51 protein-coding genes and 1 pseudogene (1 of these 52 only partly in view) are annotated in these 57,241 nt (G+C 60.6%); 22 read left to right on the top strand and 30 right to left on the bottom strand.

The genetic code is table 11. The features are described 5' to 3' along the window. From J2W17_RS08520 to J2W17_RS08550, 7 genes are all read right to left on the bottom strand, one after another. On the bottom strand, nt 1-3,455 hold the 5' portion of the coding sequence (locus tag J2W17_RS08520; RefSeq protein WP_307332195.1) for a transporter substrate-binding domain-containing protein. It extends 193 nt beyond the left edge of the window; the window shows 3,455 of its 3,648 coding nt (coding positions 1-3,455); it begins with the start codon at nt 3,453-3,455; the stop codon falls past the left edge of the window. A gap of 8 nt (nt 3,456-3,463) precedes the next feature. Beyond that, complete coding sequence (locus J2W17_RS08525; protein ID WP_307332197.1) at nt 3,464-4,090, bottom strand: response regulator transcription factor; 627 nt, start codon at nt 4,088-4,090, stop codon at nt 3,464-3,466. A 253-nt stretch (nt 4,091-4,343) separates the two neighbouring features. Continuing rightward, nucleotides 4,344-4,736 carry a response regulator gene (locus J2W17_RS08530; protein ID WP_307332199.1) on the bottom strand — a complete coding sequence of 131 codons (393 nt, stop codon included), beginning with the start codon at nt 4,734-4,736 and terminating at the stop codon, nt 4,344-4,346. A gap of 178 nt (nt 4,737-4,914) precedes the next feature. Further along, nucleotides 4,915-6,243: a deoxyguanosinetriphosphate triphosphohydrolase gene (locus J2W17_RS08535; protein ID WP_307332201.1), complete on the bottom strand. Its 1,329-nt coding sequence runs from the start codon at nt 6,241-6,243 to the stop codon at nt 4,915-4,917. A 151-nt stretch (nt 6,244-6,394) separates the two neighbouring features. Then, the gene (locus tag J2W17_RS08540; RefSeq protein WP_307332204.1) at nt 6,395-6,736 is read right to left on the bottom strand and encodes a hypothetical protein; all 342 of its coding nucleotides are present in this window, start codon (nt 6,734-6,736) and stop codon (nt 6,395-6,397) included. Continuing rightward, complete coding sequence (locus tag J2W17_RS08545; protein WP_307332208.1) at nt 6,733-7,122, bottom strand: phage holin family protein; 390 nt, start codon at nt 7,120-7,122, stop codon at nt 6,733-6,735. Before J2W17_RS08545 ends, J2W17_RS08540 begins: the two co-directional genes overlap by 4 nt. 2 nt (nt 7,123-7,124) lie before the next feature. Further along, entirely contained in the window at nt 7,125-7,439 is a 315-nt protein-coding gene (locus J2W17_RS08550; RefSeq protein WP_064676500.1) for a DUF883 family protein, read from the bottom strand. Nucleotides 7,440-7,744: 305 nt separating this feature from the next. Here J2W17_RS08550 and J2W17_RS08555 point away from each other — a divergent pair, with 305 nt between their 5' ends. Then, nucleotides 7,745-8,953, top strand: coding sequence for an ammonium transporter (locus J2W17_RS08555; RefSeq protein ID WP_307332213.1), 1,209 nt, complete (start codon nt 7,745-7,747; stop codon nt 8,951-8,953). 1 nt (nt 8,954) lies between these two features. Here the strand turns inward: J2W17_RS08555 and J2W17_RS08560 are convergent, their stop codons facing one another. Beyond that, nucleotides 8,955-10,667, bottom strand: coding sequence for a cation:proton antiporter (locus J2W17_RS08560; RefSeq protein WP_307332216.1), 1,713 nt, complete (start codon nt 10,665-10,667; stop codon nt 8,955-8,957). Nucleotides 10,668-10,876: 209 nt separating this feature from the next. On the opposite strand from J2W17_RS08560, the gene J2W17_RS08565 reads away from it, so the two are divergent. The 3 genes from J2W17_RS08565 to J2W17_RS08575 all read left to right on the top strand — a co-directional run bounded on the left by J2W17_RS08565 (nt 10,877) and on the right by J2W17_RS08575 (nt 12,557). Beyond that, entirely contained in the window at nt 10,877-11,113 is a 237-nt protein-coding gene (locus J2W17_RS08565; RefSeq protein WP_307332219.1) for a glutaredoxin family protein, read from the top strand. Nucleotides 11,114-11,274: 161 nt separating this feature from the next. Further along, entirely contained in the window at nt 11,275-11,595 is a 321-nt protein-coding gene (locus J2W17_RS08570; protein ID WP_307332411.1) for a transcriptional regulator, read from the top strand. Between the two features lie 71 nt (nt 11,596-11,666). Further along, nucleotides 11,667-12,557, top strand: coding sequence for a pseudouridine synthase (locus tag J2W17_RS08575; RefSeq protein ID WP_307332222.1), 891 nt, complete (start codon nt 11,667-11,669; stop codon nt 12,555-12,557). Between the two features lie 70 nt (nt 12,558-12,627). Here J2W17_RS08575 and J2W17_RS08580 read toward each other — a convergent pair whose 3' ends face one another. Both J2W17_RS08580 and mobA read right to left on the bottom strand, forming a co-directional pair. Beyond that, a complete protein-coding gene (locus tag J2W17_RS08580) occupies nt 12,628-12,849 on the bottom strand; it encodes a YgdI/YgdR family lipoprotein (protein WP_128871566.1) in 222 nt (73 codons plus the stop codon). Nucleotides 12,850-12,927: 78 nt separating this feature from the next. Beyond that, a complete protein-coding gene (gene mobA / locus J2W17_RS08585; protein WP_307332230.1) occupies nt 12,928-13,530 on the bottom strand; it encodes a molybdenum cofactor guanylyltransferase MobA in 603 nt (200 codons plus the stop codon). An 81-nt stretch (nt 13,531-13,611) separates the two neighbouring features. Between mobA and moaB the strand changes: the two genes are divergently transcribed. Both moaB and J2W17_RS08595 read left to right on the top strand, forming a co-directional pair. Continuing rightward, a complete protein-coding gene (gene moaB / locus J2W17_RS08590; protein WP_307332234.1) occupies nt 13,612-14,151 on the top strand; it encodes a molybdenum cofactor biosynthesis protein B in 540 nt (179 codons plus the stop codon). Continuing rightward, nucleotides 14,135-15,361, top strand: coding sequence for a molybdopterin molybdotransferase MoeA (locus J2W17_RS08595; RefSeq protein ID WP_307332240.1), 1,227 nt, complete (start codon nt 14,135-14,137; stop codon nt 15,359-15,361). Before moaB ends, J2W17_RS08595 begins: the two co-directional genes overlap by 17 nt. On the opposite strand, the gene J2W17_RS08600 is transcribed toward J2W17_RS08595, so the two are convergent. Beyond that, the gene (locus J2W17_RS08600) at nt 15,358-15,573 is read right to left on the bottom strand and encodes a hypothetical protein (protein WP_307332244.1); all 216 of its coding nucleotides are present in this window, start codon (nt 15,571-15,573) and stop codon (nt 15,358-15,360) included. The two genes, J2W17_RS08595 and J2W17_RS08600, sit on opposite strands and share 4 nt — an antisense overlap. Nucleotides 15,574-15,582: 9 nt before the next feature. Then, complete coding sequence (locus tag J2W17_RS08605; protein ID WP_307332248.1) at nt 15,583-15,894, bottom strand: hypothetical protein; 312 nt, start codon at nt 15,892-15,894, stop codon at nt 15,583-15,585. Between the two features lie 226 nt (nt 15,895-16,120). On the opposite strand from J2W17_RS08605, the gene yegS reads away from it, so the two are divergent. From yegS to J2W17_RS08620, 3 genes are all read left to right on the top strand, one after another. Next, nucleotides 16,121-17,035 (top strand): lipid kinase YegS, encoded by a 915-nt coding sequence (gene yegS, locus J2W17_RS08610; RefSeq protein ID WP_307332251.1) that lies wholly within the window; start codon nt 16,121-16,123, stop codon nt 17,033-17,035. A gap of 119 nt (nt 17,036-17,154) precedes the next feature. Further along, nucleotides 17,155-18,090: a chemotaxis protein CheV gene (locus J2W17_RS08615; RefSeq protein ID WP_307332254.1), complete on the top strand. Its 936-nt coding sequence runs from the start codon at nt 17,155-17,157 to the stop codon at nt 18,088-18,090. A gap of 138 nt (nt 18,091-18,228) precedes the next feature. Next, complete coding sequence (locus J2W17_RS08620; RefSeq protein ID WP_307332257.1) at nt 18,229-19,035, top strand: MOSC domain-containing protein; 807 nt, start codon at nt 18,229-18,231, stop codon at nt 19,033-19,035. Nucleotides 19,036-19,100: 65 nt separating this feature from the next. Here J2W17_RS08620 and ppnP read toward each other — a convergent pair whose 3' ends face one another. From ppnP to J2W17_RS08635, 3 genes and pseudogenes are all read right to left on the bottom strand, one after another. Continuing rightward, nucleotides 19,101-19,385: a pyrimidine/purine nucleoside phosphorylase gene (gene ppnP, locus J2W17_RS08625; protein WP_307332261.1), complete on the bottom strand. Its 285-nt coding sequence runs from the start codon at nt 19,383-19,385 to the stop codon at nt 19,101-19,103. Between the two features lie 70 nt (nt 19,386-19,455). Next, nucleotides 19,456-19,998 (bottom strand): exonuclease domain-containing protein, encoded by a 543-nt coding sequence (locus tag J2W17_RS08630; RefSeq protein ID WP_307332263.1) that lies wholly within the window; start codon nt 19,996-19,998, stop codon nt 19,456-19,458. Between the two features lie 71 nt (nt 19,999-20,069). Further along, a pseudogene (locus tag J2W17_RS08635) lies at nt 20,070-20,267 on the bottom strand (acyclic terpene utilization AtuA family protein); the annotation flags it as partial. Nucleotides 20,268-20,460: 193 nt separating this feature from the next. Between J2W17_RS08635 and J2W17_RS08640 the strand changes: the two are divergent. From J2W17_RS08640 to J2W17_RS08650, 3 genes are all read left to right on the top strand, one after another. Next, on the top strand, nt 20,461-21,108 hold the full coding sequence (locus tag J2W17_RS08640) for a TetR/AcrR family transcriptional regulator (RefSeq protein ID WP_307332267.1): 648 nt from the start codon (nt 20,461-20,463) through the stop codon (nt 21,106-21,108). A 69-nt stretch (nt 21,109-21,177) separates the two neighbouring features. Further along, a complete protein-coding gene (locus tag J2W17_RS08645) occupies nt 21,178-21,972 on the top strand; it encodes a substrate-binding periplasmic protein (protein WP_307332270.1) in 795 nt (264 codons plus the stop codon). 99 nt (nt 21,973-22,071) lie between these two features. Next, the gene (locus tag J2W17_RS08650) at nt 22,072-23,085 is read left to right on the top strand and encodes a GNAT family N-acetyltransferase (RefSeq protein ID WP_307332273.1); all 1,014 of its coding nucleotides are present in this window, start codon (nt 22,072-22,074) and stop codon (nt 23,083-23,085) included. A 155-nt stretch (nt 23,086-23,240) separates the two neighbouring features. Here J2W17_RS08650 and J2W17_RS08655 read toward each other — a convergent pair whose 3' ends face one another. After that, nucleotides 23,241-23,789 carry an RNA polymerase factor sigma-70 gene (locus tag J2W17_RS08655; protein WP_064676521.1) on the bottom strand — a complete coding sequence of 183 codons (549 nt, stop codon included), beginning with the start codon at nt 23,787-23,789 and terminating at the stop codon, nt 23,241-23,243. A 388-nt stretch (nt 23,790-24,177) separates the two neighbouring features. On the opposite strand from J2W17_RS08655, the gene J2W17_RS08660 reads away from it, so the two are divergent. Both J2W17_RS08660 and J2W17_RS08665 read left to right on the top strand, forming a co-directional pair. Then, on the top strand, nt 24,178-37,161 hold the full coding sequence (locus J2W17_RS08660; protein WP_307332278.1) for a non-ribosomal peptide synthetase: 12,984 nt from the start codon (nt 24,178-24,180) through the stop codon (nt 37,159-37,161). 204 nt (nt 37,162-37,365) lie between these two features. After that, complete coding sequence (locus tag J2W17_RS08665) at nt 37,366-38,190, top strand: alpha/beta fold hydrolase (RefSeq protein ID WP_307332281.1); 825 nt, start codon at nt 37,366-37,368, stop codon at nt 38,188-38,190. Between the two features lie 114 nt (nt 38,191-38,304). On the opposite strand, the gene dsbG is transcribed toward J2W17_RS08665, so the two are convergent. From dsbG to J2W17_RS08685, 4 genes are all read right to left on the bottom strand, one after another. Beyond that, nucleotides 38,305-39,075, bottom strand: a complete 771-nt coding sequence (gene dsbG / locus J2W17_RS08670) for a thiol:disulfide interchange protein DsbG (protein WP_307332285.1) — start codon at nt 39,073-39,075, stop codon at nt 38,305-38,307. Continuing rightward, the gene (locus tag J2W17_RS08675) at nt 39,051-39,917 is read right to left on the bottom strand and encodes a TlpA disulfide reductase family protein (protein WP_307332289.1); all 867 of its coding nucleotides are present in this window, start codon (nt 39,915-39,917) and stop codon (nt 39,051-39,053) included. The genes dsbG and J2W17_RS08675 overlap by 25 nt, the downstream gene beginning before the upstream one ends. Continuing rightward, nucleotides 39,917-41,665 (bottom strand): protein-disulfide reductase DsbD, encoded by a 1,749-nt coding sequence (dsbD, locus tag J2W17_RS08680; protein WP_307332291.1) that lies wholly within the window; start codon nt 41,663-41,665, stop codon nt 39,917-39,919. Before dsbD ends, J2W17_RS08675 begins: the two co-directional genes overlap by 1 nt. A 233-nt stretch (nt 41,666-41,898) precedes the next feature. Continuing rightward, nucleotides 41,899-42,702 carry a hypothetical protein gene (locus tag J2W17_RS08685; RefSeq protein ID WP_307332296.1) on the bottom strand — a complete coding sequence of 268 codons (804 nt, stop codon included), beginning with the start codon at nt 42,700-42,702 and terminating at the stop codon, nt 41,899-41,901. A 333-nt stretch (nt 42,703-43,035) separates the two neighbouring features. Here J2W17_RS08685 and J2W17_RS08690 point away from each other — a divergent pair, with 333 nt between their 5' ends. From J2W17_RS08690 to J2W17_RS08710, 5 genes are all read left to right on the top strand, one after another. After that, entirely contained in the window at nt 43,036-43,716 is a 681-nt protein-coding gene (locus J2W17_RS08690; protein WP_307332299.1) for a response regulator, read from the top strand. Then, a complete protein-coding gene (locus J2W17_RS08695; RefSeq protein ID WP_307332302.1) occupies nt 43,713-45,038 on the top strand; it encodes an ATP-binding protein in 1,326 nt (441 codons plus the stop codon). Before J2W17_RS08690 ends, J2W17_RS08695 begins: the two co-directional genes overlap by 4 nt. Before the next feature lie 232 nt (nt 45,039-45,270). Continuing rightward, on the top strand, nt 45,271-45,756 hold the full coding sequence (locus tag J2W17_RS08700) for a GNAT family N-acetyltransferase (protein ID WP_307332305.1): 486 nt from the start codon (nt 45,271-45,273) through the stop codon (nt 45,754-45,756). A gap of 75 nt (nt 45,757-45,831) precedes the next feature. Beyond that, nucleotides 45,832-47,244: an aspartate aminotransferase family protein gene (locus J2W17_RS08705; protein WP_307332308.1), complete on the top strand. Its 1,413-nt coding sequence runs from the start codon at nt 45,832-45,834 to the stop codon at nt 47,242-47,244. An 82-nt stretch (nt 47,245-47,326) separates the two neighbouring features. Then, nucleotides 47,327-47,554, top strand: a complete 228-nt coding sequence (locus tag J2W17_RS08710) for an MbtH family protein (RefSeq protein ID WP_150748648.1) — start codon at nt 47,327-47,329, stop codon at nt 47,552-47,554. Nucleotides 47,555-47,810: 256 nt separating this feature from the next. On the opposite strand, the gene J2W17_RS08715 is transcribed toward J2W17_RS08710, so the two are convergent. The 10 genes from J2W17_RS08715 to soxR form a co-directional block, all read right to left on the bottom strand. Next, complete coding sequence (locus tag J2W17_RS08715) at nt 47,811-48,713, bottom strand: metal ABC transporter substrate-binding protein (RefSeq protein WP_307332313.1); 903 nt, start codon at nt 48,711-48,713, stop codon at nt 47,811-47,813. Further along, nucleotides 48,714-49,613 (bottom strand): metal ABC transporter permease, encoded by a 900-nt coding sequence (locus tag J2W17_RS08720; protein WP_003226663.1) that lies wholly within the window; start codon nt 49,611-49,613, stop codon nt 48,714-48,716. Further along, entirely contained in the window at nt 49,613-50,464 is an 852-nt protein-coding gene (locus J2W17_RS08725; RefSeq protein WP_307332326.1) for a metal ABC transporter ATP-binding protein, read from the bottom strand. Before J2W17_RS08725 ends, J2W17_RS08720 begins: the two co-directional genes overlap by 1 nt. Further along, entirely contained in the window at nt 50,461-51,387 is a 927-nt protein-coding gene (locus tag J2W17_RS08730) for a metal ABC transporter substrate-binding protein (RefSeq protein WP_154853855.1), read from the bottom strand. The genes J2W17_RS08725 and J2W17_RS08730 overlap by 4 nt, the downstream gene beginning before the upstream one ends. 35 nt (nt 51,388-51,422) lie before the next feature. Further along, a complete protein-coding gene (locus J2W17_RS08735) occupies nt 51,423-51,995 on the bottom strand; it encodes a DUF6162 family protein (RefSeq protein ID WP_307332331.1) in 573 nt (190 codons plus the stop codon). After that, nucleotides 51,992-52,321 (bottom strand): hypothetical protein, encoded by a 330-nt coding sequence (locus J2W17_RS08740; protein ID WP_307332335.1) that lies wholly within the window; start codon nt 52,319-52,321, stop codon nt 51,992-51,994. Before J2W17_RS08740 ends, J2W17_RS08735 begins: the two co-directional genes overlap by 4 nt. Further along, a complete protein-coding gene (locus tag J2W17_RS08745; RefSeq protein WP_307332338.1) occupies nt 52,318-52,860 on the bottom strand; it encodes a thiamine pyrophosphate-binding protein in 543 nt (180 codons plus the stop codon). The genes J2W17_RS08740 and J2W17_RS08745 overlap by 4 nt, the downstream gene beginning before the upstream one ends. Further along, the gene (locus J2W17_RS08750; protein WP_307332341.1) at nt 52,857-54,056 is read right to left on the bottom strand and encodes a PepSY-associated TM helix domain-containing protein; all 1,200 of its coding nucleotides are present in this window, start codon (nt 54,054-54,056) and stop codon (nt 52,857-52,859) included. The genes J2W17_RS08745 and J2W17_RS08750 overlap by 4 nt, the downstream gene beginning before the upstream one ends. 383 nt (nt 54,057-54,439) lie before the next feature. Next, nucleotides 54,440-54,898: a VOC family protein gene (locus J2W17_RS08755; RefSeq protein ID WP_307332344.1), complete on the bottom strand. Its 459-nt coding sequence runs from the start codon at nt 54,896-54,898 to the stop codon at nt 54,440-54,442. A 183-nt stretch (nt 54,899-55,081) separates the two neighbouring features. Next, entirely contained in the window at nt 55,082-55,549 is a 468-nt protein-coding gene (gene soxR / locus J2W17_RS08760) for a redox-sensitive transcriptional activator SoxR (protein WP_307332347.1), read from the bottom strand. Between the two features lie 91 nt (nt 55,550-55,640). On the opposite strand from soxR, the gene J2W17_RS08765 reads away from it, so the two are divergent. From J2W17_RS08765 to J2W17_RS08775, 3 genes are all read left to right on the top strand, one after another. Next, nucleotides 55,641-56,018, top strand: a complete 378-nt coding sequence (locus J2W17_RS08765; protein ID WP_307332350.1) for an antibiotic biosynthesis monooxygenase — start codon at nt 55,641-55,643, stop codon at nt 56,016-56,018. Between the two features lie 116 nt (nt 56,019-56,134). Then, a complete protein-coding gene (locus J2W17_RS08770; RefSeq protein WP_307332354.1) occupies nt 56,135-56,404 on the top strand; it encodes a hypothetical protein in 270 nt (89 codons plus the stop codon). 97 nt (nt 56,405-56,501) lie between these two features. Then, nucleotides 56,502-57,116, top strand: a complete 615-nt coding sequence (locus tag J2W17_RS08775; RefSeq protein WP_307332357.1) for a LysE family translocator — start codon at nt 56,502-56,504, stop codon at nt 57,114-57,116. Nucleotides 57,117-57,241: the final 125 nt, after the last annotated feature.

Genomic DNA, 57,241 nt, shown 5'->3' on the forward strand with positions numbered 1-57,241 from the left:
CCCTTGATTTTGTGAGCGATATCGAGGAATGACTGCCGGTCCCCGGATGGGGTCAACGCCAGCAGCGCTTGTCGATCCAGCCGGTTGCTGTTGAACAGTTCGGTCAACAGTCGCTGTTCCAGAACCGGGTTGCCCCCCGTCAACTGGTGCAATCCTTTGAGGCTGAAGGCCGGCTCGCGGACGGTGGGCTCGATGCCTTCAACCCATTGGCTCAACGCCGTCAGCGTCAGGGGCTTGAACAGGCAGTCGTCCATGCCGGCCTGTTTGCAGCGCTGGATCTCTTCCGGCTGGGCGTTCGCGGTGAACCCCAGAACGGTACAGGGCGGGCCTGGCATGTGTTGCTCCTGTCGGCGAATGGCGCGTGCCAATTCGTAGCCATTCATGATTGGCATGTTGCAATCGACAATCACCAGGTCGAACGTCTGTGCTTGCCAGGCCTTGAATCCGGCCTCGCCATCCGCCGCGACACTGAACCGGTGCCCAAGAAATTCAAGCTGCTGGCACATGAGCAAGCGATTGGCCGGATGATCGTCGACCACCAGGACGTTCAGGGGGGACCTTGTGGCATGGATGGGCGCTTCAACGGCCTCAGGGCGCTGCTCCCATGGCAGCGTTGCCAGGCACAGCGACACCTGGACCCGAGTGCCGACACCCGGCTGACTACTCAATTGCAGGCTGCCGCCCATCATCTCGCACAGACTGCGACTGATCACCAGGCCGAGCCCTGCGCCACCTCTGCTTGACCGCTCACAATGATCGGCCTGAGCGAAAGGTTCGAACAGCCGTTGCCGATCCTGTTCGCTGATGCCGATGCCAGTGTCCCGAACATCCAGCAACATCCGGATGCGCTCGGGTTCATCGGTGGGTTGCAGGTCGACGCTGACCCTGACCTGACCAAGCTCTGTGAACTTGATGGCGTTGCTGACCAGGTTGGATAACACCTGTTTGAAGCGCAACGGGTCCAATACGACATCGACCCGCGGATTGGCAGGGTGAAACTCCAATAGCAATTCAAGATTTTTCTGACGCGCCAGTCCTTCGAAGATCCGTATCACCGAGGTCACGATCTCACACGGGTTGACGCGCTCCGGACTCAGGCTCAGGCGCCCGGACTCGATCCGCGCGATATCGAGAATGTCGCCGATCAATTCGAGCAAATCTTTTGCCGAGTTGTACGCTACATCGATCGCCGGACGGTCCGGGTGCTGGTGATCGATACGCTTGAGCGTCAGTTCCAGCATGCCGATGACCGCATTCATCGGTGTGCGGATTTCATGGCTCATGGTCGCCAGGAACGTGCTTTTGGCCCGGTTGGCTTCATCGGCCCGTTCTTTCGCACAGCGCAGCTCATCGAACAGTTGCCGCCGCTCGCTGATGTCGACCCAGCCGCCGATGATGCCCCGCACTTCGCCGCTTGAATCGCGGTAGGGGATAATCCAGTGGTAGATCGTCAGCCTGCGTCCACCTATGTGCAGGGGCCGGTCGAGAATCAGCGGTATGCCCTCGTCCACGACCCGCTGGTAGTCGGCTTGATATTCCCGGGCTTCGAACGCATTGCTCATGGTGCCCTGCATGACGCTCTTGCCGATGACCTCTTCACGTTTCGCGCAGAAGGCTTCCAGGTAGCTGTCATTACAGCTTTGCAGCAATCCTTGCCGATCACGCACATAAATGGGATGCGGTGTGCCGTTGACCAGTGATCGCATGAATTCGAATTGATCGTTCAATGCACGCTCGGCCGCCTTGCGTTGCTTTATCTGGCGACGCATATAAGCGTTCCAGGCCACGGAAATCAGCAGCAGCACGCCTGCTCCGATGACGATCTGAAAAAACAGTCGGTGGTAATTGCGCCAGGGATTTTGCGAGGTCGCCGAATAACCACGCCAACGACTGTTGATGATGCCCAGTTCTTCCGGCGTGATGCTCAGCAGCGCCTTGTCGAGGATGGCGTTCAGCTCGCGGGCGTCCCGACGGGTCGCCAGGGAAAATGCCGCCTGCCGGGTTCCCAGGGTGCTGCTGATCCGCAGCGTGTGCTCGAAAATCCGCGATGACAGGAAGTAGTTGGCAACCACCAGCGAGCTCACCGCACCCTGTACCTTGCCTTCGGCCAGCAATTCCGCGGCGCTGAAGGTGTCCGCTGTTTCAATCAGCTTGATTTGCGGGAACTCGCGGCGCAAGTCATCCACCATGGGATTGCCTTGAGCGATGGCCAGGCGTTTGTTCTGAAATTGAGCAAGGTTAGTCGGGCTCCCGGCGGATTTGCGGGTCAGCAGGATGAAGGAATTTTGCAGATAGGGACGGGTGAAGCTCAGGCTGGCTTCACGCTGCGCGCTGGGGAGCAGGGCGGCGATCAGGTCGGCTTGTCGGGTGGTGACCTGCTCGATCATCTCGCCATCGCTGCGGCTGCGCTGGATGTCGAAGCGCAAACCGGTACGCAGCCTGATCAGTTCGAGCAGGTCTGCGGTAATGCCTCGAAAGTTGCCGTCGTTGTCGAAAAATGTCAGCGGTGCAAACGCCTCGTTGACCACCACGCGCACGACCGGATGCTGCGCCAGCCAGCGTTCTTCGTTGTCGCTGAGCTGCAGTTTTTGATCGGTGAGCAGAATGTCGCTGCCGGCGCTCCAGCGCTTGGCAATGTTTTCTCTTTCGCTGGCGGGCACGGCGATGAGCATCGCATTGATAATCCCGAGCAGTTCGGGATTGTTCCTGTTCACGGCAAAGCTGAAGCCCTGGGCTTCGTGTTTGCCGAAATTGGCCATGCGGATGTTGTTCAGGTAGCCCTTGTTGATCATGTAGTGGGTTGAAATCGTATCGCCGAGGAAGACGTCAGCCTGGTCGAACGCCACTGCATTGATCGCATTCTGATAGGACGGATAGGAGGTGATGATTGCCTTGGGGTAGACGGCCCTGACGTCCTCCAGCGGCAAATAGTGATACACCATGCTCAGCCGCAAACCGGCGAGGCCATCGCTCAGGGACCTGTTTTCGTCCTCCCGGGTCACCAGCACCGGTTGATCCACGGCGTAGGGTTCGGACAGAACGATGTCCAAGGCATTGTGAGCTTCAAACCCATTGGCAGTGCCGAGCAGGTCGACCTCGCCCTTTTCGAGTGCCTCGATCGCCGCCCCCCGGGACTCGAAGCGCTGGACCTTGATGGCCAGACCGGTGGATTCGCCCAGGATGCCGGCATAGTCGGCGGTGTAACCTTCATACTCGTGACCGCTGACGGTCAGATCGAAGGGCGGGTAATCCGGGGCCGAAGTGCCGAGAACCAGTTGACCCTTGTTCTTGATCCATTGTCGTTGGAATTGATCCAGTTGGACTTCCATGTGTGCGGCCGACGAACGACTGAGCAGGGTGAGACTTTGGCTGGAGGTCTGTGCAGCGGGCACCGAGGTGCTCAGGCTCAGACCAGCGACCATGAGTATCAGATAGTCCTTAAGGCAACCGGGCATCCTGCTTCTCACACTAATGCGTTACGTTTTGCCATCTCGATGAGTTCAACCAGGGATTTGGCCTTGAGTTTTTGCATGAGTCGTTTTTTATATGTACTGACCGTCTTGTTGCTGAGAAACATGCCTTTGGCTATTTCCTTGTTGGTACGGCCTTGGGCAAAAAGTTGCAACACCATCAGTTCGCGATCGTTCACCGCCTTGAACAATTCCAGGTCGGCATAATGCGCATCATCGCCACGAACAGGACTCAGGGCCTGACTCGGATAATAGTTGTAACCAGACAATACTGCCTTGATGGCACTGACCAGTTCACTCAGTTCTTCCTGTTTGCACACATAGCCGCAGGCGCCGGACTGCATGCAGCGAATGCCGAAAAGTTTTGGGCATTGGGCCGTTAGTACCAATGTTTTTATCGGCGTACACATTTGGTTGAAGCGAGCGAGAACTTCCAGTCCGTCCAGTTTGGGAATACTGATATCGAGAATGACCAGGTCAGGCATGCATTCGCGAATCATCTGCATGGCATCGACCCCATTATCCGTTTCGCCGACGACGTTGTAACCTTCATGTTCGAGCAGCATTCGGACGGCAAGACGGATGACAGGGTGATCGTCGACGATAAAAACGGAGTTCATAATCAAATCCCATACGAGCGCGAATAAAGCGCGCACCTTAGCTCAGATAGTTGAGGTGACGCATGAACTGACGGACCTGCTGCAGCAATATAGGAAGATTCCTACAAGTGAAAGAGATTAGGACTACGTATCAACTGGATTTTTTGTGGAGAAGGTGGCAGTGGCAGTTGTTTAGAAGAAGGGTTTGAGCTTCTATTCCAGAAGTTGCAGATCGTACTCTGGTCGGGACGCTAGTGTCGTGATTTGAACTTTTTTATAGTCGATCCAGGGTCAACAAATTTAGAAATTCGGATTGTTTCAACGGCTTGACCAGACAACCCAGCAATGGAAGCCGGTGTTCGTTGGCCAGTTGTTTTAATCCATCCAGTTCAGCAGGTGCCAGGCTGCTTAGCAGTATGGCTTGCCTGATCAACCCCTGGTGACTGGCGCACGCGATCAACTCGAGGCCGGAAAGGTCGGGCAGACATTGATCGCACAAAAGAATATCGAAGGGTTGCGCAGCCCTGAACATCTGTTGCATCGCGCCTTCGGCACTGTCGGCAGGGGTCAATTGAGTGAAGCCGTAGCTCTCGAGCAGGCACTGGGTCGCCCTGAGCTGAAACGGGTGGTCTTCTACCAGCAGGATGCGCAGATCGTCTTCGAACATAGGATTACTCACGCTTAATCGAGCACAGTGGAGTGTGATTATTGAGCGAAAATCCCGAACAGACGATCAGTACATTTACCCCGAGCTGTAGGGGGATTCAGCGAGCGTTGAATGTACTTGGATTTAAAGTATCGATCGGCCATGTCGGGTGTCGCAATGGTCGATCGATCGGTGCCTGTCAATGGTTGGCGCGACCGGTCATTTCCAATGCCATGTCACTGGCATAGCTGTCGGTCATGCCCGCGATGAAATCGATCATGCGCAGAAACGAGGTGTGCAAGGGACCGCAAGGATCGGGCGCATTGTTACCCAACAGATCGAGGATGCGCCGGCTCTTGAAGGAGGGCGTGCGTCCGTTGTGCTGTTCCAGCGCCGCGCCGCAGAAGGCATTGAGCAGGATTTCCAGCGTGGTGTAGGCGCCGATTTCGTGCAGGGTCTTGCGCTTGTCCTGGAAGATCTTTTTGCGCGCCATGTCCTTGGCATTCAACACGCATCGCTTGGCGGGGCCATGCATGTGCTCCACCAGATCGCCGGGCAGCAGGCCCGCCAGCAACGCGTCCTGCTGCTCGACAAAGGCGCGGGCCGCGGCATTGGTCAGATGCTCGATGGCTTTGCCCCGCAGGATCGCCAGTTTGCGCCGGCGTGAGTCCTGCGGACCGAGCTGGCGATAGGTTTCAGGCAAATCGTCACCCACCAGGTCCAGCAGCAGGGATTCGACTTCGGCATACTCCAGCAACTCCATCTCCAGGCCGTCTTCCAGGTCGATGAGGGCGTAGCAGATGTCATCGGCGGCCTCCATCAGGTACACCAGCGGGTGACGCGCCCAGCGCTGCTCCTCGAGTTGCGGCAGGCCGAGTTTCAGGGCGATCTGTTCCAGCAGTGGCAACTCACTCTGATAGCAGCCGAATTTGTGTTTCTTGTAGCCCAGTGAGTCCGCGTGTTTTGCCGTCCATGGATACTTCAGATAAGTACCCAGGGTGGCGTAGGTCAGCCGGGTGCCGCCGTCGAACTGGTGATATTCCAGCTGAGTCAGTACCCGGAAGCCTTGGGCATTGCCTTCGAAATTGAGGAAATCATCGCGTTCGACTTCGCTCATGGCATCCAGCCAGCCACGGCCGGCGGCTTGCTGGAACCAGTGCCTGATGGCGTCTTCGCCGGAATGGCCGAAGGGCGGGTTGCCGATGTCGTGGGCCAGGCAGGCCGATTGCACGACCATGCCCAGGTCACTGGGATCGCACCAGTCGGGCAGGGCGCTGCGGATGGTTTCACCGACGCGCATGCCCAGCGAGCGGCCGACGCAACTGACTTCCAGCGAATGGGTCAGGCGCGTGTGGATGTGATCGTTACTGGAGACTGGATGAACCTGCGTCTTGCGCCCGAGGCGGCGAAACGCCCCTGAAAAAATGATGCGGTCGTGGTCTTTGTGAAAAGGGCTGCGGCCGAGTTCTTCCGGGCTGTGCAGTGGCTTTCCGAGGCGTTCGCGGGTGAGCAAAGTTTGCCAATCCAAGGCTGGTTCTCTCCGTCAGGTGACTGAATCCATAGCTTCCGGGTTCGCGCCATGGCCTGCAAGGGAAAAACACCCACGGGCACACCGGGATGAACGCCTTGCTAAAGAAGTTCATCCCGGTGCCGTGGCAAGCATGAAGCCAGGTAGTGCCCTAATGGTTGCGCGACGAGCCTTGCATGACCAGCTTGATCAGCGGACCCAGTGTCGTCCCCAATCGAACCAGGCGCGTCAGGCTGCTGGTGCCACCACTCTTGGCACCCTTGCCGGTCAGGAAACCCAGCAAGGTCACGGCCGCCATGCCCCAGAGCGGGGCGTGCTTGATGCCGAAGCCCCCCTGCAGGTTCTGCGTCATCCCACGCACGCGCTGCAGGGGTTGCAACAGTTGCGCGGATTCATGGCGGATTTCCTGGCGATGCATTTCCATGCGCAGGCGAATCAAGGCCTTGCGCATTTCCGTGCGTGAATTGTTATGAGGCAATGCAGGCAGGCTCATGGCAGCAGGCGCTCCCGATCATTGGCCAATTCTTCCAGTGTGCCGTGAAAGGGCGAGGACTCATCGAAAATCGCCGCTCTCAAGCGCATCGCGCAGAAGATGGCCGCGAGGGTATAAAACACGCAAAGTCCGATGATGGCCGGCAGGCGATAGGTGTCCCAGAACAGGATCAACACCAGCGTCGACAAGCCCACCAGCAACAGCAAGGCAAACACCAGCGCCAGGCCGGCGAACAGCAACAGGCTGACAGTGCGGGCCTTTTGTTCCTGCAACTCGATGCCGAACAGTTCGACATGGCTGTGCAGCAGTCCAAGAAAAGCGGCACCGAGGCGTCGCGGTGAGGAGCTAGGGCCCGTCGCGGACGAGCCGGGTTCGCCGATCGCCATGATCAGCGCCGGGTGGCCAGCAGGCCAATCAGGAAGCCCACACCCGCCGCTATCCCGACCGATTGCCACGGGTTGGCCTGAACATAGTCTTCAGTGGCAGTCACGGCGGCCTTGCCGCGTTCGCGCAGGGAGTCTTCGGTCAGTTTCAAGGTTTCCCGGGCGCGCAGCAGGCTGTCATGGATTTGCGAGCGCAATTCATCGGCCTGATCTCCTGCCAGTGTCGCCGTGTGTTCCAGCAACCGCTCGGTGTCGCTGACCAGTGTTTGAAAGTCATTCATCAGAACTTCTTGAGCAGTCTTTGCCTTGATGCTGGCCATTGGTGAATCTCCGTAAGTGGCGTCTGTTGCGTTCGAGTATGAGCCTTGCGTGAAGGTTCAGTACAAATGACTGGTACAACTTTTGCTACGTCGTGGTGCGTCCGCCTGCGCCCTTGCGCTGTTGCCGGGCATGATTCGGGCGAAACCTTATCTCAAATAAACAAAACTCGCGCAAAGGCTCCAACCTTGTGCGCCAACGTGGCTCATCGGATCCCTGTGACGATCCGAAAAGGTTGCAACTTGGTGCATGAATCGCCTGCGCGAACCGCTTTGGTGCTTTTTTAGCCTTCAGGTCTGCCAATCCCATGGAAAATCTGCAAAGCGCTGTGGACGGTCTGGTCCATAGCTCCAACACGTTGTTCATTCTTGGCGGCGCGGTCATGGTGCTGGCCATGCACGCCGGTTTTGCCTTTTTGGAAGTCGGCACGGTTCGACAAAAAAACCAGGTCAACGCCCTGGCGAAAATCCTCAGCGATTTCGCGATTTCGACCCTGGCCTATTTCTTTATAGGCTATTGGATTGCGTATGGGGTCACCTTCATGCAGCCGGCGGCGGTGATCAACGCCGATCATGGCTACGCATTGGTGAAGTTTTTCTTTCTGCTGACGTTTGCCGCGGCGATCCCCGCGATCATTTCCGGCGGAATCGCCGAGCGGGCCCGGTTTGTCCCGCAGTTATGCGCGACGGCCTTGATCGTGGCGTTCATCTATCCGTTTTTCGAAGGCATGATCTGGAACGGCAACTTTGGCTTGCAAGCCTGGTTGCTTGAACGTTTTGGCGCCGGTTTCCATGATTTCGCCGGCTCGGTGGTGGTCCACGCCATGGGGGGCTGGCTGGCACTGGCGGCGGTGTTGTTGCTCGGGCCACGCAATGGTCGTTATCGCGACGGAAAACTGGTTGCGTTCGCGCCCTCGAGCATTCCTTTCCTGGCATTGGGGTCGTGGATCCTGATCGTCGGCTGGTTCGGTTTCAACGTGATGAGCGCGCAAACCCTGCAAGGGCTCAGTGGCCTGGTGGCGGTGAATTCGCTGATGGCGATGGTCGGAGGCACCGTGGCCGCGCTGATCGTCGGGCGCAATGACCCGGGCTTTCTGCATAACGGCCCGCTGGCCGGGTTGGTGGCGATCTGCGCCGGCTCCGATCTGATGCACCCGGTGGGTGCGCTGGTGACCGGTGCCGTTGCCGGTGCGCTGTTTGTCGGGTGCTTTACCGCCGCCCAGGGCAAATGGAAAATCGACGATGTCCTGGGAGTGTGGCCGTTGCATGGCCTGTGCGGCGTCTGGGGTGGAATCGCCTGTGGCATTTTCGGCCAGGTCACATTGGGCGGTCTGGGCGGGGTCAGCCTGATCAGCCAATTGATCGGTACCGGGCTGGGCGTGGTGGTGGCGCTGGTCGGTGGCTTTGCCGTGTATGGCGTGATCAAGGCGTTCCATGGCCTGCGCCTGAGTCAGGAAGAAGAGTATTACGGCGCGGACTTGTCGGTGCACAAGATTGGCGCCGTCAGCCAGGACTGAGTCAATGTTCTTCATCGTCTGCGCCGGGATAAATACCGTGCAACAGGCGATAGCGGTCGTGCCGGATCTGGTCGGCGCGCTCCTGCACCTGATGGGCGGGCAGCCCCAGCATGATCAGCGCGTGGGAAACCAGCATCAGGCTCGACTCCAGCAGTTCCGGCACCACTTCGCTGGCGCCGGAAGCCTTCAACTCGGCGAGTTGACTGTCATCGCGGGTACGCACCAGGATCGGTACGGTCCCATTGAGTCGCCGCGCTTCCTTGAGGATCAGTAAGGCGATGTCAGTCTGATCCACGGCGATCACCAGCAGCCTGGCGCGCTCCAGGCCTATCGCGACCAGCAGTTCACCGCGGCGCGAGTCGCCATAGTGCACACAGGTTTCATCCACGGCGGCTTCCTGGACGCGCACCGGGTCAGTATCCAGGGCGATATAGGGTTGCTGCGCATTGCGCAGTGCGCGTCCGATCGACTGGCCGACGCGACCATAGCCACAGATCACGACATGGTGATGCAAGTCCGCGTTGAGCGCGCTGATTTCCTCGAGTTTCGCTTCTTCGTTGGGCTTGCGGTGCAGGTACGTTGCGATGCGGGGCGCTGCACGCAACAGCAAAGGCGTCAACAGCATCGAGCAGAAAGTGGCGGCGAGCAGCAGGCCGCCAAAATCGGCGGGCATCAGTTTGTTTTGCTGCATCTGCGCCATCAGCGCAAAACAGAATTCGCCGCCCTGGGCCAGTGCCAGACCGCTGCGCCAGGCGGTTTCGCCATCGCTGCCACGCCATTTGACCAGAAGCGCAACGATGCTGCCCTTGAGCAGCAACAACCCCAGGGTCAGGCCGAGAATCAGCAGGCCGTGGCTGGCGAACACCTGCAAGTCGATGAGCATGCCGATACTGACAAAGAACAGGCCGAGCAGAATGTCGCGGAACGGACGGATGTCGGCTTCGATCTGGTGCCGGTAGTGGCTTTCCCCCAACAGCATGCCGGCCAGGAATGCACCCAGGGCCGGGGAGAGGCCGAGCAGGTGAGTCAACCAGGCCGTCAGCAGCACGATGACCAGCGCCAGCAGCACGAACAGCTCGGCGGAGCGGGCCGCCGCTATTTCATGGAACAGCCGTGGCAGGATCCAGCGACTGGCCAGCAGCAGGCCGACGAACAACACCACGGTCTTGCCCAGTGTCAGTGGCAGCGCCCAATACCAGGCCTGGTCGCTGCTGCCGGCGAACACCGGCACCATGGTCAGCAGCAACACCGCTACCACGTCCTGGAACAGCAGCACGGCGATGGCATTCTGGCCGTGGCTGCTGAAGATTTCGCCGAGACTGCTCAGCTCCTTGCTGACGATGGCGGTGGAGGACAACGACAAGCCGGCACCCAGCAACAACGCCGGTGTGGTCGACATGCCGAGCAGTATCAGCAATCCGCCAAGCAGTATTGCGGTGCCCAGTACTTGCAGGCTGCCGAGGCCGAACACCACTTGGCGCAACGCGAGCATTTTCGTCAGGGAAAACTCCAGCCCCAGGGAAAACAGCAGGAAAACCACCCCCAGTTCGGCGAGGTCCGGCAAGTCTTCGTTTTCGTGGACCCAATTGAATGCGCTCGGCCCGATCATCAGCCCCACGCACAGGTAGCCCAGCACCGGCGGCAAGCGCAGGCGCTGGAATAGTGCAATCACCACCAGGGAGGCGGCGAAGATGATCAACAGATTGGCGAACACAAAAAACTCCGGCAATGGGTCTGGCTACTCAAGCGTAGAAGTAAAAAAGCTGCGAGCATCCTGCAAGTGTCATTCTGCACGAATGATTTGAGTCAGCAGTTTGCCGACATTTTCTGAAACTCGTCGTTGCTCGAACTCGTGGTTCATTGGCTCGACGGCTTTTGATCACCGGCCTAGAATGAACCCCTACTTTGTCGGGTCTTGTCGTCATGCCTCCTGAATGTCAGCTGTTCGGCACCGTCGGGTGCCATCTGTGTGAAGTGGCCGAAGCCATGCTGATGGAATTTGTCGAGCGCGGCCTGCTGGTGGAGCTGGTGGATATCGCGGACGACGAAACCTGGTTCGAAGCCTACAGCCTGCGGATTCCGGTGTTACGGCGGGTCGATACCGGCGCGGAGCTGGGCTGGCCGTTCAGCGCCGATCAGGTGGTGGCGTTCCTTCGTTGATCGGACGCTATCGGCGACGATCCACCCGTCGCCGTTCTGGTTTCTTCCATTGGCGAAAAGCAGGTTAATCGGCTACTGTATGTTCATACAGCTATTCCGGTTGCCTGCCACGCGCCCTTTGCGAAATTGGGCAGGCGATCCCAGAAGTGAGAGGGATGAACTTGGTCAATGTCGAACAATTGAAGAACAGCGTGAACCGGATGTCGGCGGACGTGGTGCGCGAGGCCGTCATCGAATTGCGTCTGGATGGCCTGGTCACCGAAGGCAAAACCCCCTTTAATAAATTGCATTTCAACACCTGTTTCGCCGAAATCGAAGCCCTGTTCCAGCGTGCTGGCTATCACAGGCAGCTGGATGTGGTGGGTTATCAGGGGTTGTTGTATGCCCTGTATGACCCGGCTCGCTGGGAGGCGGTCGACGTACTGCGCTGGCTCAAGGAGTTTACCGACGCGGCAGCGCAGACCCGCTCGATACCGGCTTGAGGATTCTCTTCTAGGTTCGATCCGGTCGTTGTTGGATAATGCCGCCCTGTATCGAGGGTCAGAACGTTCGTATGTCCACTACATCTTTTTGCGCAGCACACACCCAGGCCAGCACGCTTTACCTGCCGCCGGGGGCGTGGCAGACCGTACTCGATTGCCTGTGTGAGCACTTCAGCGCCATTGGCCGTGAACAATGGCTGGACAGAATCGCCCGTGGACGGGTTCTCGACGGGCATGGCGTACCGATTGCCCTGGATTTGCCGTACAAGGAAGGTCTGCGTATCCACTATTTTCGAGAGGTGCCGGACGAAAAGCCGATCCCGGTGGTCGAGTCGATCCTGTACGCGGACGACCACCTGGTGGTGGCGGACAAACCGCATTTCCTGCCAGTGACCCCAGCCGGCGAATTCGTGGAGCAGACCCTGCTGCGACGGTTGATCCGGCGCCTGGATAACCCGCACCTGGTGCCATTGCATCGCATTGACCGCCATACGGCGGGGCTGGTGCTGTTTTCAGCCAATCCAAAGTCCCGGTCGGCGTATCAGTCGTTGTTTCCTGCGCGGCAGATCGAAAAGCGCTACGAGGCAATTGCCAGGGCCTTGCCTGACCTGTGCTTTCCCCTCGTGCACAAGAGCCGGCTCATCGATGGCGAGCCTTTCTTTCGCATGCGGGAAGGTCCGGGCGCCAGCAATACCGAGACGGCCGTGGAGGTCCGGGAGAAGAACGGTGATCTTTGGCGGTATGGGCTTTATCCGGTGACGGGCAAGAAGCATCAGTTGCGCGTGCACATGACCGCCCTGGGCGCGAGTATCTGCAACGACCCCTTCTATCCACAGGTGCTCAAGGACGTTGTGGATGACTATGCCAATCCCTTGAAGCTGCTCGCCCAGGGGCTGCGGTTTGTCGATCCGGTGAGCGGACAGGAAAGAAACTTCGAGAGCGCGATCACGCTCCCGTGGTAAGCACCGTTCCTCAGCCATGAAAAAGCCCGCTTGCAGCGGGCTTTTTTGTATTCGGTCGTCAACCCAGGGATTACAACTCCTTGACGGTACGCACCTGATCCTTGTTCACGCGGTTATGCTTGCCATCGAGTTGTTCGAATTCGTAGAAACCTGATTCGTCATCGTATTTTGGTGCGTCGACGGCCTGGATTTCGCGACCGTCATTCAAGGTGATCACTGTAGGCGAGGCGCAACCGGCAAGGGTGGCGAGGCCCAGTGCGAGCATGAAAGTGGCAAGGGTCCGTTGAGTCATGAGTGTGTCTCCGAATTTGAATTCTTTTGGTTACTGAGCTTGAGACGTATGCAACGAGTGCAAGTTCCGTCGGTGGGCTCAGTCTGACACAGTGTTGTGAGTACTTAACAGTTCCGGGGTATTGAGGTTGGCCAGGCGCGGGTCATGGTCGGGACATTGCAGGGCATGGGCCCCCAGCTTGCGCATGAGGCGACCCGGGCTGCGTTCACCGTCGTGCCAGGCACTTTCAAAAGCGCTGGAAAGCGCCACGGGGATGATGCACAGCAAGGGCTCCCAATGTTCGCCCTGGCGCAGCATCAAGGGTTTGTCCGGATGCTGGCTGGCGGTTTCGCGCATGCTCTCCAGTAACGCGGCATCAATCCGGGGGACGTCGCAGGGCAATATCATCAGATGCGCATGCCCGGCCGCCTTCAGGCCAGCGCGGATACCGGCCAACGGCCCCGGAAAGTCCCCTTCCTCGTCATGAACAAGCCGGTCGGCGTAGGGGGCGTACCGTTCCGGATTCCTGTTGCAGGAGATGATCAGATCGTCGGTCAATGCGCGGGTCTTGCGATGCAGATGAGCAATCAGGGGTTCGCCCTGCCATTGCAGCAACCCTTTATCCTGGCCGCCCATCCGTTGTCCGCGACCACCGGCCAGGAGCAGAATGGAGCAGGGCGGCAAATCCAGAGTCGAAGTCATGGCAGGTTTCCATGGAGGCGGCGAAAAAATGAGGCGCTGTGATATAACACCGGGCTGATTCTCCTACAACTGGATGAGCCTATGAAAGCCAAGGCTGATGTACCTTTTGCGCCGCTCAACATCGCGGTGCTGACAGTCAGCGATACCCGTACCCTGGAAACCGACACGTCAGGCCAGCTCTTCGTCGACCGCCTGACTGCCGCCGGCCATCACCTGGCGGCCCGGGTATTGCTCAAAGATGACCTCTACAAGATTCGTGCACAAGTCGCCAACTGGATTGCCGAGGATGTCGTGCAGGTCGTACTGATCACCGGAGGCACCGGTTTTACTGGACGTGACAGCACCCCTGAAGCCGTGAGCTGCCTGCTGGACAAGCAGGTCGATGGCTTTGGTGAGCTGTTCCGGCAGATATCGGTGGCCGATATCGGCACTTCGACCGTGCAGTCCCGGGCCCTGGCCGGTCTGGCCAATGGCACGCTGGTCTGCTGCTTGCCCGGTTCGACCAATGCCGTGCGCACCGGTTGGGACGGCATTCTCGCCGAGCAACTCGATTCGCGGCACCGCCCGTGCAATTTCGTACCCCATCTGAAACAGGCGGCACCCTGTGAATCCCGCGGGTAAGCCGGGCAAGACCGGCAGCCTTATGGCGGTCGAAGTGGCCCTGACCCGCTTGCTCGAAATGGCCGAAGCCTCACCGATTCGCGAGCGAGAACGCTTGCCGTTGGCGCAGGTAGAGGGCCGCGTATTGGCCGATGACCTGGTGTCGACGCTTGACCTGCCACCCTGGCCCAACAGTGCCATGGACGGTTATGCCTTGCGCGTGTCCGACTGGACGGGAGAGCCGTTGACGGTCAGTCAGAAGATTTTCGCAGGCAAGGCTCCGGATCCCCTGGAGCCCGGCACTTGTGCGCGAATCTTCACCGGTGCGCCGGTCCCCAACGGTGCCGATTGCGTCCAGATGCAGGAAAACGTCGAGGTCCAGGCAGATGGACGCGTGCGTTTCATCCAAACCATGGTTCCGGGCCAAAACATTCGTCCGCAAGGCCAGGAAACCACCGTCGGTGAACTGATTCTGCCTGCCGGCACGCGCCTGGGACCGATCGAGCAGGGGCTGGCGGCCTCGCTGGGTTGCGCAGAACTGGAGGTAATTCGCAAGGTTCGCGTGGCGGTCTTGTCCACCGGGGATGAGTTGCTTGAACCCGGTCAGGCGCTGGGACCGGGACAGATCTACAACAGCAATCGGGTGTTGCTCTGCAGTTGGTTGCAACGCCTGGGTTGTGAAGTGATTGATGCCGGTATTCTGGTTGACGACCTGGCGACCACTCGTGCCCGCCTGGGTGAGCTGAACGATGTCGACCTGATCCTCTCCACCGGCGGCGTCTCGGTCGGGGAAGCCGACTTTCTCGGGATCGCCTTGCGCGAAGAGGGCGAGTTGACCTTGTGGAAGCTTGCCATCAAGCCTGGTAAACCGCTGACCTTCGGGCATTTTCGCGGTGTTCCGGTGATCGGCTTGCCCGGCAATCCGGCGTCGACCCTGGTGACCTTTGCCTTGTTGGCAAGACCTTATCTGATGCGCCGTATGGGGGTGAAGGAGGTCGAGCCCCTGAAGTTTCAGGTTCCGGCGGGATTCGCCTGGCCCAAAGCCGGCAATCGGCGCGAGTACTTGCGCGGGCGGCTGGAGAACGGGCGTGCCATCATCTACAGGAATCAGAGTTCCGGAGTGCTGCGCAGCGCCGCCTGGGCGGAGGGTCTGGTTGAAGTGCAGGAAGATCGCACGCTGGTCGAGGGTGATTGGGTCAGCTTTATCCCGTTGAGTGAGGTCCTGGGTTAACCCGGCATCCCTGCCGGATTATCCCCTGCGTCCCCCCGCCCCGTAGTAGCTGTCGAGCGAAGCGAGGCTGCGATCTTTTGATCTTGCTTCCCAGCGATCTTGAGAAGATCAAGATCAAGATCAAAAGATCGCAGCCTGCGGCAGCTACTGCATTGACCACGTGCGCCGCATTTTTGCGGGTTGACCTCCATCTCGGCGGCTTTTGCGTTCATGGCCAATCCTCATCGACCCAGCAAAAGCGTCACGAGCTGGTCGAAACGGCTATTGCCGATCCACACCAGCAGCCCCAGGAGCACGGCTGTTCCGCCAACTGAATAAATGAGCCGGTGCTTGATGGATTGGACGTTGTCACGCAGTTCATCCATGTCTCTGCGAATGTCTTGAAGGTGTTTTTCCAGTTCAGTGATTCGAGGGGCCATGGCAACCCCGGCGGTGGGTGCTGCGCTGTTTTTCAATTCGGCTTGTTGATGGGCGCGTTTTTCCGCGAGTGGTGTGACCGGAATGAGCGGTGACCTGAGGTCATGGTTTTGCATGGGCACGTCCCTGTTTGTTTCTGCTGATGACTGATAATGACAGTCGCCACGTTGTACCAATCACGGCAGCCAGGTCAATTGAGCCGATTCCTAACGTTTTGTAAGAAAATTCCTTGTTGCAGGGCGCAAGACGGCTCAATTTGAATTAATTCAATTCCCATCGACTTTTCTGAAGGGCCGTGAGGTCATATCTCCCATACGAAATCAATTCATGGGAGTGAGCACAATGAGCGAACGCAGGGCGCTATTGATTCTGCATGGCAAGCAGGCGCTCAACGAGTCGGTTCGCGCCGCCATCGAGGACAAGCGCCAACAAGGTTGGGAACTGGCCGTGCGACTGACCTGGGAAGCCGGGGACGCGCAGCGGTTGGTAGAGGAGGCATTGACGGCAGGCTATAGGCAAATCATCGCCGGCGGGGGTGATGGCACTTTGCGTGATATTGCCGAGGCCATGGCCGCACATCCGACGCAGGCCAGCCTGGTATTGATGCCCCTGGGGACGGCCAATGATTTTGCCCGGGCCGCCGGTGTGCCACTGGAGCCTGATCAGGCACTGGATCTATTGGACACTGCACCAAGCGCCATCGATCTGGGCGAAGTGGGCGGACAGGTATTCCTGAATATGGCCACGGGCGGCTTCGGCAGCCAGGTGACGGCCAATACCTCGGAGGATCTGAAAAAAATCCTCGGCGGTGCGGCTTATTTATTCACCGGTTTATCTCGCTTCAGTGAGTTGCATGCGGCCTATGGCGAGTTGCAGGGCCCTGATTTCCAATGGAGTGGCGAGCTGCTGGCACTGGGTATCGGCAATGGCCGGCAGGCCGGCGGTGGGCATGTGTTGTGCCCGGACGCGCTGGCAGACGATGGCCTGCTGGATATCAGCATCTTGCCTGCGCCGCAGGAACTGGTGGGCACCTTGAAAACACTGTTGGCTGACGGTTTCGGTATCGACAACATGTTTGTGCGCGCCCGTTTGCCCTGGGTCGAGATCAAGGTCGCGGAAGGTCTGTATATCAACCTCGATGGCGAACCGCTGGAAGGCGACAGTCTGCGATTCTCTGCCCGGGCGGCGGCACTGCGGGTGCACCTGCCGGAAAACTCGCCGCTGCTCGGCTGTACTCCAATACCTGATGGCCAATAAGGTTTGATCGTGACAAGCAGCAATGCCGGGTCGTGGTGTTTTACCAGGGGTCAAGGTTCGACAAGAACTGCCGATAACGACCTTTAGTGAATTCATCGGAACAAACCCAGGAGTCCTTGATGGCCGGCATTCTCGACACGGTAGACCAACGCACGCAACTGGTGGGGGAGAATCGCCTGGAAATCCTCATGTTTCGGCTTGCCGGCCGGCAATTGTTCGCGATCAACGTGTTCAAGGTTCAGGAAGTGCTGCAACTGCCGAAACTGACCCTGATGCCCCAGCGCCATCCGTTTGTCTGCGGGGTGATCAATCTGCGAGGCCAGACCCTGCCGGTGATCGACCTGTCCCAGGCCATCGGCATGCGTGCGCTGGTGCCAAGCCCTGCCAGTACCATCATCGTCACTGAGTACAACCGTTCGGTGCAGGCGTTCCTGGTCGGTGGCGTGGACCGCATCGTCAACATGAACTGGGAAGCCATCCTGCCGCCGCCGACCAGCGCCGGTCGCCAGCATTACCTGACCGCCATCAGCAAGGTCGACGACCAGTTGGTGGAAATCATCGACGTCGAAAAAGTCCTGGCCGAAATCGTGCCGTACAACGCCAAGGTGTCCCGCGAAAAACTCGACGATCCCGTCCTGGAACACGCCCGCGGTCGTGAAGTGCTGCTGGTGGATGACTCCAACGTGGCAATCTCGCAATTGCGCGAAACCCTGGGGCAGTTGGGCGTGAAGATGCACGTGGCCAGCGATGGCCTTAAGGCATTGAACCTGCTCAAGGGCTGGGCCGATACGGGCGTGAACATGACCGACAAGTTGCTGATGGTCTTCACCGATGCGGAAATGCCGGAAATGGACGGTTACCGCCTGACCACTGAAATCCGTAACGACCCGCGCCTGCGTGGCCTTTATGTGGTGCTGCACACCTCGTTGTCCGGCAGCTTCAACGACTCGATGGTCAAGAAGGTCGGCTGCGATAACTTCCTCTCCAAATTCCAGCCGGACAAACTGGTCGACGTGGTGCGCCAGCGCTTGATGCTCGACCAGGTCCCGGCCTGATATCGACGCGCGCAACCTGTGGGAGCCCGTCTTCGCGAGCAAGCCCGCTCCCACAGGTAGACCGTGTCCGATTTTCAGCCTTTGATTCGGCGCTGGAGCTCGTATAGGGTGGCGTTTTTATCCTCCAGGGAGCTGGCCATGCTGCGTTTGAGCGCGCTTTATCGTTATCCGTTGAAATCCGGCAAGGGCGAGATCCTGCAGCAGGCCAGCCTGGACAAGCTTGGACTGGTAGGGGATCGACGCTGGATGTTGGTGGACGAGGCCAGCGGGCGGTTCCTGAGCCAGCGCGTAGCGGGGCGGATGAGTCAGCTGTCGGCGTTGTGGAATGCCGAAGGCGGCTTGACCCTGAGTGCTCCGGACCGCTCGCCGATTGATATCGCCTTGCCCGGCCGTGACGCCGAACTGCGCGGCATCACCATTTTTCGTGACAGTTTGCGGGTGCCCGATGCCGGTGATGAGGCCGGGGCCTGGGTCAGTGAATTCATTGGCAAGTCGACTCGTTTGGTGCAAATATCGCTCGATCGCGCGCGGATCACTCAGGCGGGCTATGGCAGGGATGACGATCGGGTGGCCTTCGCCGATGGCTTCCCGCTGTTGCTGATCGGGCAGGCGTCTCTGGAGGATCTATCGCAAAAGGTCGGACGCCCTCTGGAGATGCTGCGCTTTCGACCGAATCTGGTGATCGAGGGCAGCGATGCGTATGCCGAAGATGGCTGGAAACGTATCCGTATCGGCGATGTCGAGTTTCGCGTGGTCAAGCCTTGTTCGCGCTGCATCCTGACCACCGTCGACCCACAAACCGGTCTACGCAGCGATGATCGTGAACCTCTGGCGACCTTGCAGAAATACCGGGCCCAGGAAGAGGGCGCGATGTTCGGCCAGAATCTGGTCAATGATGGCAACGGCCACCTCGAAGTCGGCATGCCGGTGACGATCCTGGAATAATTGCGACAATGAAAAATGCCCGTGTCCTGGGACACGGGCATTTTTTTGCGCTGTGAACCTTGGGTTCAGCCGCGGTATTCGCACAGGTAAGCGGTGTCGACAGCCACTTTCAGCTGGAACTTGCAGTTGGCGGGTACGTTGAACTGGCTGCCTGCGGCGAAGGTTTCCCAGTCGCTGCTGTCGGGCAGCTTGACGGTCAGGGCGCCGGTCACCACATGCATGATTTCACGCTGGCTGGTGCCGAACTCATATTCGCCCGGCGCCATGACGCCGATGGTTGCCGGACCTTCTGCGGTGCCAAAAGCGATCGACTTGACGGTGCCGTCGAAGTACTCGTTGACTTTAAACATGGGCGATTCCTCGAAAAAAGGGCTGAAAAAGGCCGGCCAGTATGCACAAGGCCTTTGGCGCCGTCACGCGCTAGAGAGGGAGAACCAGTGGTAGCAGACGTGCTGTATTGCGCGCGTCTTCCAGCGCCCGGTGTTGCTGACCGGTGAACTGCATGCCCGCCAGTTGCAGGGCGCCGTTGAGCCCCAGCGGGCGTTCCAGCCGACGGGCCTTGGCAAAGCGTTGCTTGAGGTTCATGTGTTGCACCCGGCTCAGGGCGCTGTCGAGCTGCAGGCGCTGCCATTCCTGCAGCAGTTGTTTGCGGTCATAGTCGCCCCAACTGGCCCAGCCTTCCAGTCGCGCATGATGCTGGCCGAGCCAGCGTTCGAACGATGGCCAGACTTCGCCGAGCGGCTCGGCCCCATCGACGTCGGCCTGGGTGATGTGCGTCAGCTCCCGGCAAAACGGCGTCAGCAAGGGCCGCCGCAGTGGCCGCACGAAGCGCTGGAATGAATCCAGTTCCCGCCCCTTGCGATCCACCAGCGTGGCGCCGATTTCGATGATTTCCATTTCCGTTACTGGCCAGCCACCCTCATCGGTGGTGGCTTCCAGATCAATGACCAGCCAGTGAGGCATCGCAGGGTTCCTGGTATCCGCGTCCTGATAGCGCTTGAGCGTAGCCAAACCTGGCGGATCCGCCTAGCGGCTTATTCGACCTCCAACAATATCTGACGATTTTTCACCTGGTCGCCGACCCTGATCTGCGGTTGCAGGTCGTCTCCCAGCAGCACGGCGATTTTCAGCGCCACCCCGGCGTGGTCGCAGGCTGTCTGCAGGGCGGCGGCGCAGGCTTGTGGATTGACCCCGCCGGCATTGCTGATCACGCGCACGTTCTGTTCGGCAAGCCCATCAACGCCATGGCCACCTCCGACAGCAATGCATAGAGACTGCCAAGCAAGCGCTTGGTTTGTAAGCGGCTATACTATCTTCTGCCCGAGCGCTTGCTTGGTCGCCGCCGCCAGCTTAAATTGCCCGCGCCACCCCGCTGTTTTAGCGGTAAAGAGGCGGATTGGATTGATCGACTGTAGGAGAGAATGGGTGGACGAGCAAAAAGCCCTGAGGGTGATGCGCGAATTGGTCGACGACGGCCAATTGACCGACCCGGACAGCGCCCGCGGCAAACTGCTGCAAGTGGCGGCCCACCTGTTTCGCAACAAAGGCTACGAGCGCACTACCGTGCGCGATCTGGCCGGTGCCGTCGGCATCCAGTCCGGAAGTATTTTTCATCACTTCAAAAGCAAGGACGACATCCTGCGGGCGGTGATGGAAGAGACCATTCGCTACAACACGGCATTGATGCGTGCGGAACTGGCCGAGGCCAATAGCGTGCGCGAGCGGGTGCTGGCACTGATTCGGTGCGAATTGCAATCAATCATGGGCGGCAGCGGCGAGGCGATGGCAGTGCTGGTGTATGAATGGCGTTCGCTCTCCGAAGCAGGGCAGGCGCGGGTGCTGGCCCTGCGCGACGTCTACGAAGACCTGTGGCTCCAGGTGCTGGGCGAGGCCAGGGACGCCGGGTATATCCGCGGCGATGTGTTCATTACCCGCCGGTTCCTGACCGGTGCACTGTCCTGGACCACCACCTGGTTTCGCGCCGGCGGCAGCCTGAGCCTCGATCAATTGGCCGATGAAGCGTTGATTCTGGTGCTGGCAGAGAAAGACCAGGGTTGTCCGAAACACGACTAGACTGCTGAAGTGGCTGAAAACGCCTGGCTTGAATGCATGAAGCGTATTTTCTTGGGAGTGGGTAGTTTGATGTCATCGCCAATTCGGACGGCCTCGGTACTGCTACTGTCGGTGCTTTCGTCGTTATGGGTAGTGCCATCCCAGGCTGTGCAACTGGTGCGCATCGGTGCCGCGCATTTCCCGCCCTACACCGTGCGCCCGGAAACCGGTGCCGACACTGGCCTGTTGCCGCAATTGGTCGAGGCGCTCAACGCCTTGCAAAGCGACTATCAATTTGTCCTGGTGCCGACGTCCATCCCCCGACGCTTCGGTGATTTCAAGCAAGCCCGGGTAGACATGGCGATCTTCGAAAACCCGGACTGGGGCTGGAAGGACATTCCCCATACCACCGTCGACATGGGCCTGGAAGACGCCGAGATTTTTGTCGCGCAACGCGAGCCCGGCCGTCAGCAAAGCTATTTTGCCAATCTCGCCGGCAAACGCCTGGCGCTGTTCAGCGGCTATCATTACGAATTTTCCAACTTCAATGCCGACCCGAAATATCTCGCGCAGAACTACAACGCCACGCTGACCTATTCCCATGACAGCAACCTGTTGATGGTGCTGCGCGGGCGAGCGGACATTGCCCTGGTGACGCGTTCGTATTTAAGCGACTACCTGCTGCGCAATGAACAGGTCGGCGATCAGTTGCTGGTGTCGCATCGGGTCGATCAGATCTATCACCACTACGCCATCCTCCGCCCGACGGCGCCCATCAGTGGCGCTGCATTTGGCAAGTTGCTGCAAGACTTGCGCGAGAACGGCCAGATGCTGAAGATTTTCGATCCGTACCGGATTGCCGTGGTGCCGGTACCCGGTAACTGAAATCGCGCCACAGATCGTGTATTGATCGACTTCTCTTAAATTTTCCCCGGCGGCTCACGTCACCTCGTTGAACTGTCGACGATTAACGTGAGCCCGACCATGCCCGATCCGAATGACCTGACTGCCTTGGCGTTGCCTGCAGGAAGCCGTCTTGTAGCTGATGAAACCGAAAGCCGGCTGAGCCTCGACCTGGATGGGCAGCCGCTGATCAGGTTGCGTCTGACCCGTGAACCCGGCCTGCTGGTGCAGATCGAGCAAGTCTTCGACCACCCCGATGGCGATGCCCTGCACACAGCCTGTTATTGGCTGTTTGCCCGCGATCCTGCCTGTCAGAGCCTGACCTGGCAGCTGGATGAGGTCCCTGTCGATGCCTTGCGCAACGGCTTGCTGGTCATCACCGAAGCCACAGGCCAATATCGTTGCGAGCGCACCCTGTTCTGGCAAATGCCGCGGCCCTGGCTCGGTCAGTCCCTGGCCAGCTGTTATCCACAGCACATGGTCATCAGTGGCGGCAAACGTCATCCGTTGCGCCCGCTGAAACCGCAGGGTGATGTTTATCGACGTTTCGATGCCCGGTTGGGCGCGTGGATTTCCCTGCGCACGCTGGACATCGACCATGATCTTGAGCGGTTCAATCGCTGGCAGAACAGTGCGCGGGTCGCGAGCTTCTGGCAGGAGGAAGGCAGTCTGCAGCAGCATCGCGAGTACCTGGACAAACTCGAGGCCGACCCCCACACCCTGACGCTGATCGGCTGTTTCGATGATCAACCGTTTGCTTATTTCGAGGCCTATTGGGCCAAGGAAGATCGCATCGCGCCCTTCTATGAGGCAGACGATTACGACCGGGGGGTCCACATGCTGGTCGGTGAAGAGCATCACCGCGGCCCGCACAAGGTGGCGAGCTGGTTATCGGCGCTGGTGCATTATCTGTTTCTCGATGATCCGCGTACCCGCCGGGTGGTTGCCGAGCCTCGGGCCGACAACGGCAAGATGATCGGGTATATGCAGGGCCAGCGTTTTCATTGCGAGAAGGAATTCGATTTTCCGCACAAGCGCGCAGCGTTGATGGTGTTGGGGCGGGAGCGGTTTTTTGAGCGGTGTGAGTTGGCTTGAGGCGTAAGGCTTAAGATTAGTTGCGGTCTTGAGCCAGTCTTCGCGAGCAAGCCCGCTCCCACATTGCTTCTCCTGCGAACACAAAATTTGTGAACACCAGAGATCAAATGTGGGAGCGGGCTTGCTCGCGAAGGGGGCGACTCGAATTTCAGATCTTAACGCCGGGCAAAGGTATCCACCCGACTCCCCGATACCTTCCGGCAGTGCACCAGCGCATCGCGAATCATGAAGTTCACCAGGGTCGGCGAGACCCCGAGTTCCTTGGCGATGTCTTTCTGCGGCACGCCATGCAGGCGGTACATCTCGAAAGCGTAACGGGTGCGGCTGGGCAACTCCGTCAGCGCGTCGGCAATGTTTTCCAGGGTCGAGAAGTTCATGTGCGAGGTTTCCGGCGAAGCGCCCGGGATCACCACGTTCAGGCCTTCTTCCTCAGGCCCGGAATATTTCTGTTCCAGTGCCTGTTTACGGTAGTGATCGATCGCCAGGTTGCGCACGATCTGGAACAGGTAGCTGAGTTGAGCCTTGAACGAAGACGTGATCTGCGGCGCCGACTGCAGGCGGAAGAACGCGTCCTGTACCACGTCTTCGGCACGGGAGCGGCAGCCGGTAATACGGGCTGCAATCTTGACCAGAATCAGTCGATTGTCGACGAATGCCTGAAGTAGCGGTGAATCGCACCTGCTTGTGGACACTTGTTCCGTCATTGGAAATCACCTTGCTGCCAATAGGTTAGTGGGACGCCCGGAATGACCGGTGCTGTCCTACACATCGAGCGACAAATTATGTTGAATGATAATGATTGTCAATTGAGAAAGAGAATTAATGCTCATCGAGGGTGCAAAGTGAGAACTGCGACACGCTGCCGCGCTCGCTTGCGACACTGCGGCGGGGCTGGCGATCCGGCCGGTCGACTAATTATTTGCAGACGTCATCCGTTCTCATTGGTGAATAGCACAGCGCAATCCTCATAACCCTGTAGGAGCGAGCTCGCTCGTGAAGGTCGTTAACGATAACGATGGGCACCTGACACCCCGCGGCGTTCTTTTTCGCGAGCAAGCTCGCTCCCACAGCCGAATTCAGGCAGGAAACCCCATGACCGACGCGTTCGAACTCCCCAGCACCCTGGTCCAAGCCCTCCAGCGCCGCGCGGCCCTGACGCCGGACCGGGTGGCCTTGCGTTTTCTCGCCGAAACCGAGGATCAGGCTGTGGTGCTCAGCTATCGCGAACTGGACCAACGGGCACGCATCATTGCCGGCGCATTGCAGGTCGAGGCCGGCTTTGGCGATCGCGCGGTGCTGCTGTTCCCCAGTGGGCCGGATTACGTCGCGGCGTTCTTTGGTTGTCTGTATGCAGGTGTCATCGCGGTGCCAGCTTATCCACCGGAGTCGACCCGTCGTCATCACCAGGAACGCCTGCTGTCGATCATCAGCGATGCCGAACCGCGTCTGCTGCTGACCAGCGCCGGCCTGGAAGATTCGTTGTCGCACATCGACGGCGCGCCGCCATTGTTATGCGTCGATACCCTCGACAGCGCGCTGGCCGAGCGTTGGGTCGCGCCGGACCTGCAGCACGACCACATCGCCTTCTTGCAATACACCTCCGGTTCCACTGCCTTGCCCAAGGGCGTGCAGGTCAGCCACGGCAACCTGGTGGCGAACGAATTGCTGATTCGCCACGGCTTCGGCATCGATCTGAACCCCGACGACGTGATCGTCAGCTGGTTGCCGCTGTACCACGACATGGGCCTGATCGGCGGTCTGTTGCAGCCGATTTTCAGCGGCGTGCCGTGCATCCTGATGTCGCCGGCCTACTTCCTCGGCCGGCCGTTGCGCTGGCTGGAAGCGATCAGCGAGTACGGCGGCACCATCAGCGGCGGGCCGGATTTCGCCTATCGATTGTGCAGCGAACGGGTCAGCGAATCGGCCCTGGCACGTCTCGATTTGAGCGGTTGGCGCGTAGCGTATTCCGGCTCCGAACCGATTCGCTTTGACACGCTGGAACGCTTTGCCGAGAAGTTCGACGTTTGCGGTTTCACTCCAGACAGTTTCATGGCGTCCTATGGCCTGGCCGAAGCCACGCTGTTCGTCGCCGGCAGCCCTCGCGGCCAGGGTATCGACAACCTGCGGGTGGACGATCAGGCCCTGGCGCAGAACCGTGTCGAGCCGGGGGAGGGCAGCGCGATCATGAGCTGCGGCATCGGCCAACCGGATCACGCGATACTGATCGTCGATCCCTCGGCGCTCAATGAATTGGGGGACAACAGCGTCGGCGAAGTCTGGGCCTGCGGTCCGAGCATCGCCCATGGCTACTGGCGCAATCCCGAAGCGTCCGCCAAGACCTTCGTCGAGCACGCCGGCCAAACCTGGCTGCGCACCGGCGACCTGGGATTCATGCGCGACGGCGAACTGTTCATTACCGGGCGCCTGAAGGACCTGCTGATCGTGCGCGGGCACAACCTCTATCCGCAAGACATCGAACAGACCATCGAGCGCGAAGTGGACGTGGTGCGCAAGGGGCGCGTCGCCGCTTTCGCCGTGAACGTCGACGGGCAGGAAGGCATCGGCATTGCGGCGGAAATCAGCCGCAGCGTGCAAAAAATCCTCGCGCCCGACGCGTTGATCAAGGCCATTCGCCAAGCAGTGGCCGAGGCGTATCAGGAGGCGCCGGGCGTGGTAGTGCTGCTAAATCCGGGTGCGCTGCCCAAGACGTCCAGCGGCAAACTGCAACGCTCGGCGTGTCGCGATCGGTTGGCGGACGGCGGCCTCGACAGTTATGCACAGTTTCCCTCGGCGGCCGGCGAGTGCCAGGGGCAAGCCGAATCGGGCTCCGGGCTGCAAACCCTGATCGGCCAGATCTGGTGCGAGCAACTGCAGCTCAAACAGATCAACGCCGACGATCATTTCTTCCTGCTGGGCGGCAACTCGATTGCCGCCACTCAGGTGGTCGCGCGTCTGCGCGAAAACCTCGGCCTGGCGCTGAACCTGCGCCTGTTGTTCGAAGCGCCGACCCTTGGCGGGTTTGCCGCAGCAGTGGCTCAACAGCAAACAGAGGGAGGCTTGGTCCAAGGGTCGATCACCCCGCTGTCACGCACCGAAGCCATCCCCCAATCCCTGGCGCAAAACCGTCTGTGGATTACCTGGCAACTGGACCCTCAAAGCAGCGCCTATAACATTCCCGGTGCATTGCGCCTGCGTGGCGAACTGGATGAAGACGCCTTGCGTGCCAGTTTCCAGCAACTGATCGAGCGTCACGAATCCTTGCGCACCCGCTTCTTCGAACGTGACGGCGTGGCACTGCAACAGGTCGATTCCGGCGCCGAATTCACCCTGCAATCGATCGACATCAGCGACCTGCCCGCCGTCGAGCGCGAAGCCCGCGCCTTGCAAATTCGTGAGGACCAGGCGCGCACGCAATTCGACCTGGAGAAAGGTCCGCTGCTACGGGTGACCCTGGTGCGTCTCGATGATGAGGATCACCAGTTGCTGGTGACGCTGCACCACATCATCGCCGATGGCTGGTCGCTGAACGTGCTGATGGACGAGTTCTCGCGCCTGTACGCTGCCGCTTCCCAGGGTCAACCAGCCACGCTTGCGGCATTGCCCACGCACTATGCCGACTACGGCAGCTGGCAACGCCAATGGCTGGCGCAAGGGGAGGGCGAGCGGCAACTGGCTTACTGGAAAACACAGTTGGGCGATGAGCATCCGACACTGAGCCTGGCCACCGACCGTCCTCGCTCGGCGCTACGCAATCACAGTGCTGCCCGTCTCTCCATAAAGCTTGGCGCAATGTTGAGCGATGCCATTCGCCAGACCGCCCAGGCCCATGAATCGACGACCTTCATGCTGTTGCTCACCGCCTTCCAGAGCCTGCTGCACCGCTACAGCGGCCAGCGCGATATCCGCATCGGTGTGCCTAACGCCAACCGTCCGCGCCTGGAAACCCAGGGCCTGATCGGCTTCTTCATCAACACCCAGGTGCTGCGCGCCGAGGTGGATCCGCGACAGCCATTCGTTGAACTGCTGGCGCTGGTCCGTGAGGCCGCGTTGGGTGCACAAGCGCATCAGGACCTGCCGTTCGAACAACTGCTCGAAGCCTTCCCGCAGGCTCGCGAACAAGGCCTGTTCCAGGTCATGTTCAACCACCAGCAACGGGACCTCAGCGCATTGAAACGCCTGCCCGGGCTACTCGCCGAAGAGCTGCCGTGGCACAGCCGCGAAGCCAAGTTCGATCTGCAGCTGCACAGTGAGGAAGATCAAAAGGGTCGCCTGAGCCTGTCTTTCGACTACGCCAGCGAACTGTTCGACGCCGCGACCATCGAGCGTCTGTCCGAGCATTTCTGCAACCTGCTGCGAGCGGTTTGCGCACAGCCGCACACCCCGATCGCCGATCTGCCATTGCTGAGTCCGAGCGAGCTCGATGAGCAAGCAAGCTGGAGCGCCGCACCGTGCACACCGGCCAGCCAATGGTTGCCGCAGCTGCTCCACGAACAGGCGCGCCTGACGCCCGAGCGCATCGCGTTGATGTGGGACGGCGGCCAACTCGACTTCGCCGAACTGCACGCCCAGGCCAACCGCCTGGCCCATTACCTGCGCGACAAAGGCGTCGGCCCTGATGTGTGTGTGGCGATTGCCGCCGAGCGTTCGCCGCAACTGCTGACAGGCCTGCTGGCGATCATCAAGGCCGGTGGCGCCTACGTGCCGCTGGACCCGGATTACCCGGCCGAACGCCTGGCCTACATGCTCAACGACAGCGGCGTCGAATTGCTGCTGACCCAGACCCAATTGCTCAACCGCTTGCCCGCCACCGACGGCGTCAGCGTAATCGCCATGGACGCCTTGCATCTGGATGGCTGGCCGAGCCATGCGCCCGGCCTGCACCTGCACGGCGACAACCTTGCCTACGTGATTTACACCTCCGGTTCCACCGGTCAGCCCAAGGGCGTCGGCAACACCCACGCGGCCCTCGCCGAACGCCTGCAATGGATGCAGGACACCTATCGCCTGAACGACTCCGACGTGCTGATGCAAAAGGCGCCGATCAGTTTCGATGTGTCGGTGTGGGAGTGCTTCTGGCCCTTGATCACCGGCAGTCGGTTGCTGCTTGCCGGTCCCGGCGAACACCGCGATCCGCACCGCATCGCACAACTCGTTCAAAGCTACGGCGTGACCACGCTGCACTTCGTGCCACCGTTGCTGGGATTGTTCATCGACGAACCGCTGACCGTCGAATGTACCAGCCTGCGGCGTGTGTTCTGCGGCGGTGAAGCCTTGCCTGCCGGGTTGCGCAACCGGGTACTGGAACAATTGCCGGCGGTGCAATTGCACAACCGCTATGGCCCGACGGAAACAGCGATCAACGTCACTCACTGGCAGTGCACAGCCGCCGATGGCGAGCGTTCGCCGATCGGGCGTCCGCTGGGCAACGTGGTGTGCCGCGTGCTGGACGGTGATTTCAATTCGGTTCCGGTCGGAGTGCCGGGTGAATTGTGCATCAGCGGGCTCGGCCTGGCCCGAGGCTATCTGGGCCGTCCAGGCCTGACCGCCGAACGCTTCGTCGTCGATCCGCTGGGCGAGCCGGGTGCGCGGCTGTACCGCACCGGCGACCGTGCACGCTGGACGGCCGATGGCGTGATCGACTACCTCGGTCGCCTCGATCAGCAGGTCAAACTGCGCGGCTTCCGTGTTGAGCCGGAAGAAATCGAAGCACGGCTGCTGACCCAGGCGGGCGTCGCACAAGCCGTGGTGCTGGTGCGCGAAACGGCGGCCGGCGGACAGTTGATCGGTTACTACACCACCACCGATTCTGCTGAAGACATCGATGCTCAAACCGCGCGCCTGAAAATCGCGCTGGCCGCCGAGTTACCTGAATACATGGTCCCGGCGCAGCTGATGCGTCTGGACGCAATGCCCCTGGGCCCAAGTGGCAAACTCGACCGTCGCGCCTTGCCGGAACCCCAGTGGCAGGTTGGCGAACACGTTGAGCCGGTCACCGTGCTGGAAAAGCAAATCGCCGGCATCTGGCGCGAGGTCCTGGGCCTTGCGCGGATCGGTCTGCGCGACGATTTCTTCGCCCTCGGCGGCCACTCGCTGCTGGCCACGCAAATCATTTCCCGTACCCGCCAGGCCTGCGACGTCGAGTTGCCGCTGCGGGCGCTGTTCGAGAACAGCGAACTGGGGGCGTTTGCCGAACAGGTGCAATTGATTCAGGCCAGCGGCAACACCAACAAACAGCCACCGATCGAGACGGTCGACCGAAGCCAACCGGTGCCGTTGTCCTATTCCCAACAGCGCATGTGGTTCCTCTGGCAGATGGAACCGGACAGCCCGGCCTACAACGTCGGTGGCATGGCGCGGCTGCGCGGGGTGCTCGACGTCGGGTGCTTCGAAGCGGCGTTGCAGGCGTTGATCATCCGCCACGAAACCCTGCGCACGACCTTCCCGAGCGTTAACGGTGTGGCCCGGCAACAGGTTCATGCAGAAACCGGCTTGCGCTTGGACTGCAAGGATTTCTCCATGCTGGATGCCGACAGCCGTGAGCAACGTGTACAGCAACTCGCCGATAGCGAAGCCCATACGCCATTCGATCTGGAAACCGGACCGCTGCTGCGCGCCTGCCTGGTCAAGACTGCCGAGCAGGAACACTACCTGGTGCTGACCCTGCACCACATCGTCACCGAAGGCTGGGCGATGGACATCTTTGCCCGGGAGCTGAGCGCGCTGTACGAAGCCTTTGTCGAGGACCGCCAATCGCCGCTGGCACCACTGCCGGTGCAGTACCTGGATTACAGCGTGTGGCAGCGCCAGTGGCTGGAGTCCGGCGAACGCCAGCGCCAGCTCGACTATTGGACCGCACAGCTGGGCCGGGAACATCCGCTGCTGGAATTGCCCGCTGACCGTCCGCGGCCGCCGGTGCAAAGCCACCAGGGCGAACTGTTTCGCTTCGACCTCAGCGATAAGCTGGCCGCCCGGGTTCGCGCCTTCAACGCAGACCACGGTCTGACGCTGTTCATGACCATGACTGCCGCGCTGGCCGTGCTGCTGTACCGCTACAGCGGCCAGACCGACCTGCGCATCGGCGCCCCTGTCGCCAACCGGATCCGTCCGGAAAGCGAAGGGCTGATCGGTGCGTTCCTCAACACCCAGGTGCTGCGTTGCCAGCTCGACGGCCAGATGTCCGTCGGCGAGTTGTTCGAGCAGGTTCGCCACACGGTGATCGAAGGCCAGTCCCATCAGGACCTGCCCTTCGACCATCTGGTCGAGGCCTTGCAGCCGCCGCGCAGCGCTGCGTACAACCCGTTGTTCCAGGTGATGTGCAACGTGCAGCGCTGGGAATTCCAGCAGAGCCGTACCCTGGCCGGCATGACCGTCGACTACCTGGCCAACGATGCCCGGGCGACCAAGTTCGACCTCAACCTGGAAGTCACCGACCTCGATCACCGCCTGGGTTGCTGCCTGACCTACAGCACCGACCTGTTCGACGAACCACGCATCGCGCGCATGGCCGGGCATTGGCGCAATGTGCTCGAAGCGCTGCTGGCCGATCCGCAACGGCGCCTCAGTGAGCTGCCGTTGCTGGACGCGAGCGAACAGCAACACCTGCTCGACAGCCTCGGCATCGAGCCGGGCGAGCATCGCCTGGATCAGTGCATCCACCACCTGTTCAGCGAGCAGGCGCTGGTGCGCAAGGATGCACCGGCATTGACCTTTGCCGGCGAAACCCTGAGCTACGCCGAACTCGACAGCCGCGCCAATCGCCTGGCCTGGATGCTCCGCGATCGTGGGGTGGGGCCGCAGGTCCGGGTGGGCCTGGCCGTTGAACGTTCGCTGGAGATGGTCATCGGCCTGCTGGCGATCCTCAAGGCGGGCGGCGCCTACGTGCCGCTGGACCCGGAGTACCCGCTGGATCGTCTGCACTACATGATCGAAGACAGCGGCATCGGTTTGCTGCTCAGCGATGCGGCGATGTTCGAGGCGCTTGGCGAGTTGCCGGCCAGCGTCGCCCGCTGGTGCCTGGAAGAAGACTCCGCCGGGCTGGTCAACTACCCGGCCAGCGAGCTGCCATTGATCAGCCTGCCGCAACATCAGGCTTACCTGATCTACACCTCCGGCTCCACCGGCAAACCCAAAGGCGTGGTGGTGTCCCACGGCGAAATCGCCATGCACTGCCGCGCCGTGATCGAGCGCTTCGGCATGCGCCCGGACGATTGCGAACTGCACTTCTATTCGATCAACTTCGACGCGGCCACCGAACGATTGCTCGTGCCTCTGTTGAGCGGCGCCCAGGTTGTCCTGCGTGCCCAGGGCCAATGGGACGCGGAAGAAATCTGCGCTCTGATCCGCCGTCACCACATCAACATCCTCGGCTTCACCCCGAGCTATGGCAGCCAGTTGGCGCGATGGCTGGCGACCCGGAACGAGACGCTCCCGGTGCGCATGTGCATCACCGGTGGCGAAGCCCTGACCGGCGAACACCTGCATCGAATCCGCGCAGCGTTCAAGCCGAGCCTGTTCTTCAACGCCTACGGCCCCACCGAAACCGTGGTCATGCCGCTGGCCAGCCTGGCGCCGGAACAGTTGGAAGAAGGCCTGGGCAGCGTGCCGATCGGCAGTGTGATCGGCGCCCGTGTCGCCTATATCCTCGATGCCGACCTGGCATTGGTGCCGCAAGGCGCGACAGGGGAGCTGTATGTCGGCGGCGCCGGCCTGGCGCAGGGTTATCACCAGCGTCCGGGCATGACCGCTGAGCGTTTTGTCGCCGATCCGTTCGCCGCCAATGGGGGGCGTCTGTACCGCACCGGCGACTTGGTGCGTCAGCGCGCCGATGGTCTGGTGGAGTACCTGGGGCGCATTGACCATCAAGTGAAAATTCGCGGCTTCCGCATCGAACTGGGCGAAATCGAAAGCCGACTGCTTGAACACGCATCGGTCCGTGAAGCGGCGGTGTTGGCGCTCGATGCACCCAGTGGCAAGCAACTGGCCAGCTACGTGGTCACCGAGCTCGCCGAACAGGACGAAACGCAACAAGCCGAACTGCGCGAATCCCTCAAGGTTCACCTCAAATCGCAACTGCCGGATTACATGGTGCCCACGCACCTGATCCTGCTGGCTCACTGGCCGCTCACCGCCAACGGCAAGCTCGACCGCCGCGCACTGCCGGCGCCGGATCCGGAACTGAACCGCCAGCAATACGTGGCACCGGGCAACGCGCTCGAACTGTCCCTGGCCGACATCTGGTGCGAAGTGCTGAACGTCGCGCAAGTGGGGCTCAACGACAATTTCTTCGAACTGGGTGGCGACTCGATCCTGTCGATCCAGGTGGTCAGCCGGGCGCGTCAGCAGGGTATCCACTTCAGCCCGCGGGACTTGTTCCAGCACCAGACCGTGCAGACCCTGGCGGCGGTGGCGACCCGTGTCGAGCAGCTCCACGCCGAACAAGGCCTGATCACCGGCGAGTCGCGGTTGACGCCGATCCAGCACTGGTTCTTCGACACTGAAATCCCGCAGCGCCAGCACTGGAACCAGGCGTTGCTGCTGGAGCCGACCGTGGCCCTGGAACCCCATCGCCTTGAGGCGGCGCTGTTGGCCGTGATCGAACAGCACGACGCCTTGCGCCTGCGTTTCACTGAAGTTGCGGGGCAATGGGTCGCCGAACACCAGGCGGTCTGCGAAACGCCGGTGCTCTGGCAGGTGCGGGTATCCTCCCTGGATAAATGCAGCGCGCTGTTCGCCGATGCCCAGCGCAGCTTCAACCTCGAACAGGGGCCGCTGGTACGCGCACTGCTGGTCGACACGCCCGGGGACCGGCAACGGCTGTTCATCGTCATTCATCACCTGGTGGTGGACGGGGTTTCCTGGCGGGTGCTGCTGGATGATCTGCAAAGCGCGTATCGCCAACTGTCCGCGCACCCGTCGGTCAAATTGCCGGCGAAAACCAGTGCCTTCAAGGACTGGTCCGCACGCTTGCAGGCTTATGCCGGCAGCGAATCCCTGCGCGAAGAACTGGGCTGGTGGCAATCGCAACTGGCAGGTCCGACCGCTGATTTGCCGTGCGAACGCCCCGAGGGCGGTCGGCAGAATCGCCATGCACAGACCGTCAGCGTGCGCCTCGACAGCGAGCGCACCCGGCAATTGCTGCAACAGGCGCCGAGTGCCTATCGCACCCAGGTCAACGACCTGTTGCTGACAGCCTTGGCACGGGTGTTGTGCCGCTGGAGCGGGCAACAATCGACGCTTGTTCAACTCGAAGGCCACGGCCGCGAAACCCTGTTCGACGAGATCGACCTGACCCGCACCGTCGGCTGGTTCACCAGTGCGTATCCATTGCGGCTGATGCCATTGGAAGAGCAGGGCGCCTCGATCAAGGCGATCAAGGAACAACTGCGTGCGGTGCCACACAAGGGTCTGGGATACGGCGTGTTGCGCTACCTGGCCGATGATCTGTGCCGCCAATCCATGGCTGCACTGCCGGTGGCGCCGATCACTTTCAACTACCTCGGCCAGTTCGACCAGAGCTTCGGCAACGATGCGTTGTTCCGTCCGCTGGAAGAGCCGGTCGGCGCCGCACACGATCCGAAAGCGCCGCTGCCTAACGAGCTGAGCGTCGACAGTCAGGTGTACGGCGGTGAGCTGGTGCTGCGCTGGACCTTCAGCGCCGAACGTCATGACCGGCAAACCATCACCGATCTGGCGGACGCTTACCTCGGCGAATTGCAGAGCCTGATCGAGCATTGCCTGCAGGACGGCGCGGGCGGCCTGACGCCTTCGGACTTCCCGCTGGCCAGGCTGACCCAGCTGCAACTCGATGCGCTGCCGGTCCCGGCCGCGGTCATTGAAGACGTGTACCCGCTGACGCCGATGCAGGAAGGCATGCTGCTGCACACTCTGCTGGAGCCGGGTACCGGCCTCTACTACATGCAGGACCGTTACCGCATCAACAGCGAGCTCGACCCACAGCGTTTCGCCCAGGCCTGGCAGGCGGTCATCGCCCGTCACGAAGCCCTGCGTGCGTCGTTCTGCTGGAACGTCGGCGAAGACATGCTGCAAGTGATCCACAAGCCGGGCAGCACGCCGATCGAGTACCTGGACTGGAGCGCTATCGCCGAGGCCGAACAGGAGCCGACGTTGCAGGCGCTGCTCAAAAGCGAGCGCGAGGCCGGTTTCGATCTGCTCAACCAGGCACCCTTCCATTTGCGTCTCATCCGGGTCGGCGCGGCGCGCTACTGGTTCATGATGAGCAACCACCACATCCTGATCGATGCCTGGTGCCGCTCGCTGCTGATGAACGACTTCTTCGACATCTACAGCGCACTTGGCGAAGGCCGGGACGCGCAGTTGGCCGTGCCGCCGCGATATCGCGACTACATCGGCTGGCTGCAACGCCAGAGCCTGGCCGAGGCGCGGCAGTGGTGGAAGCACAACCTGCGAGGCTTCGAACGCACCACGCCGATACCCAGCGACCGGCCGTTCCTGCGCGAACACGCCGGTGAGAGCGGCGGCATGCTTGTCGGCGACCGCTACACCCGCCTCGATGCCCGTGACGGCGCCCGACTGCGCGAACTCGCCCAGGCCCATCAGCTGACCATCAACACCTTCGCCCAGGCGGCGTGGGCCCTGGTATTGCGGCGCTTGAGCGGTGATCGCGACGTATTGTTCGGCGTCACCGTGGCCGGGCGTCCGGTGGACATGCCCGAGATGCAGCGCACGGTCGGGCTGTTCATCAACAGCATCGCGCTGCGGGTGAAGATGCCGGAAGACGACCAGCGCTGCAGCGTGCGCCAGTGGCTGAGCGGCTTGCTCGACAGCAACATGCAGCTGCGCGAGTACGAGTACCTGCCACTGGTGAACATTCAGGAAAACAGCGAACTGCCCAAGGGCCAGCCGTTGTTCGACAGCCTGTTCGTGTTCGAGAACGCCCCGGTGGAAGTCTCGGTGCTGGACCGTGCGCAGAGTCTCAATGCGACCTCGGATTCGGGCCGAACCCACACCAACTTCCCGCTGACGGCGGTGTGCTACCCGGGCGATGACCTCGGGCTGCACCTGTCTTACGACCAGCGTTATTTCGACGAGTCGACCATCGAGCGCATGCTTGGCGAGTTCAAGCGTTTGCTGCTGGCACTGGTCGAAGGTTTCCATGGCGACATGGCCGATCTGCCGCTGTTGGGGGGCGGGGAACAGGACTTCCTGCTCCATGGCTGCAACCAGAGCGAGCACGATTACCCGCTGGAGCATAGTTATGTCGAGTTGTTCGAAGCGCAGGTGACCCGGCATCCGCAACGTATTGCTGCCACCTGCCTGGATCGGCAGCACAGTTACCTCGAACTGAATCAACGCAGCAACCGCCTCGGCCATGCGCTGGTGGCCGCCGGTGTCGGGCTCGATCAGCCGGTGGCATTACTGGCTGAGCGCAACCTCGATCTGTTGGGCATGATCATCGGCAGCTTCAAGGCAGGCGCCGGTTACCTGCCGCTGGACCCGGGCCTGCCGAGTCAGCGTTTGAGCCGGATCATCGACCTGAGCCGCACGCCGTTGCTGGTTTGCACCGAAGCCTGCCGTGAGCAAGCGCTGGCATTGCTGGATGAGTTCGGTTGCGCCAACAGGCCGACGTTGCTGGTCTGGGAAACGGTGCAAGCGAGCGATGTTTCGGTGGTGAATCCTGGCATCTACAGCGGCCCGGACAATCTCGCCTACGTGATCTACACCTCGGGCTCCACCGGCTTGCCAAAAGGGGTGATGGTCGAGCAGCGCGGCATGCTGAATAACCAGCTGAGCAAGGTGCCGTACCTGAACCTGAGCGATGCCGATGTCATCGCCCAGACCGCTTCGCAAAGCTTCGATATTTCGGTCTGGCAGTTCCTTGCCGCGCCGTTGTTCGGCGCTCGGGTGGACATCGTGCCGAACACCATCGCCCACGACCCGCAAGGTTTGCTGGCCCATGTTCAGAGCCAGGGCATCACCGTGCTGGAAAGCGTGCCGTCGCTGATCCAGGGCATGCTCGCCCAGGAACGCATGAGCCTGGACGGTCTGCGCTGGATGCTGCCGACGGGCGAAGCGATGCCGCCGGAACTGGCGCATCAATGGTTGCTGCGCTACCCGGATATCGGGCTGGTGAATGCCTATGGCCCGGCGGAGTGCTCGGATGACGTGGCCTTCTTCCGTGTGGACCTGGCGTCGACGCGCGGCAGCTATTTGCCGATCGGTACGCCGACCGACAACAACCGTTTGTACCTGCTAGATGGCGCGCTGGAATTGGTGCCTTTGGGCGCGGTGGGCGAGCTGTGCGTTGCTGGCACCGGGGTGGGACGCGGGTACGTCAGCGACCCGTTGCGCACCGCGCAGGTGTTCGTGCCGAACCCGTTTGGTGCGCCGGGCGATCGCCTGTATCGCACCGGTGACCTGGCCCGTCGTCGTAGCGACGGCGTGCTGGAGTACGTCGGGCGGATCGACCATCAGGTGAAGATTCGCGGTTACCGCATCGAGCTGGGTGAAATCGAAGCCCGTTTGCATGAGCAACCGCAGGTCCGTGAAGCGGCGGTCGGCGTGCAGGAGGGGGTGAACGGTAAGCATCTGGTGGGCTACCTGGTTGCGGCTGACTCGGCGCAGGATCCGAGCGAACGCCTGGAGCGCATCAAGCAACGCTTGCGCGCCGAGCTGCCGGAATACATGGTGCCGCTGCACTGGCTGTGGCTCGAGCGGATGCCGCTCAACGCCAACGGCAAACTCGACCGCAAGGCCCTGCCGGCGCTGGAGATCGGGCAGTTGCACAGCCAGGACTATCGGGCGCCGCGTAATACGCTGGAGCAGACGTTGGCGGATATCTGGGCCGAAGTGCTGAAGGTCGGGAAGGTTGGCATTCGCGACAATTTCTTCGAGCTGGGCGGGCATTCGCTGCTGGCGACGCAGATTGCTTCGCGGGTGCAGAAAACGTTGCAACGCGATGTGCCGCTGCGCGCGATGTTTGAGTGCAGTACGGTGGAGGAATTGGCCGAGCATATCGAAGGGTTGGCGGCGAGTGACATCACCGGGGAGAAGGTGGATCGGTTGAATGATCTGATGGCGGAGCTGGAGGGGCTTTGATTCAATAGCGTCTGTGCCGGCCCCATCGCGAGCAAGCTCGCTCCCACATTGGACCGTATGTTCCAGGAGTACGCGGTCCAAATGTGGGAGCGGGCTTGCTCGCGATGGGCCGGCACATTTTGCGCATATTTGCGCGTTGACCGCCGTTTCCATCCAGCTCAGGCTGCACCTTTAGTGAATCCCATTTCACCAAGGAAACAGTCAATGCCCTTCGTAACCATAGATGGACAACCGCTCCACTACATCGATCAAGGCACAGGCCCGGCAGTGCTGCTGGCCGGCAGCTATCTCTGGGACCAGGCCATGTGGGCGCCGCAGATTGCCGCCCTGTCGCCACACTACCGGGTCATTGCCCCGGACCTGTGGGGCCATGGCCAGTCCGGGCCAATACCGCAAACCACCACTTCACTGGATGACATCGCTCGTCAGGGATTGGTCTTGCTCGATCATCTGGACATCGAATGCGTCACGTTGGTGGGGCTTTCGGTCGGTGGCATGTGGGGCGCGCGCCTGGCTTTATCTGCGCCCGGGCGAATCAATGGCCTGGTGCTGATGGACACCTGGCTCGGCGCCGAGCCGGACCCGACCCGTGAATATTATTTTTCATTGTTGAAACAGATCGAAGAGGGCGGCGTGATAACGCCACAGCTGCTGGATGTCATTGTGCCGATCTTCTTCCATCCCGATATCGACCGGGACTCGGCGCTTTTTCAGGATTTCCGTGAGTCGTTGGCGGCGCTGCCATCGGATCGTCTGCGGCAAAGCATCGTGCCAATGGGGCGTATTACGTTTGGCCGGGGTGATCTGCTGTCGCGCCTGGGGGAGCTGGACGCTGACGCCACGCTGCTGATGTGCGGGGACCAGGATCAACCACGGCCACCGGCAGAAACCCGGGAAATGGCCGAGTTGATCGGTTGCCCGTACGTGCTGGTGCCGGAGGCGGGGCATATCTCCAATCTGGAGAATGCGCCGTTCGTTACAGATGAACTGCTAACGTTTTTAGCCCAGAGAAATTCAGCGAAACCTTGAGTAAAAGATCGCAGCCCCCTGTAGGAGCGAGCTTGCTCGCGAAAAACGCAAGGACAACGCGTGCATCCTGAAAGAACGCGTTATCGTTGACGACCATCGCGAGCAAGCTCGCTCCTACTTGGGCCCGAGAATCTTCACCAGTTTGTCCGGCGACGGCGCGCCTTGCTGCTGTTGCAACTCACCCTTGTCATCCATATAGAAAATCGCCGGTGTCGCAGACAACTCCAGCTCTTCCATCAACTGCATGTTCGCCGCCAGCTTCGCCTGAATCGCCGGCGGCACGTCTTTCAGGGCCTTGAGCGAGCTGCCCTTGCCGGCGCCTTCATGCTCTTGCAAGGCTTTCTGCGGGTCCTTGGCAGCCAGCAGCGCCGCCGATTTACCCGGGCTGTCCTCGCGGATGATGCCGACCATGATGTGGCGCAACTGCACCTTGCCGGCATTCACCCACGGCCGCGCCTGTTCCCAGAACATATTGCAGTAAGGGCAGTTCGGATCGCTGAACATGTAGACGACCCGCGGTGCGTCTTTTTTGCCGTCGGCGATCCAGTGGCTGGTTTCCATTTTGCCCCAGATTTCTTTCGCCATCGGTGCGTAAACCAGCTTCTGCAACGGCGCGCTGCTCAGGTCATTGCCCTCGGCGTCATACAGGTTGCCCAGCAGGACATGCTTGCCATCCGGGGTCAGGTACAGTGCCATGCCCCGGTTCTGATACTGTGCCGCATAGCCGCGCAACCCGTCGGGGGCATCGAATTGACCGACGATTTTCGCACCTTTGGCTTCGATCTTTTTGATCGCTTCTGGCAGTTCTTCGGCAGCCTGCACCGACGGCAGGTGCAGCAGGGTGGCACCCAGGGCCAGTGTCAACAGGTGGCGGAGGCGGGGCATGGCGGTTTCCTTGAAGAAGTGGCTGGTGTGACTGGATTAGTGGTATCGAAGCTTTCCAGGGCGCGAGCCAGGCTGGCTTCCGACAGCTCTCCCAGATGGCTGCCCAGCAAGCGACCTTCGGGGCTATAGAACAGCGTAGTCGGCAATGCCATGGAACCGACGGCCTGGCCCAATCGGCCGCCGCCATCGAACAGGACGTTGGACAGGCTCAGGCCCTGGGTTTCCAGATAGGTGCTGACGCTTTGCATGCTTTCGGCCTGGTTGACGAATAGAAAGGTCAGGTCCGGGCGCTGGTGTTGTGCGTCTTCCAGCACCGGCATCTCCCGGCGACAGGGCGGGCACCAGGTGGCCCAGAGATTGATCACCAGCGGGCCGCCCTTGTAGTCGGCCAGTTGCACGGTTTCACCCGCGGCATTGCGCAGGGTGATTTCCGGCAGGCGTGTGCCTTGCTCGTAAATCGTCAGGGAAAACGTCGCCAGCAGCCAGAATGCCAGACCGCTGGCCACGCCAAATCCCAGGGGGCGGCGCAAGCCGGGGCGACGCCAGCCTCGGTACAAGGCAGCGAGCAGCAGCACGATCACCCCCGGCCAGGCCAGGAAACCGCCGTCGCGCAGGTCGATCATCTGCCACGGATCGTCCCGATAATGGGTCCAGTAACGGGCGACAAAACCCACTCGCGCCGCCAGCATGCCCAGCAGGAACAGGCTGAACAGCGCTGACTCGGGATTCTCGCCGCCGCGCTTGGCCACCCGCCAGCCGACAAAGGTCGCCAGCGCAAAGGCACTGATCAGCAGCAGGTGATTAAGCGCAATGGCAAAGGTGCCGAGGGTGAAAGTCAGCATTAACGGGCGTCTCGGGTAGTGGTCCAACGTTGCAGGAAGGTGTCGGCATCGACCTCGCCGGTGATGCGCTGGCTGCGGCGCTCGATGCCGTCGGCGCCGATCCACAGCAGGCTTGGTGGTCCCGGCACTTTATAGCGGGCGAGCAATTCGCGGCTGGCGGCATCGTCGGCGGTGACGTCCAGCCGTAGCAAGCGCACATCGCTCAAGGCTTGCAGCACATGGGCTTTGCCGAACACCTGCTTTTCCATGATTTTGCACGACACGCACCAGTCGGCGTAGTAGTCCAGCAGCACCCATTGGCCTTGAGCCTTGGCCGCGTCAAGTTCCCGTTGCAATGCGTCAGGGTCCTTGATGGTGATGAAGGCATCATGGCCGACAGCATTTGTGGCACTGCCTGAGTTCGAAGCGCTGTAGACCTGCAATGGCTTGTACAGGTCATCGCTGCCGCCTGCGGCACCGATCACCAACAGGCTGCCCCACAAGCCCAGCAATATCGAACTGGCGCCAAACAGGTGGGCGACGCGACCGAAGCCTTCCGATTGTTTCCAGGCACTGTAGGCCGCGATCAACAACAAGGCACCGCACATGCCGACCCACAGGGATTCATCCAGCACCGGGCGTACCAGCAGTAGCGCGGTGGCGAGAAACAGGAAGCCGAACACGCCTTTAAGCAGATTCATCCAGGCGCCGGGTTTGGGCAGGAAGCGATTGCCGACAGTGACCAGCAACAACAGCGGCACGCCGATACCGATGCCCATGGCGAACAGGATCAGCCCGCCGTGCAGCGCGTTACCGCTTTGCGCGATATAGAGCAGAGCGCCGGCCAATGGAGCGGTCATGCACGGGCCGACCAGCAAACCGGACACGGCCCCCAGGACGCCCGCACCAATCAGGCTGCCACCGCGCTGATTGCGCGAGACATTCTCCAGGCGATCACGCACGGCGACCGGCAGTTGCAACTCGAAGAAGCCAAACATCGGCAATGCCAGCAGCACAAACACGGCGGCAAAAGTGCCCAACAGCCAGGGATTCTGCAGCAGCGCCTGAAGGTTCGCGCCAAGCATTGCAGCGAGTACGCCCATGGCCGCATACACCAGCGCCATGCAGATGACATAGCTGCTGGCCAAGGCGAAACCACGTTTAGGTGAGGCGCCACTGCCAACGATCAAGCCGGCGAGGATTGGCAGCATAGGCAAGGTGCAAGGGGTGAAGGCCAGCATCAGTCCCAAACCGAAGAACACCAACAGGCTCCAGCCCAGTGCCCGCTGTTGCAGGCCGCTGGCCAAGGCTTGATCCGGCGCTTCGACAGCCCCTGCTGCAGCTGTTGAAGTAGCCGCTTTGCCACCCAGATCAACAAGCTGGGTTTGAGGTGGATAACACAAACCGGCATCGGCACACCCCTGGAAGCCCACCTTGATCTGACCCGTTGCCCCCTCTGGAATCTTCAGCTCCAGACCCTGGCGGTAGACCTGCTGTTCGCCAAAGAACTCGTCGCTATGGGATTCGCCCTGGGGCAGCACGGGTTTGTGTTCTGCGGGCAACCCGTCGAATTTGAGGCGTTGCTGGTACAGGTAGTAGCCATCGGCGATCTGCCAATAGAGCTGGGTTTCACCGGATTCCAGGCGCTCGGATGTGAAAACGAACGCCTTACCGACGGGAAGAAAATCAGGTTTGGTATCGAACGGATTGGTCCCCGCCTGGGCCAGGCCCGAGATCAGGAGAACGAAAAATAGAAACAGTCGACGCATATGGGTAAGCCTTGTCCCTGTGCAATTGAGGTGCACAATGTCGGGCGGCGATTAACCAGTGATTAACCGCCGCGCAATGCTGCCAGGGGCTTGGGAAGCTCAGTCGCGTAACAGTCCGGGCCAGGCGTCCTCAGGCAGTGAGTGGCAGTCATACCCGTTGTCGTAATTGACTGGCAATAGGGTGCTCATCGAGTGTTGCGTTGTCAGCAATGTTGAATCGACTGTACGTGTTGTCATTTTTTAAAGGGACGGGAACTCGAGGCCACTCCGAAATTCACTAGAGCCAGAATTTCATCGCTTATCACTGGTTCAGGTTCTGGATCGCGTAAAAGGCTGGCCCAGGAGCTCTCACTGACTTTCGTCGGGCCATCAGCGACTTTGTTTTCCGGGATGTTGTAGGTGATATATTCGTTGTCTGTCAAGAAAATATAGAGATGGCTGTCGCGCAGCGTCCGATCGTTTTGTGCGGCTGTTATCATTCGATGCTGGTAAGGCGCCAGGCCAGGCCATGTCGTGTCGTTGATGGGTTCGATCTTCACCCTTCCAGCATGAGAGAGTCGGGCTGCAAATTTAATGCGCATTGATTGACCGTTGTTCATGAGAAAACGGAATGTGTTGAAGTCAAATAATGGGTCCTCCCACCATGTGCCTGCAATGATGTTTTTGAAATATGGAACAATTTCATGCCATAGGGTCCTCTGTACCGGGCGGTGGTAGACTACTTTATCTTCGTCTTGATCATACTTGCAGACCATTGGCGTTGATCCATCATAATAGAATAACCAGAGATGGTCCTGGTCGCCGTTATTCGAATGTTCAGGTTCAATATGCCGTGTCGTGAAGCCAAATCGCAGGTTTTTGACGTGCTTGTGAAAGTCGTGCCAGTTACCGTAATTGACCGGCGTGGGGTACTTGTCGGGTGTGTCGTTGTCACCCATATAGAATCGGCTGTACGTATTGTCATCCTTGAAGAAGAAGTAAATTTTATCTTTTCCCGAACGCCAGTCGACGGCGACAAAGTTTTTTAAGGTTTTCATGATTGAGTCCTTTCAGTTGAATTTTCAATGTCTTCTTGTGGTGCCGTTTTATTCGGTTTGTGGCTGTATCAGTCTTGCTGTTTGCTGGTTTTATATTAATGACTTATCTTGATATCCAGAATGGTTTGTATGTGTCAATTTTAGACACGGAATTACTGTTACCGGGAATCGGTTATATAAATGTAAACCGGGTCGGTAATTGTTGGGGTAATTGTTGGCGAACTGGAGCGGCAGCACAACGTCACGAAGTCGCTTTTCCTTCGTCGAAGCACTCGTCATAATTTGGCCTTAATCCTCATCTGTTCCACTCGTGTTTTTGCTCAGGGAGCTCCCATGCACGTACTGGTTTGCGAAGACGATGAGCTGATCGCCAGCGGCATCGTCGCCGGCCTGACCGCTCAGGGCCTGACAGTGGAGCATGTGGCCACCGCCTCGGCGGCCCGGGCGATGCTCAAGGTCGCCGAATTCGATGTCATGGTGCTCGATCTCGGCCTTCCTGATGAAGACGGCTTGAAGCTGTTGCAGCAGTTGCGACACAGTGGCCTCGAAATTCCGGTGCTGATCCTCACCGCCCGGGATTCGGTGACCGACCGGGTCGACGGTTTGCAGGCCGGTGCCGACGATTACCTGCTTAAACCCTTCGATCTGCGCGAACTGGCGGCTCGTCTGTACACCTTGTTACGCCGGGTGGCCGGGCGCAGCGTCAACCTGATCGAGCACGGCGCGCTGACGTACGATCCGAGCAGTCGCGAAACCATCCTCGGCGGCCAGCCGGTGGACCTGTCGCGTCGTGAGCAGGCATTATTGCAGGCCTTGCTGCATAACCGTGGCCGGGTGCTGTCCACCGAGCAACTGAAGGACAGTGTCTACGGGTTCAACGATGAACTGGAAAGTAACGCCCTCAACGTGCACATCCATCACCTGCGGCGCAAACTCGGTAACGGTATCGTCGAAACGGTGCGCGGCCTGGGTTATCGCCTGGGGCCGGCGGATGGCGGAGATCAATCGAAGTGATGAGCCTGCGTTTGCGCCTGAGCCTTACGTTAGGCGCCGCTTTTACGCTGATTTGGGCCTTGGCGGCGGCCTGGATGCTCAGCGACTTGCGCAATCAAATGATGTTTTCCCTCGACCAGCGGCTGGTGGCATCGGCGCGCATGGTCGCCGGGCTGATGGAGCAACTGCCGGCGTTGCCGAGCAAGGGCGAGGGCACCCATTTCAGCGCCGAACAACTGACAATTCCCGGCGGCATGGCGTGTCAGGTCAGTTCGTTGCGCGGCGAAATCCTCGCCCGCAGTCACTCCGACCCACAACAAACCCTGGAAGCCGAGAAGATGGGCTTCCACGATCAAATGATCGACGGTGCGCCGTGGCGCAGTTTCACCCTGGCCCGCGGCGATCTGCGCATCACCACGGCCGATCGGCAGATCGAGCGCGAAGCCCTGAACATGTCGATCCTGCTGGCCGCTTCGGTGCCGGTAGGCGTGGCGTTGCTTGGCTGCCTGTGCCTGCTCTGGCTCGGCATCGGTCAGGGGCTGGCACCGCTCAACCGGATGCGTGACGCCTTGAAACGGCGCAGCGCCGATTCCCTGGAGCCGTTGCAGATCCAGCCGTTGCCCAGTGAACTGCAACCCTTGTTCGATACCCAGAACCAGCTGTTGCAGCGGATCGGCAAGACCATCGAGCGCGAGCGCCGCCTGACCGGTGACGCGGCCCACGAGTTGCGCAGCCCGCTGACGGCGATCAAGACCCACTTGCAAGTGGCGCGCATGACCGAAGGCGCAGCCCGTGACCAGTCCCTGGCCCGGGCCGAAGAAGGCGCCGATCGCCTGCATCGGACCCTTGAGCAATTGCTGCTGCTGGCGCGGGTCGAGGGCAGTCTGTCGTTCGATGACGGCGCGCAGTGCAGCGCTGAGCAAGTGGCTAAACTGGCGATTCAGGATGCCGCCAGCGGTGATCGCCAACGGATCAGATTCCTGGTGCCGCCGAAGATCTCTCATGCCCCGGTGCAAATGCCGGCCGTATTGTCCATCGCGGCGCTGCGCAACCTGCTGGACAACGCCTTGCGTCACACCCCCAATGACGGGCCTGTGGAGCTGAGTCTGGAGACCACCGGTGATCATGTGCAGTTTGTGGTGCGCGACCATGGGCCGGGCATTGCCGAAGATGATTTGCAACACCTGACCCAGCGTTTCTGGCGCAACGGTCAGAGCACCGGCTGTGGCCTGGGACTGGCGATTGTCCAGGCCATCGTCCAGCGCTGCGGTTGTACTCTGCATTTCGACAGCCGACCGGATGGGTTGCGTGTAGAACTGACCATGCCGCTGCAACCCGTCTGACCAACACCACAAAACCCCTGTAGGAGCTGGCTTGTCGGGTCGCCGCATCGCAGCGAAGAGGCCATCACCCGCACCATCAATGGCGCCTCACACGCCGCCTTCGCCGGCAAGCCGGCTCCTACATGGGATCTGCGTCGCTCATCAAATGTAACGCCTCTCCATTGGCATTCGAGCGCCCGCCGGCGTTATCGTCCCTGCCAGCTTTGACTCAATGGATTGAGGTAACAGCGCCATGGATGCATCGATACTCATCTGCAAGGCAACCCCCGCCGACGCCGGCATCATCAGCCGCATCGTCGATCGCTCCATCCGCGTCGGTTGTGCGCTCGACCACCGCAACAACCCGCGAACGGTCGCCAACTGGACCCATAACAAAACCATCGACCACGTGTTGCAGTGGCTGGCCGACCAACGGTTGTACCTGAACATCGCCCTGTTGCAGGACAAACCGGTCGGCGTCGCCATGGCGCAGATCAGCGGCAAGGTTGCCTTCTGTTACGTGCAACCTGAATGGTTTCGCCGGGGCGCCGGCCGAGCGCTGGTGCGCGACCTCGAGGGCTGGCTGATCGGCCGGGGTTTGAGCCAGGCCCGGCTCTACAGTACGCGTACCAGCGAATCCTTTTATCTGCACCTGGGCTACCGGCCGTGCGCCCAGACCTTAGCGGTCGCAGGTCTCCACGCCATTCCCATGCACAAGGGGCTGTCGCCCCATTCATGAAAGCAGGTCAGCGGGCTAAATCCCCGAGGCGTTGATGCGTTTCCACAACAGGAAAACCTTTTTAGGGGTCGAGAGATGTCAGTCGCTACCAGCCTTGTGGAAGATCAGCCGGCCCGGATCGCTCCGGCGCCGACCGAGGTGCTTTATCAGTTCAACGAATCGCCGTTGCTGGCCCGACAAAGCCAGCAGGAATCGAACGCCCGCAGCTACCCGCGACGCATTCCCCTGGCGCTCAAGCGCGCCAAGGGTATCTATGTCGAGGACGTCGAAGGTCGCACGTTCATCGACTGCCTGGCCGGCGCTGGCACGCTGGCACTGGGGCATAACCACCCGGTAGTGATCGAAGCGATCCAGCAAGTGCTGCGCGATGAGGTGCCGTTGCACACCCTTGACCTGACCACCCCGGTCAAGGACCAGTTTGTCCAGGATCTATTCGGCCTGCTGCCACGCGCCTTGGCCGTTGAAGCAAAGATCCAGTTCTGCGGCCCCACCGGCACCGACGCAGTGGAAGCCGCGCTGAAATTGGTGCGCACCGCCACCGGCCGCAGCACTGTGCTGTCGTTTCAGGGCGGTTACCACGGCATGAGCCAGGGCGCGCTGAGCCTGATGGGCAGTCTGGGGCCGAAGAAACCCTTGGGCGCCTTGCTGAGTAACGGCGTGCAGTTCATGCCGTACCCCTACGATTACCGCTGCCCATTCGGTCTTGGTGGTGCGCAAGGGGTGCAGGTCAATCTCAATTACCTGGAGAACCTGCTCAATGACCCGGAAGCCGGCGTGCAGTTGCCGGCGGCGGTGATCGTCGAGGTGGTGCAGGGCGAGGGCGGGGTGATCCCGGCCGATCTCGACTGGTTGCGCGGTCTGCGGCGGATTACCGAACAGGCTGGCGTGGCGCTGATCGTCGATGAGATCCAGAGCGGATTTGCCCGCACCGGCAAGATGTTCGCCTTCGAGCATGCCGGGATCATTCCGGATGTGGTGGTGCTGTCCAAAGCCATCGGCGGCAGCCTGCCGCTGGCGGTGGTGGTTTATCGCGACTGGCTCGACACCTGGCTGCCAGGTGCCCATGCCGGAACGTTTCGCGGCAACCAGATGGCGATGGCGGCGGGCTCCGCGGTGATGCGTTACCTGACCGAACACGGCATCTGCGAGCACGCCACCGCCATGGGCGAACGGTTGAGCGAACACCTGCGCATCCTGCAGCGCGACTTTCCACAACTGGGTGATATTCGCGGGCGCGGCCTGATGCTTGGCGTCGAACTGGTCGATCCGGCCGGCGCGCCGGATGTCCAGGGACACCCACCGATCTTTGTTCGCCTGGCGCCACGGGTGCAGCGTGAATGCCTCAAGCGCGGGCTGATCCTCGAACTCGGCGGTCGTCACGGTGGAGTAGTGCGCTTCTTGCCGCCGCTGGTTATCACCGCAGCCGAAATCGACCGGGTCGCCGAGATCTTCGGTCGGGCCATGGCTGCCGCGACTGCCGGCTTGTAAATTTTCCGGCACTTCGAACGTTCCTTCTACAGACCGGCTGTGCACGCAGTGCAGCCCACCCCTACAGCGATGGAGACACACCATGACGTCAGTATTCGACCGCGAGGACATCCTCTTTCAGGTCGTGGTCAACCACGAAGAGCAATACTCGATCTGGCCCGACTACAAGGCTGTGCCTGCCGGCTGGCGCACCGTGGGCAAGAGCGGCCTGAAAAAGGAATGCCTGGCCTACATTGAGGAAACCTGGACCGACATGCGGCCTTTGAGCCTGCGGCAGAAGATGGAAGAGCAGGCGGCTGTGGCGCTCTGAGTCGTCATGCAAAAAAAGCCCGCTGGAGGTGACAGTCAGCGGGCTTTTTCAGGTCTGGGATTTGTGTTGCCTATCAAGCCGCCTTCGCCGGCAAGCCGGTCTCGCTCCCACATGGGATCGATGGCGTGACACAAATCCCCTGTAGGAGCGAGCTTGCTCGCGATGGTCGTTAACGATAGCGCGTTTTTATTGGCTAAACGTGGCGCTCTTTAGTCCATCGCGAGCAAGCTCGCTCCCACAGGCCGGATTACTGATGTTACACCCCGCTCAACCCCTTGATCACCAAATCCACATTCCCCTCCAGTTCCGCCACCGGATCCGCCGCATCCACGCTCAACACCACCAACCGACTCCCGGCCTCGGCAATCACCGCTTTCACCGCGTCCGAAGGCTGCCGATGATGCAACACCACCGCCACGTCATTGTCTTTCAGCGTAGCGCCCAATGCCTTGAGCGCTTCAGGTGTCCACTCGGCATCCGGCCGCGCATCGACGCCGATCAGCTCCAGGTTGAGCCCGCCGATCAGGTAGCCGAAGTGCTCGCTCAAGCTCATCACACTGAGATTATCGGCACTGGCCAGGCGCGACTCATTGTCGGCGCTGAACTTGAGCAAGCGCTGTTTCAGTGCTGCCAGGTTGGCCTCGATCTTCGGCTTGGCCTCCGGCGCCAGGCGCGCCAGGTCCGCCGCCATCACGTCCGCCATCCGTCCCATGTTGTTGCTGGAAAACCACGGCTGGCTGTTCAACCCATCGACCTTGTTGTCCGGCTGCACGGCGATGCCGGGCAGGGCGCCGTCCACCGGGCGAGCGGCATCGACTTCGACGATACGGATATTGCTGCGCCGGGAGATCGGGTACAGCGGATCATCCGCCCAGAGTGAACGCAGGCCGATGACCGCATCGGCATCGCTCGCCAGTCTGGCCAGCGCCGGCGCGCCACGTCCGGTGAAGTAGGCGGTCTGACGGCTGCCAGGCAGGTTGGCCGGCGCCGCTCGTTCAAGGTTGATGTCAGTGCCCTTGAGCAGGACTTCACCCAGACCGTAAGTAATCGGCAGGGACGCCAGCACCCGCAACGGTTTGGCGCCGTCCGCCGCAAAGGATGTATGGGCCAGCCCACACAGGGCTATGGCCAGGGTCAATTGACGTAGAGAAAAAGACATTTATCCAAGGTTCCCTTTCAGGCTGGGGACAACGCCACGGGCAATGGCGGCCAGGGCGAAGGCGATACCGGCGACCAGGATGATCGCGGCGCCGGACGGGATCGGCAGGTCGAAGACAATCGGCGCGAGAATCCCGCACAGTGTGCTGACCGTGGCGATCAGCACCGAGCACCAGAAAAATCCTTTCAATGACTGGCTCAGTAACCGCGCCGCCGCCGCCGGAATCACCAGCAGGGCGCCGACCAGGATCGCGCCGATGACTTTAACCGCCGCCACGGTGATCAGGGTCACCAGAATCACGAACAGGTAATCCAGGGTCTTCACCGCCACACCGCGCACCGCCGCCAGTTGCGGGTTGAAACTGGCGAGCATGATGCGGTTGTACAGCGGCAAGGCCAGGGCCATGACCAATGAACCGACAATGGCCAGTACCAGCAGGTCATTGCCGTTGACCGTCAACACCGAGCCGAACAGCACGTTTTCCAGAATGTGCACGTTGATCTTGCCGGCCAGAATCAGCAGCAGGCTGGCACCCAGCGCCAGGGACACCGAGAGGAACACACCGATCAAGGTGTCCGGCGCCAGGCCGGTGCGGTTGCGCAGGTAGTTGAGCAAGATGCCGAACAGCAGGCAGTAGCCGAACAGGCTGCCGTAAGGTCCGGTGTAGGGTTCCCCGAGCAGGATGCCGATGGCCACGCCGGTCAATGCCGCGTGACCCACCGCTTCGGAGAAGAATGCGAAGCGCTTGACCACCACCAGCGTGCCCAGGCCACCCAGCACCGGCCCGATCAGCAAGCCGGCGAGCAAGGCATTGACCACGAATCCATAGGCCAGCGCCTCGGGCAGATAACCCGACGAGGCCCAGCCCTGGACCATCAAGCGAAAGGCTTCGTAACTCATCAGGCAGGGCTCCGTGGATGGGTGGAGAACAGGGTCAGCAGGCGTTCCGGCGTCAGTGCCTGTTTCGGTGCCGCATCGAACAGTACCCGGCGATTGAGCCCGGTGACGCGATCGGCCAGACGCCCGACCGCTTCCAGGTCATGCTCGATCCACAGCACGGTGATGCCGCTGCGGCGCCAGTCGCCGAGCAGCCGTTCGAACACCTGGATGCCCGCTTCATCGAGAGCCGACATCGGCTCATCCAGCACCAGCAGTTGCGGCGCCGGGATCAGCCCCTGAGCCAGCAACACGCGCTGGCGTTCGCCACCAGACAAGGCGCCCATGCGTCGTTTGCGCTTGTCCTGCATGCCGACCCGCTCCAGTGCTTCACCGATCGCGGCCGCATAATGCTTGCTCAAACCGAGGAACGCCGGCCGCCGCTGGCACATCGCGGCCATGAAGTCGTCAACGGTCATCGGCAGGCCGCGGTCGAATTCCAGTGCTTGCGGCACATAGCCGATGGTCCCGGGCGTGCCCGGCCATTGCAGGCTCAAGCGACCCTGATGCGGCATCTGCCCGAGCAGGGTCTTGATCAGCGAACTCTTGCCGCCCCCGTTGGGGCCGACCAGCGCATGCACGCTGCCGGGCTGGACCTGGAAGGTGACCTGGTCAAGGATCGTCGTGCGGCCGAGGGTCAGGCTGACCTCCGCAAAATCCAGCGTCGGCCCCAGACCCTGTGGGAGCGACGGTGCGACGATTCGACCTGCTCGCGAATGCGGTATCTCATTTAGCGATGATGTCGACTGACTGGACGCCTTCGCGAGCAAGCCCGCTCCCACAGGGGATTCGCTGAGTGTTTCTTTAGCCGTCATTTCCCCGACTCCTGAATCGCCCGGACCACGGTGTTGAGGTTGCCGGTCATTTCCTTTTCGTACTTGTCAGCCGTGTACTCGCCATAGGAAATGTGCGACAGCGGATACAGCTTCACCCCGGATTCACGCTGGATGGTTTCGACGTAAGTCGATGGAAAATCCATCTCGGAGAAGATCACTTTCACGTCCAGTTCGCGCAATTGGTCGATGGTCTTTTTCAGCTGGCTCGGGCTCGGCTCGATGCCATGGGCCGGCTCGACCACGGCGGTCACTTCGAGGCCGAATTCGCGCAGCAGGTAGTCATACGCCGCATGCACCGTAGCCACCCGCAATTCGGCGTTTGGCGCCTGGGTCAGTTTGGCCAGGGCGTCGGCGCGCATCTGCCGCAGGCGTTTGCCGTAGGCGCGGGCGTTCTGCGTGTAGGTCTTGGCGTTGGCGGGGTCGAGCTTGCCCAGTTCCCGGGCGATGTTGTTGACCTGGGCTATCGAAGCGCTGATCGACAGGAAAGTATGCGGGTTCACGACCTTGCCGGCACCACGGGCGGCAACGCCGGTAGCGGCCAGCAAAGGTACGTTTTCGTTGGCTTCGATCACCGGGACGTTCGGTGTTTCGCTGGCGGCAATCATGCGGTCGGCAAAGTCGTCATGACCCACACCGTTGAGCACGACCACATCCAGGCCGCTGATGCGCTTGATGTCTTCGGCACGAGGCTCGTAGGCATGCGGGTTGAAACCGGCCGGGATCAACGGCACGACTTCGGCCTTGTCGCCGACGATGTTCGCCACATAACTGTAATAAGGGTGGAGGGTGATGCCGATGCGCAGCCGCTTGGCCTCGTCGGCACTGGCCAGGGGTGTCAGCAGGCAGGCGAGCAGGCCGACCAGCAGCAGGCGCAGCAATGAGCGTGGAGATGAACTAGGCATGGGGAAGCGGTCTTCTCTCGGGTGAAGGCGAGGGTTCAGTGTCGGTGCTGGCGGGTCACGCCGGCATCGAATTGCGCGACGATCTGCTGCCAGCCGGCGCTTTCGAGCGCGGCGTCAGTGAGGTCGGTCGGGGCCGCGAGGGTTTCGCCGGGGTTGAGCCAGATGTCCGGCGCATTGTCGCCAGCGCTCAGGCGCATCAGGAACGAGCCGGCCACCGCAGGCGCCTGGCTCTGGCCGAAGTAGGCCCTGGCCTCGAGCAATTGCCAGGCATGGCCGCCACGGCTGACGGAGCTGGCGTCCCTCGCAAACGGCGCGAAGCCTTCATTGGCGAGGACTTCAGGCGTCGGCAAGGTCTGCTGTTCCTGGCGCAGCAGATGAATTTCGTCCAGCGTCACCCGCAGGTCGGCGTAGATGCCTTGCTCGGAGGCGCTCAGGTCGCGACGGGCGTCCAGTTGATGGCTGTTGACGTTGCTCACTTCCTGGGATTCATGGCGCCAGGCGACGACCGAGCCGGCCACCGCCAGGATCATCAGGCACAGCAGCAGCACATACAGGGTTTCATGACCGGCTCCGGCCGGGCGGACGACGTGGGTGGTTGGCGTGCTCATGGGGCCTCGATATCCGCTTGGTCGATCTCGACCACGTGACCGGGGCCGGCGTCGAACAGCACGTAGAACTCGGCGCCGGGCTTCTTGAAGGTCAGGGTAGAATCGGCACCGAGCTTGCCCGGCACCAGGATGGTTTCGTCGTAGCCGATCACATCCAGGGTTACGCCCGGCGCACCGCTGCCATCGGAAAAGCCGCCGGTGCACCGGATCTGCTCGGCGTCGATGGCCTTGCACTCGCACATTGGGTTGTGGGCCAGGGCGCTGGCGCTGAAACCGGCGCAAAACACCAGTAATGCGGCGCTCAGAGGACGGATAAGATTGATCATGGTTTGCCTCCTTGTTGATTCAGCCAGGCGAGGGTGGCCGGGGAAGCCTGACTCAGTGCAATGGATGCCTGATGCATGCTGCCGTCCCAGCCTTCCATGGTGATCCACAGTTCGGCGTCGGCCTTGGTCTTCTCCGGGATCGGCAGCATCGCCCCCATGCGGTATGGCGTGCCGAAGAAAATCACCCCGGCGGCGCGCAGGCTGCGTGGCTTGCCGATGCGCAGGTAAGTCGCCTTGACCTGATCGCGGCAGCTGTCGCACAGCGCCGCGTTGAAGTTCTTCATGTAGCCGGCCGGGCCATCGAGCCTCGGTGCCTCATTGCGCAATTCGGCCAGGCGCAGGCTCCAGGGCCCGACCTGAACCTCTCCGACTTCCCGCTCGCCCAGGCCCGTATCACCGCGAAACAGTGCGGCATCGGCGAAGTACTTGGGCATGAACCCCAGTGGCACCAGCAACAGCAGGACGTTGATGTGGAAGCGCCATTTGTGCCAGAAACGGCTCAGTTTCGAACCTGGTTTTTCTGCGGCGAACAGGCTCATTGGCTGACCTCCGTGGTTTCACGGCTGGTGGCCGCAGCGGTCTGGCTGCGTGGGGATTTGTTGCTGCGCTTGAGGGCGTTGGCCGTGGCCAGGGCGGTGCGCTTGGTCCAGATCAACAGGCCGCTGAGGACCATCATGCTCAGGATCAGACCGAAGAAGAACCAGATCAGCTTGATCCAGAGGCCACCGAAATCGCCGGTGTGCAGTGGCCGCATGGATTCGGTGACCAGTTCCAGACCCGAGCGGTCCGACAGCAGGCGGGTGGCGCCGACGTCGCCGGTGTACGGGTTGATTTCGGCAGTCTGGAATATCAGCGGATACCAGCTGCGCCCCCCCACCGACAGGTAGCTGTAGGCATTGGCCGGCAGGCTGACAAAGCTGTCTTCCAGCCCGGGGATGCTGGTCTTGGCCTGCGCAATCGCGGTCTCCAGGCTGATCATCGGCGCCGGCGCGCCATCGGCGGTCATCGGCACGCTTTCGCGCTGGACCACCAGCGCCACCGGCGCGGTGGAAATCGACACCTGGTTATCGAACAGGAAGGCTTCGATCAGGAACCAGGTGCTGGTGACGGAAATCACCGCGATAAACCAGATCGACCAGATGCCGCTGAGGCGGTGAAAGTCGCCCCAGAAGATCCGTGCACCGTGGCGAATACGCAGGGTCGGTCGGAAAAAGCCTTTCCAGAAGCGCTTGTAGACCACCAGTCCGGTGACCAGGGATGCGAGCAACGGCAGGCTGAGGAACGACACCAGGTACCAGCCCCAGCTGTAACCATTGGTGAACGGCACCAGCCACCAGCCATGCAGTGCACGGGTAAACGCCTTGAAATTGAATTGCGGTGCCGTGCCCTGGATCACGCCGCTGTACGGGTTGACGTAGACCGTCACCGAACGACCGTCGGGATAGCTGACCTCCACGTCGAGGGCGAAGTGTGATTCGTCGGGTCGACTGATGGACTCGACCAGGGTATCGGGTTCGGCCTTCTTGATGGCGGCGATGATCTGGTCATAACTGAGCAGCGGCGCATCGTCTGAAGGTTGGCTGGCGCGCATTTGCGGGTTTGCCAGCCAGACGATTTCCTGACTGACCACCGCCAGGGTGCCGGTAACGCAGACGATCAGCACGAAAAACCAGATGGGCAGGGCCAGCCAGCTATGGACCAGAAACCAGAGTTTTGAGCGGGATTTCTTCGACATGATTAAAGGTCTTGTTTCGATGAGAGGGCCTCTGCTGCGGGCTTCCCGGCGTTGAGGTCCATGGAAGGTCCGGCCGTGGCTTTTGCCTGCGCGGCCCGACTGCATCTATATAAGACGAATGAGGATCGGAAATCCCGAAGGGGAATATGAAAGAAAATGTTTCGCGTTCCCGCCAACGCTGATTTTGCATCGGGATGACGCACCGCCGCGAGCCAAAATGGCAAAAGGCGGTGTCCAGGGGAATATGCAGAGTTGGTGATGGCCCCATCGCGGGCAAGCCGCGCTCCCACAGGTTTTTTGTCGTTCTTGATCATTGCAAACGACACCAAAACCTGTGGGAGCGCGGCTTGCCCGCGAAGAGGCCCGACCAGGCACCGAGGATTTCAGCCCTGCTGGAACATTTCCCTGGCCCGCTGCTCGATCTGCTCCTGAGTCAGGTCCTCCTTGTGCGTAGCCAGGAACCACAGATGCCCGTAGGGATCCTTCAAGGTCCCCGAACGGTCGCCATAAAACTGGTCCTTGACCTCGGACACCACCGTGCCGCCGGCCGCGATCGCCTGTTTAAAGGACGCATCCACATCGTTCACGTACAGATGCAGCCCCACGGAAGGCGAGGTGTCCGGATTGCTGAGTGGCCCTTGATCGCAAGGCGTGCCCAGCATGATCGGGCAATCGCCAATACGCAGTTCGGCGTGGCCGATGCCACCATCCGGCATGGACAGGCGCATGACTTCGGTGGCCCCAAAGGCTTTTTTATAGAAGTCGATGGCTTCGGCAGCTTTCTGAATGCCCAGATACGGGGTAACGCTGTGATAACCCTCTGGAATGGGTTTGACACTCATGACGGTTCTCCCTTTTTTGTTGTGAGTTGACGAGGTTTCGTCGGTCTGCGGCCGAACAAGTGTAGGCGCTGCAGAGGGTTCGGCCCGCGTTCGGACGATCTCTTGATTTTTGATCTTCAACCGTCGTCAAGTTCACAAAAAATCACAGCCTTCGCAGCACTGAACCCCGCAACAGCCACCCCGCTATTTGTAACCTGGCGCCGATTCCAGAAGTTGCGCCCCCGGACCCTGCTCCCCCAACACATCACCAAAATTACGCAAGGGACACGCCTCCATCGACAAACACCCGCACCCTATGCAGCCGTTCAGCTTGTCCCGCAGCGTCGTCAGCTGAATGATCCGCTCATCCAGATCCCGGCTCCATCTTGCCGACAATACCTTCCAGTCCGCCGCCGTCGGCGCCCGGTTGTCCGGCAGGGCTTTCAAGGCCTGGCCGATCTCCGCCAATGGAATCCCCAAGCGCTGGGCGACTTTGATCAATGCCACTCGCCGCAAGACTTCCCGCGGATAACGCCGCTGGTTGCCCTGATTGCGATTGCTTTTGATCAGCCCCCTGGATTCATAAAAGTGCAAGGCGGTGACGGCCACGCCGCTACGCGCCGACACTTGGCCGACCGTGAGTTCCTTATGCAGATTTTCCGATTTGATCATTTAAAAAATGGCCCTTGACCTCTAGTTAACTAGAGGTTTTACCCTGCAGGCCTTCGGATCGCAAGATTCGTCTTATAGATGGGGACCATTCATGCAGGCGCCAGAGAAAAACCGCAGCTTCACCCAGCTGATCGAATTCGAGATCGAACCCCATCAGCAACTGGCGCTGGTGTCGGCGCTGGCGGCTCAAACCGAACGTCTTGCCCAGCACCACCCAGGGTTCCTGAACGCCAGTATCCAGGCCAGCGACGACGGTCGGCGGGTGCTCAATTATCTGCAATGGCAATCGCGCGAGGCCGGGGAAGCCGCCTTTCAGGGGTTTGAGAGCGGCGAACAGGACTTTTGGCAACTGATCCGCGCTCATCAGGCGAAAACCGTGACCTTCGGCTCGTTCCAGGTGCTGCACAGTCTGGAGCGCAGCCACGACAATGCGCTGCACTGCAATCTGGTTGGGTTGGCTCGAGCGTAATTTCCGTATGTCGACGAAACTGCAATACCCACTATCGAGAGCGTTGATTTCTGCCCGTCCAGTGGCGCGAGTAGCCTGTGTTCATTGCCCGAACCCAGACGCCAGGACGCCAGATCATGAAACACCTGCTCGCCACTTTCCTGCTGCTCGCAGCTTCCGCTCTCGCCGGATGTGCCAGCCATGTTACCCCGGAACTGCGACCCTACACCGCTGAAGAAAGCAAGGAGCTGGCGCTGGAGGCCTTGAATCGTCGCGGCTTGTCCTTCGATGAGTACCACTCGAAAAAAGCCGAACTGCTCGGCGAACCGCAGAAGTCGTTCAGCTTCGACAAGCAAGGCGAAATGAACGCCGAACGAGCCGTTAAACTTCACGGTCGGCCCAGCTGAGCGACTGTACTGCTCGAACTTTCACCCAACTGTCCGTGGGTTTGGCGCAGAGTGTGCGATAGGGTCAATATCTGACTGACCTGATGGAACGCCACCTATGACACTCTCGCTCGATCTGCTGCTGGGCTTCGCCCTGTTTGCACTGGTTACCTCAATCACCCCCGGCCCCAACAACACGATGTTGCTGGCATCGGGCGTGAACTTCGGATTCAACCGCACCATTCCCCATATGCTTGGCATCACCTGCGGTTTCTTCGTGCTGGTCGTGGCCGTGGGTTTCGGCCTGGGCGCCGTGTTTCAAACCTATCCATTGCTCTATACCGTGCTCCGGTACATCGGCGCGGCGTATTTGCTGTACCTGGCCTGGAAAATCGCCCATTCCGGACCGGTCTCCGATGCCGGGCGGGGCGAGGCGAAGCCGATCAGCTACCTGGGTGCCGCAGCGTTTCAATGGGTCAACCCCAAGGCCTGGATCATGGCGATTGGCGCCATCAGCACTTACACCCCCCTGCAGGGCTACTTCACCAATGTGATTGTGATTGCCGCGGTCTTTGCCCTGATCAACTTACCGAGCGTCAGTGTCTGGGCCGCTTGCGGCACGCTTTTGCGCAACGTGCTGAAGGATCGCCGCTGGTTGCGCCTGTTCAATTGGGGCATGGCCGCGCTGCTGGTGGCTTCGCTGTATCCGATTTTGCTCGAAAGTTTTGGCTGACGCATTGCTTCAACCGGTGGCCCGATGCCTGTTAAGCTCGACTTCAGGAGCGTTCCTACGCACTTTTAAATGAAGTTGTTCTTCTTTAACGGCCTCCGATCAGGTATTTCTAAGGTTCCGGACGA

Origin of the sequence: Pseudomonas lini (assembly GCF_030812475.1) — a bacterium.
GTDB classification, from domain to species: Bacteria; Pseudomonadota; Gammaproteobacteria; order Pseudomonadales; family Pseudomonadaceae; genus Aquipseudomonas; species Aquipseudomonas lini_A.

Excerpts from the sequence above, each read along its gene's own strand:
- ppnP (WP_307332261.1), bottom strand. The coding sequence starts at position 19,385 with ATGTTTAAAGTCAACGAGTACTTCGACGGCACCGTCAAGTCGATCGCT.
- J2W17_RS08605 (WP_307332248.1), bottom strand. The coding sequence starts at position 15,894 with ATGCAAAACCATGACCTCAGGTCACCGCTCATTCCGGTCACACCACTC.
- J2W17_RS08740 (WP_307332335.1), bottom strand. The coding sequence starts at position 52,321 with ATGATCAATCTTATCCGTCCTCTGAGCGCCGCATTACTGGTGTTTTGC.
- J2W17_RS08630 (WP_307332263.1), bottom strand. The coding sequence starts at position 19,998 with ATGCCTCACTGGCTGGTCATTGATCTGGAAGCCACCACCGATGAGGGT.
- dsbD (WP_307332291.1), bottom strand. The coding sequence starts at position 41,665 with ATGCGTCGACTGTTTCTATTTTTCGTTCTCCTGATCTCGGGCCTGGCC.
- J2W17_RS08525 (WP_307332197.1), bottom strand. The coding sequence starts at position 4,090 with ATGAACTCCGTTTTTATCGTCGACGATCACCCTGTCATCCGTCTTGCC.
- J2W17_RS08720 (WP_003226663.1), bottom strand. The coding sequence starts at position 49,613 with ATGAGTTACGAAGCCTTTCGCTTGATGGTCCAGGGCTGGGCCTCGTCG.
- J2W17_RS08765 (WP_307332350.1), top strand. The coding sequence starts at position 55,641 with ATGCAGGCGCCAGAGAAAAACCGCAGCTTCACCCAGCTGATCGAATTC.
- J2W17_RS08540 (WP_307332204.1), bottom strand. The coding sequence starts at position 6,736 with ATGAGCCTGCCTGCATTGCCTCATAACAATTCACGCACGGAAATGCGC.
- J2W17_RS08775 (WP_307332357.1), top strand. The coding sequence starts at position 56,502 with ATGACACTCTCGCTCGATCTGCTGCTGGGCTTCGCCCTGTTTGCACTG.
- mobA (WP_307332230.1), bottom strand. The coding sequence starts at position 13,530 with ATGACTTCGACTCTGGATTTGCCGCCCTGCTCCATTCTGCTCCTGGCC.
- J2W17_RS08575 (WP_307332222.1), top strand. The coding sequence starts at position 11,667 with ATGTCCACTACATCTTTTTGCGCAGCACACACCCAGGCCAGCACGCTT.
- J2W17_RS08745 (WP_307332338.1), bottom strand. The coding sequence starts at position 52,860 with ATGAGCCTGTTCGCCGCAGAAAAACCAGGTTCGAAACTGAGCCGTTTC.
- J2W17_RS08705 (WP_307332308.1), top strand. The coding sequence starts at position 45,832 with ATGTCAGTCGCTACCAGCCTTGTGGAAGATCAGCCGGCCCGGATCGCT.
- J2W17_RS08620 (WP_307332257.1), top strand. The coding sequence starts at position 18,229 with ATGCTGCGTTTGAGCGCGCTTTATCGTTATCCGTTGAAATCCGGCAAG.
- J2W17_RS08550 (WP_064676500.1), bottom strand. The coding sequence starts at position 7,439 with ATGGCCAGCATCAAGGCAAAGACTGCTCAAGAAGTTCTGATGAATGAC.
- J2W17_RS08755 (WP_307332344.1), bottom strand. The coding sequence starts at position 54,898 with ATGAGTGTCAAACCCATTCCAGAGGGTTATCACAGCGTTACCCCGTAT.
- J2W17_RS08555 (WP_307332213.1), top strand. The coding sequence starts at position 7,745 with ATGGAAAATCTGCAAAGCGCTGTGGACGGTCTGGTCCATAGCTCCAAC.
- J2W17_RS08730 (WP_154853855.1), bottom strand. The coding sequence starts at position 51,387 with ATGCCTAGTTCATCTCCACGCTCATTGCTGCGCCTGCTGCTGGTCGGC.
- J2W17_RS08710 (WP_150748648.1), top strand. The coding sequence starts at position 47,327 with ATGACGTCAGTATTCGACCGCGAGGACATCCTCTTTCAGGTCGTGGTC.
- J2W17_RS08725 (WP_307332326.1), bottom strand. The coding sequence starts at position 50,464 with ATGACGGCTAAAGAAACACTCAGCGAATCCCCTGTGGGAGCGGGCTTG.
- J2W17_RS08715 (WP_307332313.1), bottom strand. The coding sequence starts at position 48,713 with ATGTCTTTTTCTCTACGTCAATTGACCCTGGCCATAGCCCTGTGTGGG.
- J2W17_RS08600 (WP_307332244.1), bottom strand. The coding sequence starts at position 15,573 with ATGAACGCAAAAGCCGCCGAGATGGAGGTCAACCCGCAAAAATGCGGC.
- J2W17_RS08655 (WP_064676521.1), bottom strand. The coding sequence starts at position 23,789 with ATGACGGAACAAGTGTCCACAAGCAGGTGCGATTCACCGCTACTTCAG.
- J2W17_RS08675 (WP_307332289.1), bottom strand. The coding sequence starts at position 39,917 with ATGCTGACTTTCACCCTCGGCACCTTTGCCATTGCGCTTAATCACCTG.
- J2W17_RS08530 (WP_307332199.1), bottom strand. The coding sequence starts at position 4,736 with ATGTTCGAAGACGATCTGCGCATCCTGCTGGTAGAAGACCACCCGTTT.
- J2W17_RS08685 (WP_307332296.1), bottom strand. The coding sequence starts at position 42,702 with ATGAAAACCTTAAAAAACTTTGTCGCCGTCGACTGGCGTTCGGGAAAA.
- soxR (WP_307332347.1), bottom strand. The coding sequence starts at position 55,549 with ATGATCAAATCGGAAAATCTGCATAAGGAACTCACGGTCGGCCAAGTG.
- J2W17_RS08645 (WP_307332270.1), top strand. The coding sequence starts at position 21,178 with ATGTCATCGCCAATTCGGACGGCCTCGGTACTGCTACTGTCGGTGCTT.
- J2W17_RS08565 (WP_307332219.1), top strand. The coding sequence starts at position 10,877 with ATGCCTCCTGAATGTCAGCTGTTCGGCACCGTCGGGTGCCATCTGTGT.
- J2W17_RS08750 (WP_307332341.1), bottom strand. The coding sequence starts at position 54,056 with ATGTCGAAGAAATCCCGCTCAAAACTCTGGTTTCTGGTCCATAGCTGG.
- J2W17_RS08615 (WP_307332254.1), top strand. The coding sequence starts at position 17,155 with ATGGCCGGCATTCTCGACACGGTAGACCAACGCACGCAACTGGTGGGG.
- J2W17_RS08650 (WP_307332273.1), top strand. The coding sequence starts at position 22,072 with ATGCCCGATCCGAATGACCTGACTGCCTTGGCGTTGCCTGCAGGAAGC.
- J2W17_RS08770 (WP_307332354.1), top strand. The coding sequence starts at position 56,135 with ATGAAACACCTGCTCGCCACTTTCCTGCTGCTCGCAGCTTCCGCTCTC.
- J2W17_RS08580 (WP_128871566.1), bottom strand. The coding sequence starts at position 12,849 with ATGACTCAACGGACCCTTGCCACTTTCATGCTCGCACTGGGCCTCGCC.
- moaB (WP_307332234.1), top strand. The coding sequence starts at position 13,612 with ATGAAAGCCAAGGCTGATGTACCTTTTGCGCCGCTCAACATCGCGGTG.
- J2W17_RS08665 (WP_307332281.1), top strand. The coding sequence starts at position 37,366 with ATGCCCTTCGTAACCATAGATGGACAACCGCTCCACTACATCGATCAA.
- J2W17_RS08700 (WP_307332305.1), top strand. The coding sequence starts at position 45,271 with ATGGATGCATCGATACTCATCTGCAAGGCAACCCCCGCCGACGCCGGC.
- J2W17_RS08735 (WP_307332331.1), bottom strand. The coding sequence starts at position 51,995 with ATGAGCACGCCAACCACCCACGTCGTCCGCCCGGCCGGAGCCGGTCAT.
- J2W17_RS08660 (WP_307332278.1), top strand. The coding sequence starts at position 24,178 with ATGACCGACGCGTTCGAACTCCCCAGCACCCTGGTCCAAGCCCTCCAG.
- dsbG (WP_307332285.1), bottom strand. The coding sequence starts at position 39,075 with ATGCCCCGCCTCCGCCACCTGTTGACACTGGCCCTGGGTGCCACCCTG.
- J2W17_RS08545 (WP_307332208.1), bottom strand. The coding sequence starts at position 7,122 with ATGGCGATCGGCGAACCCGGCTCGTCCGCGACGGGCCCTAGCTCCTCA.
- yegS (WP_307332251.1), top strand. The coding sequence starts at position 16,121 with ATGAGCGAACGCAGGGCGCTATTGATTCTGCATGGCAAGCAGGCGCTC.
- J2W17_RS08690 (WP_307332299.1), top strand. The coding sequence starts at position 43,036 with ATGCACGTACTGGTTTGCGAAGACGATGAGCTGATCGCCAGCGGCATC.